This is a genomic window from Pseudomonas sp. RW3S2, assembly GCF_014268955.1.
In the GTDB taxonomy this organism is placed as follows: domain Bacteria; phylum Pseudomonadota; class Gammaproteobacteria; order Pseudomonadales; family Pseudomonadaceae; genus Aquipseudomonas; species Aquipseudomonas wayambapalatensis.
Genome location: NZ_JABWRM010000027.1, coordinates 1 through 53,485, shown reverse-complemented (window position 1 = coordinate 53,485; position 53,485 = coordinate 1). Strand labels below are relative to the sequence as shown.

General features: G+C 62.7%; 46 protein-coding genes, 1 tRNA gene and 2 pseudogenes. 21 read left to right on the top strand and 28 right to left on the bottom strand.

Features of this window, described 5'->3' with window-relative positions:
- Window positions 1-76: 76 nt before the first annotated feature.
- From HU748_RS25240 to HU748_RS25215, 6 genes and pseudogenes are all read right to left on the bottom strand, one after another.
- Window positions 77-567: pseudogene (locus HU748_RS25240) on the bottom strand (transposase); the annotation flags it as partial.
- A 145-nt stretch (window positions 568-712) separates the two neighbouring features.
- Window positions 713-1,936, bottom strand: a complete 1,224-nt coding sequence (locus HU748_RS25235; protein WP_186669850.1) for an OprD family porin — start codon at window positions 1,934-1,936, stop codon at window positions 713-715.
- Window positions 1,937-2,040: 104 nt separating this feature from the next.
- Complete coding sequence (locus HU748_RS25230; protein WP_186669814.1) at window positions 2,041-3,423, bottom strand: tripartite tricarboxylate transporter permease; 1,383 nt, start codon at window positions 3,421-3,423, stop codon at window positions 2,041-2,043.
- Window positions 3,423-3,920, bottom strand: a complete 498-nt coding sequence (locus tag HU748_RS25225) for a hypothetical protein (protein ID WP_186669812.1) — start codon at window positions 3,918-3,920, stop codon at window positions 3,423-3,425. The genes HU748_RS25230 and HU748_RS25225 overlap by 1 nt, the downstream gene beginning before the upstream one ends.
- 53 nt (window positions 3,921-3,973) lie before the next feature.
- Entirely contained in the window at window positions 3,974-4,900 is a 927-nt protein-coding gene (locus tag HU748_RS25220; RefSeq protein WP_186669810.1) for a hydroxymethylglutaryl-CoA lyase, read from the bottom strand.
- Window positions 4,897-6,183 (bottom strand): hydroxymethylglutaryl-CoA reductase, degradative, encoded by a 1,287-nt coding sequence (locus HU748_RS25215; RefSeq protein WP_186669808.1) that lies wholly within the window; start codon window positions 6,181-6,183, stop codon window positions 4,897-4,899. Before HU748_RS25215 ends, HU748_RS25220 begins: the two co-directional genes overlap by 4 nt.
- Before the next feature lie 150 nt (window positions 6,184-6,333).
- On the opposite strand from HU748_RS25215, the gene HU748_RS25210 reads away from it, so the two are divergent.
- The 4 genes from HU748_RS25210 to HU748_RS25195 all read left to right on the top strand — a co-directional run bounded on the left by HU748_RS25210 (window position 6,334) and on the right by HU748_RS25195 (window position 9,916).
- A complete protein-coding gene (locus tag HU748_RS25210; RefSeq protein WP_186722400.1) occupies window positions 6,334-7,725 on the top strand; it encodes a PLP-dependent aminotransferase family protein in 1,392 nt (463 codons plus the stop codon).
- A gap of 627 nt (window positions 7,726-8,352) precedes the next feature.
- Window positions 8,353-8,844 (top strand): GNAT family N-acetyltransferase, encoded by a 492-nt coding sequence (locus HU748_RS25205; protein ID WP_186722399.1) that lies wholly within the window; start codon window positions 8,353-8,355, stop codon window positions 8,842-8,844.
- Between the two features lie 42 nt (window positions 8,845-8,886).
- Window positions 8,887-9,240, top strand: coding sequence for an SH3 domain-containing protein (locus HU748_RS25200; protein WP_186669802.1), 354 nt, complete (start codon window positions 8,887-8,889; stop codon window positions 9,238-9,240).
- 481 nt (window positions 9,241-9,721) lie between these two features.
- Window positions 9,722-9,916: a hypothetical protein gene (locus tag HU748_RS25195; RefSeq protein WP_186669800.1), complete on the top strand. Its 195-nt coding sequence runs from the start codon at window positions 9,722-9,724 to the stop codon at window positions 9,914-9,916.
- Between the two features lie 126 nt (window positions 9,917-10,042).
- On the opposite strand, the gene HU748_RS25190 is transcribed toward HU748_RS25195, so the two are convergent.
- On the bottom strand, window positions 10,043-10,942 hold the full coding sequence (locus HU748_RS25190; RefSeq protein WP_186669798.1) for a LysR family transcriptional regulator: 900 nt from the start codon (window positions 10,940-10,942) through the stop codon (window positions 10,043-10,045).
- Window positions 10,943-11,042: 100 nt separating this feature from the next.
- Here HU748_RS25190 and HU748_RS25185 point away from each other — a divergent pair, with 100 nt between their 5' ends.
- The gene (locus HU748_RS25185) at window positions 11,043-11,801 is read left to right on the top strand and encodes a TSUP family transporter (RefSeq protein ID WP_186708658.1); all 759 of its coding nucleotides are present in this window, start codon (window positions 11,043-11,045) and stop codon (window positions 11,799-11,801) included.
- 1 nt (window position 11,802) lies between these two features.
- Here HU748_RS25185 and HU748_RS25180 read toward each other — a convergent pair whose 3' ends face one another.
- Both HU748_RS25180 and HU748_RS25175 read right to left on the bottom strand, forming a co-directional pair.
- Window positions 11,803-13,221 (bottom strand): GGDEF domain-containing protein, encoded by a 1,419-nt coding sequence (locus HU748_RS25180; protein ID WP_186708672.1) that lies wholly within the window; start codon window positions 13,219-13,221, stop codon window positions 11,803-11,805.
- A gap of 146 nt (window positions 13,222-13,367) precedes the next feature.
- Entirely contained in the window at window positions 13,368-15,200 is a 1,833-nt protein-coding gene (locus tag HU748_RS25175) for an SLC13 family permease (RefSeq protein WP_186722398.1), read from the bottom strand.
- Window positions 15,201-15,362: 162 nt separating this feature from the next.
- Between HU748_RS25175 and HU748_RS25170 the strand changes: the two genes are divergently transcribed.
- Window positions 15,363-17,159, top strand: coding sequence for a glycoside hydrolase family 15 protein (locus HU748_RS25170; RefSeq protein ID WP_186722397.1), 1,797 nt, complete (start codon window positions 15,363-15,365; stop codon window positions 17,157-17,159).
- 78 nt (window positions 17,160-17,237) lie between these two features.
- On the opposite strand, the gene nuoN is transcribed toward HU748_RS25170, so the two are convergent.
- The 15 genes from nuoN to HU748_RS25095 form a co-directional block, all read right to left on the bottom strand.
- The gene (nuoN, locus tag HU748_RS25165; protein WP_054892697.1) at window positions 17,238-18,707 is read right to left on the bottom strand and encodes an NADH-quinone oxidoreductase subunit NuoN; all 1,470 of its coding nucleotides are present in this window, start codon (window positions 18,705-18,707) and stop codon (window positions 17,238-17,240) included.
- 7 nt (window positions 18,708-18,714) lie between these two features.
- Window positions 18,715-20,247: an NADH-quinone oxidoreductase subunit M gene (gene nuoM, locus HU748_RS25160; protein WP_186722396.1), complete on the bottom strand. Its 1,533-nt coding sequence runs from the start codon at window positions 20,245-20,247 to the stop codon at window positions 18,715-18,717.
- Window positions 20,248-20,305: 58 nt separating this feature from the next.
- Window positions 20,306-22,159: an NADH-quinone oxidoreductase subunit L gene (nuoL, locus tag HU748_RS25155; RefSeq protein ID WP_054892699.1), complete on the bottom strand. Its 1,854-nt coding sequence runs from the start codon at window positions 22,157-22,159 to the stop codon at window positions 20,306-20,308.
- Complete coding sequence (nuoK, locus tag HU748_RS25150; RefSeq protein WP_023631349.1) at window positions 22,156-22,464, bottom strand: NADH-quinone oxidoreductase subunit NuoK; 309 nt, start codon at window positions 22,462-22,464, stop codon at window positions 22,156-22,158. Before nuoK ends, nuoL begins: the two co-directional genes overlap by 4 nt.
- A gap of 3 nt (window positions 22,465-22,467) precedes the next feature.
- Window positions 22,468-22,968 (bottom strand): NADH-quinone oxidoreductase subunit J, encoded by a 501-nt coding sequence (gene nuoJ / locus HU748_RS25145; protein ID WP_054892700.1) that lies wholly within the window; start codon window positions 22,966-22,968, stop codon window positions 22,468-22,470.
- Between the two features lie 10 nt (window positions 22,969-22,978).
- On the bottom strand, window positions 22,979-23,527 hold the full coding sequence (gene nuoI / locus HU748_RS25140) for an NADH-quinone oxidoreductase subunit NuoI (RefSeq protein ID WP_011534620.1): 549 nt from the start codon (window positions 23,525-23,527) through the stop codon (window positions 22,979-22,981).
- A gap of 11 nt (window positions 23,528-23,538) precedes the next feature.
- Window positions 23,539-24,546 (bottom strand): NADH-quinone oxidoreductase subunit NuoH, encoded by a 1,008-nt coding sequence (gene nuoH, locus HU748_RS25135; RefSeq protein ID WP_186669786.1) that lies wholly within the window; start codon window positions 24,544-24,546, stop codon window positions 23,539-23,541.
- A complete protein-coding gene (gene nuoG / locus HU748_RS25130) occupies window positions 24,543-27,257 on the bottom strand; it encodes an NADH-quinone oxidoreductase subunit NuoG (RefSeq protein ID WP_186722394.1) in 2,715 nt (904 codons plus the stop codon). Before nuoG ends, nuoH begins: the two co-directional genes overlap by 4 nt.
- Before the next feature lie 132 nt (window positions 27,258-27,389).
- Window positions 27,390-28,754: an NADH-quinone oxidoreductase subunit NuoF gene (gene nuoF / locus HU748_RS25125; protein WP_186669782.1), complete on the bottom strand. Its 1,365-nt coding sequence runs from the start codon at window positions 28,752-28,754 to the stop codon at window positions 27,390-27,392.
- Window positions 28,751-29,248, bottom strand: coding sequence for an NADH-quinone oxidoreductase subunit NuoE (nuoE, locus tag HU748_RS25120; protein WP_012313767.1), 498 nt, complete (start codon window positions 29,246-29,248; stop codon window positions 28,751-28,753). The genes nuoF and nuoE overlap by 4 nt, the downstream gene beginning before the upstream one ends.
- A 2-nt stretch (window positions 29,249-29,250) precedes the next feature.
- Window positions 29,251-31,032 (bottom strand): NADH-quinone oxidoreductase subunit C/D, encoded by a 1,782-nt coding sequence (gene nuoC / locus HU748_RS25115; RefSeq protein ID WP_186669780.1) that lies wholly within the window; start codon window positions 31,030-31,032, stop codon window positions 29,251-29,253.
- Window positions 31,033-31,110: 78 nt separating this feature from the next.
- A complete protein-coding gene (locus HU748_RS25110) occupies window positions 31,111-31,788 on the bottom strand; it encodes an NADH-quinone oxidoreductase subunit B (protein ID WP_186669778.1) in 678 nt (225 codons plus the stop codon).
- Between the two features lie 10 nt (window positions 31,789-31,798).
- The gene (locus tag HU748_RS25105; protein ID WP_003251427.1) at window positions 31,799-32,212 is read right to left on the bottom strand and encodes an NADH-quinone oxidoreductase subunit A; all 414 of its coding nucleotides are present in this window, start codon (window positions 32,210-32,212) and stop codon (window positions 31,799-31,801) included.
- 707 nt (window positions 32,213-32,919) lie between these two features.
- Complete coding sequence (aceA, locus tag HU748_RS25100; RefSeq protein ID WP_054892704.1) at window positions 32,920-34,245, bottom strand: isocitrate lyase; 1,326 nt, start codon at window positions 34,243-34,245, stop codon at window positions 32,920-32,922.
- Window positions 34,246-34,740: 495 nt separating this feature from the next.
- A complete protein-coding gene (locus HU748_RS25095; protein ID WP_186722392.1) occupies window positions 34,741-35,505 on the bottom strand; it encodes a secretin N-terminal domain-containing protein in 765 nt (254 codons plus the stop codon).
- Between the two features lie 151 nt (window positions 35,506-35,656).
- On the opposite strand from HU748_RS25095, the gene HU748_RS25090 reads away from it, so the two are divergent.
- Window positions 35,657-37,366: a S8/S53 family peptidase gene (locus HU748_RS25090; RefSeq protein WP_186722390.1), complete on the top strand. Its 1,710-nt coding sequence runs from the start codon at window positions 35,657-35,659 to the stop codon at window positions 37,364-37,366.
- Between the two features lie 131 nt (window positions 37,367-37,497).
- On the top strand, window positions 37,498-38,940 hold the full coding sequence (locus HU748_RS25085; RefSeq protein WP_186669772.1) for a SulP family inorganic anion transporter: 1,443 nt from the start codon (window positions 37,498-37,500) through the stop codon (window positions 38,938-38,940).
- A 67-nt stretch (window positions 38,941-39,007) separates the two neighbouring features.
- Here the strand turns inward: HU748_RS25085 and fusA are convergent, their stop codons facing one another.
- Window positions 39,008-41,119 carry an elongation factor G gene (gene fusA, locus HU748_RS25080; protein WP_186722388.1) on the bottom strand — a complete coding sequence of 704 codons (2,112 nt, stop codon included), beginning with the start codon at window positions 41,117-41,119 and terminating at the stop codon, window positions 39,008-39,010.
- 71 nt (window positions 41,120-41,190) lie between these two features.
- Window positions 41,191-41,619, bottom strand: a complete 429-nt coding sequence (locus HU748_RS25075; RefSeq protein ID WP_186669768.1) for a hypothetical protein — start codon at window positions 41,617-41,619, stop codon at window positions 41,191-41,193.
- A 164-nt stretch (window positions 41,620-41,783) separates the two neighbouring features.
- Between HU748_RS25075 and HU748_RS25070 the strand changes: the two genes are divergently transcribed.
- On the top strand, window positions 41,784-42,086 hold the full coding sequence (locus HU748_RS25070) for a hypothetical protein (protein WP_186669766.1): 303 nt from the start codon (window positions 41,784-41,786) through the stop codon (window positions 42,084-42,086).
- Between the two features lie 3 nt (window positions 42,087-42,089).
- On the opposite strand, the gene HU748_RS25065 is transcribed toward HU748_RS25070, so the two are convergent.
- A complete protein-coding gene (locus tag HU748_RS25065; RefSeq protein WP_186669764.1) occupies window positions 42,090-43,340 on the bottom strand; it encodes an aspartate aminotransferase family protein in 1,251 nt (416 codons plus the stop codon).
- Window positions 43,341-43,450: 110 nt separating this feature from the next.
- Entirely contained in the window at window positions 43,451-44,347 is an 897-nt protein-coding gene (gene gcvA / locus HU748_RS25060; RefSeq protein WP_054892712.1) for a transcriptional regulator GcvA, read from the bottom strand.
- A gap of 290 nt (window positions 44,348-44,637) precedes the next feature.
- Here gcvA and HU748_RS25055 point away from each other — a divergent pair, with 290 nt between their 5' ends.
- From HU748_RS25055 to HU748_RS25005, 12 genes and pseudogenes are all read left to right on the top strand, one after another.
- A complete protein-coding gene (locus tag HU748_RS25055; protein WP_186669762.1) occupies window positions 44,638-46,023 on the top strand; it encodes an amino acid permease in 1,386 nt (461 codons plus the stop codon).
- Window positions 46,024-46,128: 105 nt separating this feature from the next.
- Window positions 46,129-46,626: a PaaI family thioesterase gene (locus tag HU748_RS25050; RefSeq protein ID WP_186711134.1), complete on the top strand. Its 498-nt coding sequence runs from the start codon at window positions 46,129-46,131 to the stop codon at window positions 46,624-46,626.
- A gap of 300 nt (window positions 46,627-46,926) precedes the next feature.
- Entirely contained in the window at window positions 46,927-47,316 is a 390-nt protein-coding gene (locus tag HU748_RS25045) for a DUF4398 domain-containing protein (RefSeq protein ID WP_186722386.1), read from the top strand.
- Window positions 47,317-47,327: 11 nt separating this feature from the next.
- On the top strand, window positions 47,328-48,101 hold the full coding sequence (locus HU748_RS25040; protein WP_186722385.1) for an OmpA family protein: 774 nt from the start codon (window positions 47,328-47,330) through the stop codon (window positions 48,099-48,101).
- Between the two features lie 114 nt (window positions 48,102-48,215).
- Window positions 48,216-48,911 (top strand): glutathione S-transferase N-terminal domain-containing protein, encoded by a 696-nt coding sequence (locus HU748_RS25035; RefSeq protein WP_186722383.1) that lies wholly within the window; start codon window positions 48,216-48,218, stop codon window positions 48,909-48,911.
- 145 nt (window positions 48,912-49,056) lie between these two features.
- Window positions 49,057-49,149: pseudogene (locus HU748_RS26660) on the top strand (DUF488 domain-containing protein); the annotation flags it as partial.
- Window positions 49,150-49,216: 67 nt separating this feature from the next.
- Window positions 49,217-49,666 (top strand): GNAT family N-acetyltransferase, encoded by a 450-nt coding sequence (locus tag HU748_RS25030; protein WP_186722401.1) that lies wholly within the window; start codon window positions 49,217-49,219, stop codon window positions 49,664-49,666.
- A 162-nt stretch (window positions 49,667-49,828) separates the two neighbouring features.
- On the top strand, window positions 49,829-50,218 hold the full coding sequence (locus HU748_RS25025; protein ID WP_186669752.1) for a helix-turn-helix domain-containing protein: 390 nt from the start codon (window positions 49,829-49,831) through the stop codon (window positions 50,216-50,218).
- A 63-nt stretch (window positions 50,219-50,281) separates the two neighbouring features.
- On the top strand, window positions 50,282-50,920 hold the full coding sequence (uvrY, locus tag HU748_RS25020; protein ID WP_186711131.1) for a UvrY/SirA/GacA family response regulator transcription factor: 639 nt from the start codon (window positions 50,282-50,284) through the stop codon (window positions 50,918-50,920).
- Window positions 50,921-50,926: 6 nt separating this feature from the next.
- The gene (gene uvrC, locus HU748_RS25015) at window positions 50,927-52,750 is read left to right on the top strand and encodes an excinuclease ABC subunit UvrC (protein ID WP_186669748.1); all 1,824 of its coding nucleotides are present in this window, start codon (window positions 50,927-50,929) and stop codon (window positions 52,748-52,750) included.
- Between the two features lie 33 nt (window positions 52,751-52,783).
- Window positions 52,784-53,344, top strand: a complete 561-nt coding sequence (gene pgsA, locus HU748_RS25010; protein ID WP_054892720.1) for a CDP-diacylglycerol--glycerol-3-phosphate 3-phosphatidyltransferase — start codon at window positions 52,784-52,786, stop codon at window positions 53,342-53,344.
- A 64-nt stretch (window positions 53,345-53,408) separates the two neighbouring features.
- A tRNA-Gly gene (locus HU748_RS25005) sits at window positions 53,409-53,484 on the top strand.
- The last annotated feature ends 1 nt before the right edge of the window (window position 53,485 follow it).

Sequence of the window (53,485 nt, the reverse complement as noted above, 5' to 3'; positions counted from 1 at the left end):
GTTGCTTGGTCATCGGACACCTCTCTGTGGCGAGCATTCTCGCCTAAATGGGTGTCCGGGGTTAGTAGACCACTACACGCAGGTCATCGTGAATTTTGCGGTAGCCGTACACACCTCCGCTTTCGAGCCAAGCATGTTTGATCAAGCTAAGCAGACGGCGATCTTCTTTTGCTCGGGCAGATTGAGGCTCAGCCAACCAAGCGTAGTAGCCGCTGGGATGCACCTTGAGGGTTTGGCAAAGGCGCCGCACCGGGTAATCTGTCGAGTGCGTCTTGATGAAGGCGTACTTCAGCCGCACTCCTTGGCAAAGTACGCGGCGGCCTTCTTTAAGATGTCTCGTTCTTCTGTCACCCGCTTGAGTTCAGCGCGCAGCTTACGCAGTTCAGCGTGCTGATCATCGTCTTGCTGACGCTGTTCTCGGGGCTTGCTGTAGACCTTGATCCAGGCGTAAAGGCTGTGCACGGACATGCCCAGGCGCTGGGCGACCTCGGCGACAGGTTTGCCTTTTTCGGTCACTTGCTTGACCGCTTCGATCTTGAATTCTTCGGGGTAACGCTGACGACTCATGGCACCTCCTATTTGGGCCTCATTATGAGGCTCGGAGGTGTCTAGGAAGCCAGGGGCGATTCAGAGCACTACAAACTGACGTGCGGATACGCAGCGAACCAGTGGCCTTGGTCGCTGCGTGGTTGCATGGAGGAGAGGACTTAGTTCAAAGGATAGACAGCGGATAACTCACAATCACCCGGTGTTCATCGAACTCATTGCTGCTGAAGTTCCGGCGCAAGGTGGAACTGCGCCACCTGACGGTCAGGTCTCGCAAGTTGCCGCTCTGGAGGGTATAGGCCAGTTCGCTTTCGCGGCCCCATTCCTTGCCATCGCGCACGTTGCCAATGTGCACATTGTCGCCGCTGATGTAGCGGGTCATGAACTGTAGCCCCGGTAGGCCATCGACTACGAAGTTGTGGTCGTAGCGCACCTGCCAGGAGCGTTCGTGGGCGTTGTCGTAGCTGGAGTTATAGCTGTCGTTGGCCAGGCTGGTGCCGGCCGTGCCGTTGACCCGCATCCAGCCGGTATCGCCGCTCACTCGCTGCAGGCCGAGGTACAGGGTATGGCCACCGGTACGCGCCGAGAGCAGCAGCGAGGTGGTGCGGTTGTCCATCTTGCCTGACAGTGAGCGGCCGCTGTCCTCGCCGACGAAATAGCCGAGGTTGGCACCCAGCGTCCAGTTGCCGATGGCCTGGCTGTGGATCAGATTGTAGTACTGCTGGCGGTAGATGTCTTGCAGGTCCGTATGCCAGGCTGCGAGCTGGGTGGCCTTATCGTTGAACAGGTACTCGGCGCCCAGGATATCCAGGCGGTCCGATGTGGCGCTGGGTCGGCCGGACATGAACAGGTCGTCCATGCTGGCGTCGTTGCGCGGGCTATTGCCGCGAAAGCGTGCGCCGTAAAGCGTGAGGTTGTCGATTTCACGCGAGGTGAGCTGGGCGCCCTGGAAGGTCTGGGGCAGCGAGCGGCCGTCGTCTGAGCGCAGCACCGGCAGCATCGGCGACCACTCGCCAATCTTCAGCTCGGTGGCCGAAACGCGTGCCTTCAGTGCAACGCCGAGGCGGCCGAAGTCATCCGCCGGGCGGCCGTCATCGTGCACCGGCAGCAACTGGGTACCGGCAGTGCCGCGACCGCCGTCGAGCTTTACCGAATACAGCCCCAGCACATCCACGCCAAAGCCGACCACGCCCTGGGTAAAGCCGGAGCGGGCGTCGAGGATGAAGCTTTGCGTCCATTCTTCGGCCATGCCTTGGGTGTAGGCCGGGTCGACGAAATTACGGTTGATGTAGAAGTTGCGCAGGGTCAGGCCGACGTTGGCATCTTCGCTGAAGCCTTCGGCCAGGGCGCTGCCGGCACTGAGCAACAGGCAGGCGCCAGCCGCCATCATGCGGCAAGGGGGGCAAAGGATATTCATTGTTGTTGTTCCTTTATTGCAGGCGAATGAAACCACGCAGCCCCTGTGGCTGCGTGGTGGAGCAGGAGAAGGTCAGGTCAGACGAACAGGGCGACGATGGCCGGCACGCTGAGCACGGCCGTGTAGTAGCCCATGAACTGCACGCCGATGTTGAAGCCGATAAAGCGGTACAGGAAGCCACCCAGCAGACCGACCGTGAGTATCACCAGCAGTCCCAGCAAGCCGCCTTCCCACAGGCCGATCACCAAAATCAGGCCGACGAAGGTGGCGATCACCGCCTCGTGGCTGATGCGCCGCGAAACAAACGAGGCGGCGCGGTGGGCGAAATTCATCGAGAATGGGTAAGCGATCAGAATGGCGATCACCACTGCGAGCATGCCGAAAGCAAGGAACTCGCCGGCGCTGAGCAGGTTGTGCAGATTGTTCACCTGGCCGCTGGCGGCATCCACGGTAAAGCGTGGCGGGGCGTTGAACAGCGGCGCGGCCGGGCCGGCAGCCACGGGGCTGAGCGGCAGGCCGAAGGCGATCAGCGGGATCAATGCCTCGGCAATGTAGGTGGACTCGGTGACCCCGTTGCGCACGCTGATCACCGAGGTAAGGCGATGATAGGCGTGCTTGATGCGCGAACCGACTACTTCACCGAGGATCACCGTCATTGCCACCGGGCTGAATACGAAGGTGGCGCTCGACACGGTAGCGGTGGCCAGGGTCCAGCCGGCCTGGCGGCGGTCCAGCACCTTCAGCGGGTTGGGGAACCAGCCGCCCCAGCTCTTGACGTCTGGCGACAGGGCAAAGGTGCGCGGCACACTGCGCTTTATCCGAGCCCGCTCTGCCGGGGCGAGCATGGCGAACAGGGCGGCGATCAGCGGGCCGATAGCGATGCCCAGGAAGTAGCTGACACTGAGCTTGACGCCGTGTTGGGTGGTCAGGGTCTGCAAAGCAATGATCACCAGCACGAACGGCAGCAGCGCCAGCACCGAGGCCCAGCGGCCGGCCGAGAAGTAGGCAATGATGGTGGCGGCTGCGAGGAATACCCAAGGCGCGGCCTGCTTGATCGCATCGCCGAACGGCGCCAGCAGTACGGCGAACAGAACCGCCAGCGGTAGGGCCACCAGGGCGGCGATGACCGCGCCGGAGATCATCTTGCGCAGGGCAATATGCGGCACGCCAAGGTTGCGCAGGAAGTTGGCCTCGCGCATCAGTGGCGTGGCCATGGTGTCGCCGGGGATGCCGAGCAACGCTGTGGGCACCGCATGGGTCATGTGCTTGGCCACCGCGCCGGCAAGGAAGAAGGTGAACACCCCGGCAGCGGGCACACCCAGCAGCACCACCAGCAAGGTCAGCGGTGCCAGCGTGGTGGTTTCGTCGCTGCCGGAAATCAGGCCGATGGCCGAGAACACCACAGCGCCGATTACCCCCATCAGTACGGCGATCAGTACCTGGTCGAACAAGGCGTCCATCAGGCGGTCCCTCGCTTCAGGGTTGCAGTGCTTGAGCAGGCCACGGCTGGGCTGGCAGGTTCGGCTTCGGCGAACAAGCGCTCCAGGCCCAGTTCGCGCAGCTCGTTGCGCACTTCTTGCGGCAGATCGCTGAGCTGGCCGATACCGCCGTATTCATCTCGCAGTTCTTCAATCACCTGCTGGCGCCAGGCCGGGTCGGCGACGTGTTCGACCACATGGCGCTTGGGTTTGAACAGGCAGGCACTGACCCCGCCACCCAACAGCGAGCCGAGAATGCCCAGCAGCATGGCGTAGGCACGGGCCATCTGGCTGGACTGGACCCAGCCGGTCAGCAGGTGCTCGGCGAGAAAGAACGTGCCCAGGCTGCAGGCGGCGCCGATGGCGATGGCGGCGATCAGGTGGCGGCTGTCCACGGTGTCGCCCCACACTTCATAGAGGTTGTCGTAAGCCTGGTTCACCTCCGGTGCGCGGGGGTGCAGGCGGCATTCAAGGGTCATTGGCATTCTCCTGCCTTTGCGGGCACGTTGTTATTATTCGGGTGCTACAAGTACTACAGGTGTTGTTCGCCGGCGCTCCTTGCCGCCATTGCAAGGCCGGCGCGGGAGCGGTTGGCGATGCCCAGTTCGGCACTGATACGCACGCCAACCCGGGCCACCGCCTGCAGGTCGACACCTGTGCTGTAGCCCAGTCCGTGCAATAGGTACAGCAGCTCTTCGGTGGCCACGTTGCCGCTAGCACCGGGCGAGTAGGGGCAGCCGCCAAGGCCGGCAACCGAGCTGTCGAAGGTGCGTACACCTTGCGCTAGTGCGGCGTGGACATTGGCGATGGCCATGCCCCAGGTATCGTGAAAGTGGCCGGCCAGCGCGGTCACCGGCACTTGCCGGGCGCAGTGTTCGATCAGTTGCGCGGTCGCGTCCGGTCTGCCGGCGCCGATGGTGTCACCCAGACTGATTTCGTAGCAGCCCAGTTCATACAAGCGGCGTGCGACCGCCGCCACGACCTCTGGCGCCACCGCGCCACTGAATGGGCAACCGAGCACGCAGGATACATAACCGCGCACGCGGACAGAGGCTTGTTTGGCGGCTTGCAATACCGGGGCGAAGCGCTCGAAGCTTTCATCGATGGAGCAATTGATGTTATTGCGCGAAAACGCCTCGGAGGCGGCCGCGAACACCGCCACCTCGCGGCAGCCGGCCCGCTGCGCGGCCTGGAAGCCTTGCAGGTTGGGGACCAGGGCTGTGTAGTTGACCTCGTCGTCGGCGGGCAACTGGCGCAACACCTCGTCGCTGCCGGCCATTTGTGGCACCCAGCGCGGCGACACGAAGGCACCGGCCTCGATATGCTGCAGGCCGCTGGCCGCCAGCGCGTCGATCAGCGCCACGCGCGTGGCCACCGACAACCGCTGGCGCTCGTTCTGCAGGCCGTCGCGCGGGCCGACTTCAAACACTTTTACCGCTTGCGCCGGAGCCATGGTCATTGGCCGCGCTTTTGTTTCAGCAGCGCAACGGCACGGTCGGCACGGACATCGTGATTTTCTACCAGTTGCCGGACAACCCAATCCACTTCATCACCGCGGGCACCCGCCAACACCGCGATATTGCGCGCGTGCAGGGCCATGTGCCCGCGCTGGATACCTTCTGTGGCCAGGGCGCGCATGGCCCCAAGGTTCTGCGCCAAGCCTACGGCCACGGCAATCTCCGCCAGCTGCTGGGCGGTGCTGACTTGCAGGATGCGCAGCGACAGTTGTGCCAATGGGTGAGTCTTGGTCGCACCACCGACCAGACCGACCGGCATCGGCATTTCCAGGGTGCCGACCAGGTGGCCGTTGCTGTCCTTTTCCCAAGTGGTCAGCGAACCGTAGCGGCCGCTGCGGCAGGCAAACGCGTGGGCGCCGGCTTCCACAGCACGCCAGTCGTTGCCCGTAGCGACGATCAGCGGGTCGATGCCGTTCATGATGCCCTTGTTGTGGGTGGCCGCGCGATACGGGTCGATGGCCGCGAGGGCGTAGGCGTCGAGGATGCCTTCGATTACCGCCTCGCCACTGAAATCGTCGGTCTTCAGCTGCTGCGGGGTGATTCGCACCTGGGCCCGGGCCAGGCGCAGGTCGGCCAGGTTGGACAGAATACGCAGGCGTACCTGGCCACCGGTAATAGCCTCCATCAACGGCGCCACGGCTTCGGCCATGGTGTTGACGGTGTTGGCGCCCATGGCGTCGCACACATCGACGATGAGGTGCGCGACCAGCATCGGGCCGCGTGGCGATTCGGCGAAGGTGTGCACTTCGAGGTCGCGGCAGCCGCCGCCCAGGCTGTTGAGCAACTGGTCCTTGCGGTTGGCCAGCTCGATGATTTCGCCCTTGCGGCGTAGCAGGCTCAGGCGCGCATTGAGCGGGTCGTGGACGCCGACAATCTGTACCTGGGCACGCATCAGCGGGGCGCTGCTGGAGGTAACGAAGCCGCCATTGGCGCGGGCCAGCTTGGCCATGTACGAGGCTGCAGCGACAATCGAGGGCTCTTCGACCACCAGCGGCACCAGCACATCACAGCCGTTGACTTGGAAATTGCTGGCCACGGCATAGGGCAGCTCGAAGGTGCCGATGACATTTTCGATCATGCCGTTGGCGATGTCTATCGGCAGGGCACCGGCGTTGGCCAGCAGGTTGACGTCGTCGGGGTTCAGACCGAGCAACTGGCCAATGTGGTCCAGACGTGCGGCGGGGGATAGGTTACGGAAGGCGGGCAGGCGGGAATCGAGGCTCATGAAGGCTCCGTTGGTGTCATTGTTATTGGGCGGCGCCTTGAGCGCGGCGCTGGCGTGGTGCTTAATGTGCAACCACTGTGCCCTTTGTTGAAGGTACAGTTTTGCCCAACAGTACCCAGTCTGTACCCAATGCAGCCAAGGAACCCGCCGATGACCCGTGTCACCCTTGCCCAACAGGTTGCCGATGCGGTCGAGCAGCAGATCCGCAGCGGCGTGCTCAAGGTTGGCGACCGCCTGCCATCGCTACGTGAATACGTGCGCTTGCACGGGTATTCGAAGAACACGGTGATCACCGCCTACGAGATCCTTGCATCCAAGGGGCTGGTGGAGGCGCGCCACGGCCAGGGCTTTTTCGTTGAGGCACAGGCACAGGCTGCCGAAGTGGATGAAACGCGGCCCTATACCCGGGCCATGGACACCATCTGGATGATGCGGCAGCAGTTTGTTCGCGAGCCCGGGTTGGCGCCGCTGGGCGAGGGCTTTGCGCCAGTGACCTGGCTGCAGGACATGCGCCTCGACAAATTTACCCGGCAGGCGATGCGCAGCGGCGCCGGCAACCTGTTCCGCTATGGCAACCGGCTGGGTAACCCGGGGCTGCGCCAGAGCCTGGTGCGCAAGCTGGCCAGCTACGCCATCAATGCCACGCCCCGGCAGATTGTGACTACCCACGGCTCCAACCATGCGCTGGACCTGATCATCCGCCGCTTCGTGGTGCCGGGAGATGCAGTGTTGGTGGAAAACCCGGGTTACTACCCGCTGTTCGGTAAGTTGCAGTTGCATGGCGCACGGTTGCTTAGCGTGCCGCGCCTGGCGGACGGCCCGGACATGGACGTATTGGAAGCTATGCTGCGTGTCGAACGGCCCAAGCTGTTCTTCATCCAGTCGGTGTGTCACAACCCCACCGGCTCGGATATCTCCCCGGCCAAGGCCCACCGTCTGCTGCAACTGGCCGAGCGGAACAACCTGCTGCTGGTCGAGGACGATGCGCTGGCCGACTTCAAGCCCAGCTCGGCGCTGAAGGTGGCGGCGCTCGACCAGCTGCGCCGCTCGCTATACATCGGCAGCTTCTCCAAGTCGGTGTCGGCGGCCTTGCGCGTGGGCTATATCGCCGGCAGCAAGGAGGCCATCGACGAGCTGGCTGACCTGCAGATGATGCTGCACACCAGTTGCTCTGAACTGTGCGAGCGCACGGCGGATGTGATCCTCAGCGAAGGGCACTTCCTGCGCCACCTGATGCGCCTGCAGGACCGGGTGCGGGAGGCCACCGCAGGCGGGTTGCGGGTGCTGGATGAGCTCGGCGCCGAGGTGTTCTGCCGGCCGGAACAGAGCTTGTACTTGTGGGCGCGTTTTCCGGGTATCGATGATACCGCCGTGTTGACCCGTGAAGTGCAGGGCAGGGGCGTGATGCTGGCGCCGGGGGCGATTTTCCAGACCAACCAGAAAGCCGTGACCGGGTGGACCCGGTTGAATGTGGCCTATCTTCAGGAGGCGGTATTCATTCAGTGTTTGCGAGAGACGATAAGCGTCCGGGTAGGAGATTAGCGTCGCAGGAGCTTTGTCCGTGCTGGGGAAGTCCTACCGTGGCCAATCCGCTTGTTTACCGTCAAGAATGAGTTCAGTGTCAAGGCTATCCCTAATTCAGGGATACACTTCGAATGAATGCCGCTGCTCAGCATCTGGCTGGCGACCGCGTGCCGGCAGGTTTTGGTCCGCGCTGGTGCACGCCTGTTTTTTCCAGGTGCGTGATCCACCATCCGTGTCGCAGCTCGTCCGATGCGCGCTACGGCTCGTTTGTGGCGGTGTTGCGGAAGACGAACCGCACGCGCTGTTCGCGCACAGTCCGATTGTCTCGATCGATAACCTCGATCAGCTCCGCCGGCAGATTCATGGTGAACTGCACTTGCGCCTATAGAGCACGCAGAGCTGGGGCAAGCAGCTTGACCGTGCGTGTCGAGCGCCGGGTCTTGGTCGCCTTGTACTGGCCAGCCACCGTGCCCGCGGGATCTCGACGGTATCAGCGGACAGGTCTACATCCTCCCAGGCCAACAGACAAAGCGTGCCGCACAGGTAATGCTCGGTTAAGCAGGGTGTGACGTGTGATCGCGGTGCGAAGCCGAGCCGCTCCGGTTAGGATGTCGTCCTCTGTTTACCGAGACACGGACCTACCCCATGAATACGCCTGTTTTCCGCCCCGCCACGCCTTCGGATGTGGACCGCTGCTATCACATCGAAACCACTGCCTATGAAGGCGACGAAGCGGCCACGCGGGAGAAGATTGCCACGCGCATCGCCCAGTACCCGGAGGGCTTTCTGGTGCTGGAGCAGGACGGCCAGGTGGTGGGTTTCATCAACAGTGGCTGTGCTCACGAAGTGGTGATGTCCGATGAGGCGTTCAAGGAGCTGGTTGGGCACGATGCCCAGGCGCCAAACGTGGTGATCATGTCGGTGGTGGTCGATCCGGCGTTTCAGGGGCGCGGTTACGCCGGGCAACTGATGACGCGCTTCATCGAGCAGATGCGCGAACGCGGCAAGAAGACCATTCACCTGATGTGCAAGGACCAGCATGTAGGGTTGTACGAAAAGATGGGATACCAGTACGTGAAACCTTCCAGTTCCGATCACGGTGGCATGGCCTGGCATGAAATGGTCATGAGCCTCTGAGCGGCTGCCAGGATTGATTCTTCTGAAGCCAGGGAGCGGGATATGAAATACGTGGTGATCGAAAGCCATCGCAGTGAATACCCTCGACCCATTCGCTTCGCCCGAGGGACGTTGTTGCAGATCGGGCAACGTTACGAGGGTGAGGAAGACTGGCAGGACTGGTATCTGTGCAGCTGTGAGGGGCACGAGCCAGGCTGGGTGCCGGGGCAGTTGATCGAGTGCCTGGGTGTCGGCCAGGGGCGGGCACTGGAGTCGTATTCGGCCCATGAGCTGGACGTCGATCCTGGGCACGAGGTGGTGGGGCTGCGGCGCTTGAACGGCTGGCTCTGGTGTCGGCGACAGCGCAACGGTGAACTGGGGTGGTTGCCGCAGGAGAAGTTGCGACGGCTGGACTGAACGACCCATCTGATATGCTTTTTTTACGGCAACCTGAATCTGTAACCGTATCAGCCAAGGCCTGACAATGCCCCTCAAGCCCAGCCGTACGAAGCGGTATGCGCCGGGCAAGCGCAGCTGCACCGCATCCCTGGCGGGCAGCTCTGCCGTTCAGTCCCCACTTTGTCGAGGTTCCAATGGGCAAGCTTGCGTTGTTCCTGGGTGGTTTCCTGATGCTGACGATCCTGATCGGCTTGCTGGGTACCATCCCACCGGGCTGAAATATCCCGTCCAACTTCCCCGAGCCCGTCTACCTGTGAGACGGGCTCGATGCGTTTTACCTCCTGCCACGCCGCTCATCGACTGTCTGTCGGCTTCTTCTTGATATTTATTCTCACTTGATAACCGTTCGTGTAATCTCCCGCGGCCGTTTTCGGCCCCCGAGCGTGGGGCGTCTGGAGTTTTTGGGCTTGACGGCAGCCCACCTGCCTCGGAGTCGTACATGGAAAGCAAGAAGGGCACTGCAGCGATGCTGGAGTGGCGGGAGAGGTTCGTCGGCACCGGTATCGCCAGCGAACGGGATTACGAGCAGGCACTGGTCTGTGCCGAGCAACTCGAGCGTGCCGGGGCGATCAACGTTGGCGAGTGGATCGAATTGGTCAGGCTAGCGAATGCTGCACTATTGCGTGTGCGATAAGTCGTTAACTGGACTCGGAATTCTGTCCACAAAAAACGTGGGTAGGTCTGTGGATAAAACGCTACAAGCCAGTAACGAAGCGGCCTTTGTTAAATTGAGCAGAATTTGTACAGTGCTGTCCGGGGGTCAGGGACGCGCGCGTCGTAGCGCCTGCAGCAGTTCACGTACCCGAGCCGGTTGTTCGCCAGGCGGGTAGAGCGCATGCATCTGCGGATCCTGGCCGCTGCTGGAGGTCAGGTGATACGCCGGGCATACCCGCAGCAAGCGCCCGGCCTGCACTTGCGGCTCGCCCAGCCAGTCGGCGAGACGGGCGATGCCGGCACCGGCCAGCGCGCTCTGGTACACCGCAGTGCCTGCGGACAGGCGCAGGCGCGGACGTGGTCGCAGGCTGGTGATCTGGCCGTCGCGGTAGAAATGCCAAGCCTTGAGGATGCGGGGAGCGGTGTGCAGGATCAGCGCATGGCCGCCCAACTCCTCGGGTTCCAGTGGCAAGCCGTGTTGCTGCAGGTACGCCGGGCTGGCGTACAGGTGGCGGCGGTAGTTCCACAGTGGATAGCCGATCAGTTCGCTCGACTGGGGAAAGGCACCGCGCACCACGAAATCGAACTTGCCTTGCACCGGGTCGAGGGCCTGATCGCCGAACTGCACGTCCAGGGTGACCTGGGGGTGACGTTGGGAGAATTCGGCGAGCACCGCCGGCAGTACCTTCTGGGCCAGCAGCTCGGGCACTGCGAAGCGGATCCAGCCCTGTGCCGAACCGCTCAGCGCCGCCAGCTCATCGGCGGCATCACGTTGCACCTCCAGCAAGCGCTGTGCGTGGGGCAGCAAGTGCTCACCGGCTTCGGTCAAGGTCACGGCGTTGGCACTGCGATTGAGCAGGCGGGTGCCAGCGTTGTCCTCGAGCGCCTGCACTGCGCGGGTTACGGCGCTGGGTGAGCGCCCCAGGGCGCGGGCGGCGGCAACGAAGCTGCGCTTGTGGGCGACGCTGACGAAAGCCTGTATTTCGCGCAGCATATCCAATGCCATGGCGGGTTCCTCATTGCGGTTTGTGCAATATGGCATTTCAACACAGGTGCGGCCGTTTGATTAGGCTTTGGGCACGCTTTCCCTGCCTGGAACTTCTCAAATGACGGATATCGTCCTGTTGTCCCTGTTCGCGTTCGCTGCCGGATTGATCGATGCTGCGGTCGGCGGTGGCGGGCTGATTCAGATTCCTGCGCTGTTCAATGTGCTGCCCGGTGCTCAACCGGCGGCGCTGTTGGGCACCAACAAGTTCGCGTCGGTGTGCGGCACGGCCTTCGCCGCGCGCTCGTTCATTCGCAAGGTCAGACTCGACTGGGGGCTGATCGTGCCGGCGATGGCCAGTGCCTTTGTCATGTCGTTCGCAGGGGCCGCGACCGTGTCGTTGGTGCCTCCCAGCGTGATGCGCCCGGCGGTGCTGGTGCTGATCGTGTTGATGGCGATCTACACCTTCTGCAAGAAAGATTTCGGGGCCTTGCACACGCCGACGCGAATCGGCCGCAAGGAGCAGTGCCTGGCGATACTGATCGGCGGTGCCATTGGTTTCTATGACGGTCTGTTCGGCCCTGGAACGGGCAGCTTCCTGATCTTCCTGTTCATCCGCTTTTTCGCCCTGGATTTTCTCCACGCCTCGGCGTCGGCCAAGCTGGTGAACATCGCCACCAATCTGGCCGCACTGGTGTTCTTCATTCCCTCGGGTAACGTGCTGTGGGCCATTGCATTGCCGATGGCGGTGTTCAACATCCTGGGGGCTCTGACGGGCACCTGGTTGGCGGTACGCAAAGGGGCAGGGTTCGTGCGGGGCCTGTTCCTGGTACTGCTGTGCGTGCTGATCGCCAAGCTTTCCTGGGATCTGATCGGCTGACTCAGACCACCTGGCGCTGGGCCTGCTCGACACGATTGCGGCCATGGGCCTTGGCGCGATACAGCGCCTGGTCGGCATCGGCGAGCAAGGCATCAAGGTCGGCTGTCGGCTGGCTGTCGTTGCAGCCACTGACACCGATGCTCACGGTGATCCGCAGCTGCGTCTCACCCTGCACCATCTGCAGGTCCTGCACGGCGCGGCGCAGACGCTCGGCAGTGAACGCAGCCTGTTCGGGCGCGAGCCCCGGAACGACGATGACGAATTCCTCGCCACCCAGGCGAGCGAACAGTTCGCCGTCGTGCAATTGTTCCTGCAATGCACTGGCACATTGGCGCAGGACGTGGTCGCCGACCGCGTGGCCATGGCGGTCATTGATCGCCTTGAAGTAGTCGATATCGAGCATCATCAAGGTCAGCGGCAGCGCCTGGGCATGCTGCTGCCGGCCTTCCAGCAGGGCGTTGGCCTGGCGGGTGAAGGCGCTGCGGGTCAGGGCGCCGGTCAGGTGATCGATGGTCGCCTGGTGCGCCAGGCGCGACAGCAGGGCGCGGTTGGCATTGCTGACACAGGCCACTACCAGCGGCCCGAGCACCAGCATGGCGATGCCCAGGCGAGCCGACATCAGTGCCGTGACGCCCGGCTCACTCTGCGGCACGCTGAAATGCATCAGGTTCTGGGCCACGGCAACGATGAGGGTGCTGCCTGCTGTCAGCGTCAGCAGCGAGAGCAGAAAAGGGGAATAGCTCAGGGCGCACCACAGCAGCGCAGAAATGGGGAAGGCGATTGCGCCAGGGCCGCCGAAAACGATACTGAGCACCAGCGAAGCCAGCAGCACCAGCAAGGGTGCCAGTCGCACAGGCTGTCCTCCGCTGCGCAGTAGTGCCGGTAGCGACGGCGCGGTGAGCATGATTGGCAACACGAGTACGCTGGTGGAGAACTGTTCGCTGAACCAGGCCAGCCAGGTGGTGCGCAATGACTGATCGAACCAGGGGGCGGCCATGACGCATGCGAGGCTTGCAGCCACCACGGCCCCTGCGGCACAGGCAGCGAATACGCGGAGCACGCCATGGGGTGTACGCAGTCGCCGATGGGGGCGGGGCAAGTGCGCCAGCAGACGCCAGAGGGTGACGATCGCACCGACGTTGCACAGGTTGAACCACAGGGCGGGGCGCCACTCGCTGCCACAGATCAGGTCGGCACTGACCATCGCCAGGTACATCAGGGCGATGCCCAGGATGCTGCCCTGGCGGGGGTGGCGCAGCAGCATCCCGGCCAACACGGCATTGACCGGCCAGAACAGCGACAGGGACTCGATCGGTCGGGCCAGGATACCGCCCAGCGTCAGGGCGAAGGTCAGACCGAACAGGATCAAGGGAGGCAGCAGGCGCGACTGGGCTGAAAACACCATGGGCTCGACCGACAAGCGCAAAAGTAATCCAGGACGACTGCAGCTAACACCTGGGACAGATAGATCGCAGTGTGGTTCAGGAAGCGAATTGATGTCAATTGGATATTAATTTGCGCCGATCCTCCCTGATATTTCACGTTTGCTACAGGTAAACATCCTGGTCACTGCAATCCGAAGAACCAGGGCACCATCACCACGGTCACCACCATCACCAGCAGGGTGAAGGGCACACCGACCTTGACGAAATCGGCGAAGCGGTACTGGCCAGGGCCGAGCACCAGGGTGTTGACCGGTGAGGACACCGGCGTCATGAATGCTGCCGAGGCGGCCAGGGCCACGGTCATGGCGAAGGGATACGGCGACATGCCCAGTTGCTGCGCCGTGCTGATCGCAACCGGGGCCATGAGTACTGCCGTTGCCGTGTTGGAGATGAACAGCCCGATCACGGCGGTGAGGGCGAACAGGCAGGCAAGGATGGCCTTCGGGCCGGCACCGCCGAGCAGGCCGACCAGCCCGGTCACGGCCAGGTCGATACCGCCGGTCTTCTGCAGCGCCAGGGCGAAGGGCAGCATGCCGACGATCAGTACCAGGCTTTGCCAATGGATCGCGCGGTAGGCGCTGTTCATGTCGATACAGCGCCCGGCGCCCATCAACAGGCAGCCGATCAGCGCAGCGAGGACATTGGGTACCAGGCCGCTGACCATCAGCCCGACCATCACCGCCAGGCTCAGCAGGGCTTGGGGAGCACGGGTGCGGGCAGGGGCGACCTGATCGATTTCGGCTGGCAGGCTCAGCACCAGAAAGTCGCGCGGCTGGCTTTGCAACTGGCGCACGGCTTTCCAGGGGCCGATGACCAGCAGGGTGTCGCCCAGGCGCAGTTTCTCCTCCACCAGTTGTGCTTCGACGGCGCTCTGCTCGCGGCGCAGGCCGACCACATTGAGGCCGTAGCGGCTGCGAAAGGCCAGCTCCAGGATAGTCTTGCCGATCAGTTGCGAGCCGGGCGGCAGCGAGATCTCGGCCATGCCCACTTCCTGTGATTGATCGATGAAGTAGGCCGCCTTGAAGTGCAGGGGTTCCAGTTGCATGGTCTGGCACAGGCTGCGCAGGTCGTCGCGATTGGCGAACAGGTCGAGCAGCAGCACATCGCCCTGTTGCAGCAGGGTGCCGGAGTCGGCGGCGATCACCCGGGTGGTGAATTTGTGCTGGCGCTCGATGCCGACCACATTGGCGCCATGGCGGGTACGCAACTCGAGCTCGCCTAGGGTATGGCCGATCAGTGGCGAATGTGGGCGGATGCGCAGCCGCCGCTCGCGACCGCTGAGTTTGTAGTCCAGTACCAGGTCGAGCAGGGTGCGGCGGCTTTCGCTACGACCGTCCTTGCGCACTTCGCCGTTGAGCCAGTGGCGGGTCAGCAGCATGTAGCCCACACCCAGGACCAGTATGACCAGGCCGAACGGGGTGAAACTGAAGAAATTGAAGCCTTCCAGCCCGTGGCGCACCAGCTCGCTGTGCACCACCACGTTCGGTGGCGTCGCCACCAGGCTGAGCATGCCGCTGATCAGGCCGGCGAAGCTCAGCGGCATCATCAGGCGGCTCGGTGAGCACTTGAGGCGCGCGGCGATGCTGAGCACCACCGGGATGAAGATCGCCACCACCCCAGTCGAACTCATGACCGAGCCAAGCCCGGCGACCGCGACCATCAACAGCACCAGCAAGCGGGCCTCGCTGTTGCCAGCGCGCTCGCTCATCCAGTCGCCGATGCGGTAGGCGATACCGGTGCGCACCAGGCCTTCGCCGATCACGAACAATGCGGCGATGAGCACCACGTTGGGATCGCTGAAGCCGGCCAGGGCCTGCTCGACGGTGAGGATGCCGGACAGCGGCAGAAACAGGATCACCAGCAGCGCAACCACATCCATGCGGGGGCGATTGAGGATGAACAGGGTGACGACGATGGCGAGCAGGCCGAGGACCAGGAGCAGGTCTGAAGACATGGGGCAGGGTGATCCTTCACGGGTTGGGGCTGGGGAGAACAGTAGCAGGCCAGGCGGGCGACGTCGTTGATGTACTGCAGGATTCGGGCGAGGGGCGCAAAGCGTGCTCGGTTGTGGTCACAAACAACAGAGCGAACCCAAGCCTCAATCCAAGGAGCTCCAATGCCCGCGCACATCGAAGACTATGCCCTGCTTGGCAACTGCCGCAGCGCAGCCCTGGTCAGCCGCGATGGTTCGATCGACTGGTTGTGCCTGCCCCGTTTCGACGACCCTGCGGTGTTCGCCGCGTTGCTCGGCAATGAAGAGAATGGTCGCTGGCGCCTGGCGCCCAGCGACTCGGTGGAGCAGTGCAGTCGGCAGTACCTGGGCGATACCCTGGTCCTGGAAACCACCTGGACCACTGCCAGTGGTCGTGCCCGGGTACTCGACTGCATGCCCCTGGGTGAACCAAACGCCGTGCTGCGTATCGTCGAAGGCCTCTCGGGAGAAACCCGATTCGAACTCGATCTGGTGCTGCGCTTCGACTATGGCCGCAGTGTCCCCTGGGTGGAGCGGCTCGATCCACTGACCCTCAGTGCCGTTGCCGGCCCCGACCGGCTGATCCTGCGCAGCACGGTCGGGCTGCATGCGATGGACCATCACAGCGTCTGCCGTTTTCATGTGGGCGCAGGCGAGCGCCATGTGTTCGCCTTGCGTCATCAACCCTCGCACCTGCCCGACACACCGGATTTCGACGCCGATCAGGCGCTGGCCGACACCCTGGCGCACTGGCAGGACTTCGCTGCACGCTGCCCCGACGTAGGGCCGCACAGTGCCCAGGTGCGTCGCTCGCTGTTGACCCTCAAGGCGCTCACCTATGCGCCCACCGGCGGGATCGTCGCTGCGGCCACCACTTCGTTGCCCGAGCGCATCGGGGGTGAACGCAATTGGGACTATCGCTATTGCTGGTTGCGGGACGCCACCATGACCCTGCTGGCGTTCATGAACCTGGGGTATTTCGATGAAGCGCAGGCCTGGCGCGAATGGTTGCTGCGCTCGGTGGCCGGCAACCCGGAGCAGATGCAGATCATGTATGGCCTGGCAGGCGAGCGCGACCTGGGCGAGTTCACCTTGCCCTGGCTGGCCGGCTATGAACGCTCGAGCCCGGTGCGCATCGGCAACGCCGCCTCCGGGCAGCGCCAGCTGGATATCTATGGTGAGGTGGCCGATGCCATGGCCCAGGCGATCAAGGGCGGGCTGCCTCGTCACCCTCGCAGTGCCGCAATCGCCCGGCTGATCATGCCGTATGTGGAGCGCATCTGGCGCGAGCCCGACGAAGGTATCTGGGAGGTGCGTGGCGGTCGTCAGCAGTTCGTGCATTCGAAGGTGATGGCCTGGGTTGCGTTCGACCGCGCGGCGAGGCTGGCTGAAACCACCGAGGAGGATCGCGAGCGGGGGCGGCACTATCGTCAGGTGGCCGAGCAGATTCACCGAGAGGTGTGCGAGCAAGGGCTGGATGCTGGTGGGCAGTACTTCGTGCAGGCCTATGGTTCAGACGAGCTCGACGCCAGTCTTCTGCACATTGCCCTGACCGGTTTTCTGCCGGCGGAGGATCCGCGTTTCTTGCGGACACTGGAACAGATCGAACGTCGCCTGCTGAAAAATGGTTTGTTGCTGCGTTACGACAGCGACAGTTGCAGCGATGGCCTGACGCCGGGGGAGGGGACTTTCCTGGTGTGTTCGTTCTGGTTGGCTGATGTGTATGTGCTGTTGGGGCGCCAGGAACAGGCGCAGGCGTTGTATGACCGCCTGACCGGGCTGTGCAATGACGTGGGCTTGCTGGCCGAGCAGTACGATCCGCTCGGCCAGCGGATGCTGGGGAATTTTCCGCAGGCGTTCAGCCACATCGGCATCATCAATACCGCGTTGAACCTGCACCGAGCTCAGTGCCCGGCGTGGGACCGTGCCCGTTGTGGTTGAAGGCGCTGGCCGGTTTTGCCGGTGCCAGAAACAAGACACCCCGCCGAGGCGGGGTGTCTTGATGCAGCGCAGAACGAATCAGCCTACCAGGTGCAGGCCAGCCTGCTGAACCAGTTCCAGCAACGGCTGCGGGTAGACACCCAGCACGAAGGCCAGGATCGCAACGGCCAGCAGCATCACGCCACCGGTACGCTGTTCCCACTTCAGCGGAGCATCGTGACGACGCAGGTTCGGTTCTACCAGGTACAGGGTCACCATGACCCGCAGGTAGTAGTACACGCCGATGGCGCTACCGATCACCAGTGCACCGACCAGCCACCACAGGTGCGACTCGACGCCAGTGGCGATGATGTAGAACTTGCCGATGAAGCCTGCGGTCAGCGGGATACCGGCCAGCGACAGCATCATCACGGTCAGTACCGCGGTCAGGTACGGACGGCGCCAGAACAGGCCGCGGTACTCGTACAGCGCGTCGGCGTCACGGCCGGCGTACGGCGAGGACATCAGGGTGATCACGCCGAAGGCGCCCAGGCTGGTGATCACGTAGGTGACCAGGTACACGCCCATGGCCTCCAGTGCCAGGCCCTTGCTCGCCACCAGGGCGATGACCAGGTAACCGAAGTGGGCGATGGACGAGTAACCCAGCAGACGCTTGAGGTTGCTCTGGGTCAGCGCCAGCAGGTTACCGACCAGGATCGAGGCGACGGCGATCACCGCCAGTACGGTGCTCAGCACGCCACTGCTGGCGGCAGGGGAGAGCATGAACAGGCGCACGACCACGGCGAACACCGCAACCTTGCTGGCGGTGGCCAGGAAGGCGGCGACCGGTGCCGGAGCACCTTCGTACACGTCCGGAGTCCACAAGTGGAAAGGCACGAGCGACAGCTTGAAGGCCAGGCCTACCAGCATCATGCCCAGGCCCAGCTGTGCCAGCAGACTTGGCATGCTGGTGGCTGCCAGGGCCTTGCCCAACTGGTCGAAGGTCAGGGCGCCGGCATCGGCGTAGAGCAGGGCCATGCCGAACAGCAGGAAGGCCGAACCTGCAGCCGAAAGCACCATGTACTTGATGCCGGCTTCCAGCGAACGCTTGTTGAAGAACGCATAGGCTACCAGGCCGTAGACCGGCACCGACAGCAGCTCCAGGCCGATGAACAGGCCCGCCAGGTGGTTGGCGCTGACCAGCACCAGGCCACCGAGCGCCGACATCAGCAGCAGCAGGTAGAGTTCTTCACGGTTGCCTGGGAAGCCCTTGGAGCCTTCGCCCAGGTAGGCGTGGGCAAGGGTGACGCAGGCCAGGGTGGCCACCAGGATGATCGCCATGTACAGGCAGGCGAACTTGTCGATGGTCACCAGCGAGGTGACCGCCAGCGGTGCGACTTTCAGTGCCGGCAGGATCGACAGCAGGGCCAGGTTCAGGCCCACGGTGGACAGCAGGAAGGTCTGCGAGTGGTTGCGCTTCCAGGCGATCGCCAGCATCACCACCACCGTGGTGATGGTGGTGATCAGCATCGGCGCCAATGCGATGAAGTGTTGAGTGGTGAATTCCATAGCGCTCTTACCGGGCCGAAGCGAGTTGAGTGAAAGCGGAACCGAGCCACTGCTGCACACCGCTCATGGTGGCGGCAGAGGTGTCGAGGAACGGCTGCGGGTAGACGCCCAGCACGATCAGCAGCACCGCCAGGCCCAGCACCATGATCAGTTCGCGTCCGTCCATGCCGGCCAGCACGGTGTCGGCCTTGGCCGGACCGAAGTAGGCGCGGTGGATCATGATCAGCGAGTAGACCGAACCGAACACGAGGCCGGTGGTGGCGATCACGGTGATCCAAGGCACGTGGGCGAAGCTGCCGATCAGAATCAGGAACTCGCCGACGAAGTTGCCGGTGCCCGGAAGGCCCAGCGACGCGGCGGCGAAGAACAGGCTGATGGCTGGCAGATACGCGATGCGGTGCCACAGGCCACCCATCTGGCGCATGTCACGGGTGTGCAGACGCTCGTACAGCTGGCCGGACAGGATGAACAGCGCCGCAGCCGACAGGCCGTGGGCCAGCATCTGGATCACCGCGCCCTGCAGGGCTTGCTGGCTGCCGGAATAGATACCGATCAGCACGAAGCCCATGTGCGAGACGCTGGAGAAGGCGATCAGGCGCTTGATGTCGGTTTGTGCGAAGGCCAGGAAGGCACCGTAGAAGATACCGATCAGGCCCAGGGTCATGGCGATCGGCGCGAACTCGGCCGAGGCGTTCGGGAACAGCGGCAGGGCGAAGCGCAGCAGGCCGTAGGCCGCAGTCTTCAGCAGGATGCCGGCGAGGTCGACGGAACCTGCAGTCGGCGCCTGGGCGTGGGCGTCAGGCAGCCAGGAGTGGAACGGAACCACTGGCAGCTTGACCGCGAAGGCGATGAAGAAGCCCAGCATCAGCAGGTATTCGACACCTGGCGGCAGCTGTGCCTTGAGCAGGTCGCTGTAGTTGAAAGTGATCACCCCGGTGGCGTTGTAGTTGACCAGCACCAGGCCAAGGATCGCCACCAGCATGATCAGGCCGCTGGCCTGGGTGAAGATGAAGAACTTGGTCGCCGCGTAGATCCGCGTCTTCTTGCCATCTGCCGAGCTGTGACCCCAGAGCGCGATGAGGAAGTACATCGGCACCAGCATCATTTCCCAGAAGAAGAAGAACAGGAACAGGTCCAGCGCCAGGAACACACCGACCACGCCGCCGAGGATCCACATCAGGTTGAGGTGGAAGAAGCCGACGTGGCGCTGGATCTCTTTCCACGAGCACAGCACCGAGAGCACACCGAGCAGGCCGGTGAGCAGGATCATCAGCAGCGACAGGCCGTCCAGGGCCAGGTGGACGCTGATGCCGAAGCGCTGGATCCACTGGACTTTGTATTCCACAGCCCAGGCAGGTTCGGCGCCCGGAGCGGGGGCGAGGGTGTAGTCACCGGTGCCCCACAGCCACAGGCCGATACCGAGCAGCAGGGACATGGTCAGCAGCGCGATCCAGCGTGGCAGGGTGGCGCCGAAGCGCTCACCCAGCCAGCACAGGAAGCCGCCGATGAAGGGGATCAGGATCAGCCAAGGCAGAATCATGACGGGTTCGTTTCCTTTCGCAGAGTCGCAAGGTTCGCGAGGTTCGCAATATTCATGGTCATACCGCGGCCACTACCACAGCGCCGAGCACGAGCACGGCACCTACGGCGATAGAGGCGGTGTACCAGCGCAGCTGACCGGTCTCGGTCTTGCTCATGGCGACGTGGCCGCCGCGAGCCATGCGAGGAATCAGGCCGATACCGCGGTCAACCGGGTCCTTGCGCAGGATGTGGCTGATCAGCAGGTAAGGTTTGACGAACAGCTTGTCGTAGATCCAGTCGAAGCCCCAGGCGGCGAACCACCAGGCCGACAGGACGCGACCGATGCTGCTGTTGGCGATCGCGGTGACCAGGCGACGCTTGCCCAGGAACAGCACTGCAGCGAGCAGGATACCGGCGATGGCGATGGCGCCCGAGGCGATCTCCAGCGAATGCTTGGCTTCGCCACCGGCGTGGCCGGCGCTTTCAGGCAGCACGCCTGCCAGCGGCGGGTGGATCCAGGCGCCGACGAAGGTCGACAGCACGATCAGCACGCCCAGCGGCAGCCAGTGGCTGATGCCGTGGCCAGCGTGGGCCTCGGTCTTCGCTTCGCCGTGGAAGGCGATGAAGATCAGGCGGAAGGTGTACAGCGAGGTCATGAACGCACCGACCAGGCCTGCGTAGAGCAGGTTGGTGTTGCCGCTGGCGAAGGCTTCCCAGAGGATCTCGTCCTTGGAGTAGAAGCCGACGGTCAGGATCGGCAGGGCGGCCAGGGCAGCACCACCGACCACGAAGCTGGCGTAGGCCAGTGGCAGTTTCTTCCAAAGGCCGCCCATCTTGAAGATGTTCTGCTCATGGTGGCAGGCAACGATCACCGCACCGGAGGCAAGGAACAGCAGGGCTTTGAAGAAGGCGTGGGTCATCAGGTGGAAGATCGCCGCATCCCATGCGCCAACGCCCAGGGCGAGGAACATGTAGCCGATCTGGCTCATGGTGGAGTAGGCGAGGATACGCTTGATGTCGGTCTGTACCAGTGCGGCGAAACCGGCCAGTACCAGGGTGATGCCACCCACTACGCCAACCAGGTGCAGGATGTCCGGCGCCAGGGTGAACAGGCCGTGGGTACGGGCGATAAGGTAGACGCCTGCGGTGACCATGGTCGCGGCGTGGATCAGTGCCGAAACCGGGGTCGGGCCAGCCATCGCGTCGGCCAGCCAGGTCTGCAGCGGCAGCTGGGCCGATTTACCGACCGCACCACCGAGCAGCATCAGGGTGGCCAGCACCATCCAGGTGTCGCCCGCCTGGAATTTCTGCGGTGCCAGCACCAGCAGTTCCTGGACGTTCAGCGTGCCCAGCTGGGCGAACAGGATGAACAGGCCGATGGCCATGAACACGTCACCGATACGGGTGACGATGAAGGCCTTCAGTGCCGCGTTACCGTTGTTGCGGTTGCTGTAGTAGAAACCGATCAACAGGTAGGAGCACAGGCCCACACCTTCCCAGCCGAAGTAGATGAACAGCAGGTTATCGCCCAGGATCAGGAACAGCATGCTGGCGATGAACAGGTTGGTGTACGAGAAGAAGCGCGAGTAACCGGCTTCGCCACGCATGTACCAGGAAGCGAACAGGTGGATCAGGAAGCCTACGCCGGTGACCACGCCGAGCATGGTGACCGACAGGCCGTCCAGGTACAGGGTGAAGTTCGGCGCGAAGCCGTCCACCGACATCCACTGCCACAGCAGTTGGCTGTACGCACCGCCCTCAGGCGGGGCGACGTTGAACTGCCAGATCACGTAGGCGGCGGTCGCGGCCGAGAGGCCGACCGAACCGACACCGATCAGGGCGGACAGGTTCTCCGAGAACCGCCCGCGCGAGAACGACAGCAGCAGGAAGCCGATCAGGGGAAAGACGAAAGTCAGGAAGAGAAGGTTCATCCGCGCATCTCACTGGCAGCATCGATGTCGAGAGTGTGGAAGCGGCGATACAGCTGCAGCAGGATTGCCAGGCCAATGCTGGCCTCGGCGGCTGCCAGGCTGATCACCAGAATGAACATCACCTGACCGTCGGGTTGGACCCAACGGGCACCGGCGACGATGAACGCCAGGGCTGCGGCGTTCATCATGACTTCCAGGCTCATGAGTACGAAGAGGATGTTGCGGCGGACCATCAGGCCGACCAGACCTAAGCAGAACAGGATGCCGGCGACCGCCAGACCATGCTCGAGAGGGATAGCACCCATGATTTACTCCTTCGCCTCGTTGCGGCCCAGGTGGAAGGCGGTGACGGCCGCAGCCAGCAGCAGCATCGAGGCCAGTTCGACCACCAGCAGGTAGGGGCCGAACAGGCTGATGCCGACGGCCTTGGCGTCAACCGTGGTACCGCTGATGGCAGCGCCGCTCGGATTGGCGAACAGCACGTACAGCAGTTCCAGCAGCAGCAGGGCGGCGAGGATCACCGGCCCTGCCCAGATGCCCGGCTTGAGCCAGCCACGTTCCTGGGCGACCGAGGCCGGCCCCAGGTTGAGCATCATCACCACGAAGACGAACAGCACCATGATGGCGCCAGCGTAGGCGATCACTTCCAGGGCGCCGGCGAACGGCGCACCCAGGGAGAAGAAGATCATCGCCACGGAGATCAGCGAAATGATCAGGTAGAGCAGGGCGTGCACGGGGTTTGTGCCGGTCACCACCCGAAGGGTGGAGACCACGGCGATCCCGGATGCGAAGTAGAAAGCGAATTCCATCTTTCTGTCCTTATGGGAGCAAGCTCTTCACGTTGATCGGCTCGGCTTCGTTCTGCGCAGAGCCTTTCGGCTTGCCAGCGATGGCCATACCCGCAACACGGTAGAAGTTGTAGTCAGGGTTCTTGCCGGGGCCGGAGATCAGCAGATCTTCTTTCTCGTACACCAGGTCCTGACGCTTGAACTCGGCCATTTCGAAATCCGGAGTCAGCTGGATCGCGGTGGTCGGGCACGCCTCTTCACACAGGCCACAGAAGATGCAGCGCGAGAAGTTGATGCGGAAGAACTCCGGGTACCAACGGCCGTCCTCGGTCTCGGCTTTCTGCAGCGAGATGCAGCCGACCGGGCAGGCCACCGCGCAGAGGTTGCACGCTACGCAGCGCTCCTCGCCGTCGGGGTCGCGGGTGAGGACGATGCGGCCGCGATAGCGTGGCGGCAGGTACACGGGCTCTTCGGGGTATTGCAGGGTGTCGCGCTTGCGGAACCCGTGGGAGAACACCATCACCAGGCTGCGCAGCTGAGTGCCGGTGCCCTTAACGATGTCGCCGATATACTTGAACATGGGTCAAATCCTCACTGGGCCGCGACGGCTGGCGTGTTGTAGAGCACGATCGCAGCGGTCACCAGCAAATTGATCAGGGTCAGCGGCAGGCAGAACTTCCAGCTGAAGTCCATCACCTGGTCATAGCGCGGGCGCGGGATCGAGGCGCGCAGCAGGATGAACAGCATGATGAAGAACGCGGTCTTCAGCGCGAACCACAGGAACGGTACTTGCGGCAGCAGGCCGAACGGGCCGTGCCAGCCACCGAAGAACAGGGTTACCAGCAGTGCCGAGACCAGGATGATGCCGATGTACTCACCGACGAAGAACATGCCCCATTTCATGCCGGCATATTCGATGTGGTAGCCGTCGGCCAGTTCCTGTTCCGCTTCCGGCTGGTCGAACGGGTGACGGTGAGTCACGGCGACGCCAGCGATGAAGAAGGTGCAGAAGCCGAAGAACTGCGGAATGATGAACCACAGGTTCTGGGCCTGGTATTCAACGATGTCGCGCATGTTGAACGAGCCCACCTGTACCACCACGCCCATCAGCGCCAGGCCCAGGAACACCTCGTACGACACGGTCTGCGCCGAGGCCCGCAGGCTGCCGAGCAGGGCGTACTTGTTATTCGACGACCAGCCGGCGAACAGCACGGCGTAGACCGACAGACCGGCCATGGCGAAGAAGAACAGCAGGCCGATGTTCAGGTCGGCGACGCCCCATACCGGGGTGATCGGGATGACCACGAAGGCGATCAGCAGGGCGCTCATCGCCACCACCGGTGCCAGGGTGAAGATCATGCGGTCGACGAAGGGTGGGTTCCAGTCTTCCTTGAAGAACATCTTCAGCATGTCGGCAGCGATCTGGAACATGCCGAACGGGCCGACGCGGTTCGGACCATAACGGTCCTGCCACCAGCCCAGCAGACGACGTTCGACGAAGCTCAGCAGCGCGCCGCAGACCACCACCGCCAGCAGAACCACGATGGCCCGCACGACGGTGAGAATCACATCGATCACTTCGGGGGTGAACCAGCTCATTGTGCTGCCTCCTGCAGGCCTTCGACGGATGCACCGAAGATGGCAGGCGGAATGCCGGCCAGGCCTTTGGGCAACGCAACCAGGCCAGCGCCCAGTTCTTCATTGATGCGCAGCGGCAGGCGCAGCGAAACGCCCGCGACGTTCAGGCTCAGCAGCGCGCCGTCGTTTACGCCCAGACGGTCGGCTTCGGACTTGGCAAGGCCCACGTAGGCCGCCGGGATACGCTCCTGCACCGGTGCCGCGCGCGAAGAGTTCTCCTCGCTGCCGAACAGGTGGAAGAAGGGTACGGCAGTCCAGGTGCCGCGCGCCGGGTTGAAGGCGCCAGGGATAGTGTTGAACCAGTTCAGGCGATCGCCTTGCGATTCGATCAGGCGCACGCCAGGGTCACCGGCACGCAGGTGGCCACCGACTTCATCCTGGAACTTGTTCCAGGCTTGCGGCGAGTTCCAGCCCGGCGACCAGGCGAATGGCACTTGCTGGCGCGGTTCGGCCGAGCCCGAGTAGCCTTCCATCGAGAAGGCGAACGCGGTGTCCTTGTCCTGCGGGGTGCGCGGCTCATGGACGCTGATGTTGGCGCGCATGGCGGTGCGGCCCGAGTAGCGCAGCGGCTCACGGGCAAGCTTCAAGCCCTTGATGCGGAACGCGGCGCTTGGCGCTGCGTTGACTATGCCGGCCAGTTGCGGTGCGGCGTTGGCGCAGGCGCTGGTGACGTGGTCCAGTTGGGTCCAGTCGACCGGCTTGTTCAGCAGGGTGGCACGCAGGGCGTGCATCCAGCGCCAGCCTTCGTGGATCTGGATGCTGCTGTCCAGGTACTGCGGGTCGAACACCTGGAAGAAGCGCTGGGCGCGGCCTTCCTGGCTGACCAGGGTGCCGTCGCCTTCGGCGAAGGACGCCGCAGGCAGGACCAGGTCGGCGCGGTCGCTGGTGGCGGTCTTGGAGTGGTCGGCGACGATCACCACTTTTGCGGCGGCGAGCGCAGCATCGACCTTGGCGGCCGCTACGCGGGCGTACAGGTCGTTCTCCAGCACGACGATGGCGTCGGCCTTGCCGGTGATGACGGCGTCCAGCGCAGCATCGACGGAGTCACCGCCCATCATGGCCATGCCAAGGCTGTTGGCCTCAGGTACCACCAGGCTCAGTGAGCCGTTCTTCTCGCGCAGCTTGAGGGCCTTGGCGATGTTGGCGGCGGCTTCGATCAGTGCGGCGTCAGCCAGCGAAGTACCGGCAACCACCAGTGGGCGCTTGGCGGCCACCAGAGCGTCGGCGATGCGCTGGGCCATTGCCTTCGCTTCGGCGTCCAGGCCTTCGACGGCGGGGGCGCTCGGGTCGATGGCGTGGGCCACGGCGAAGCCCAGGCGGGCGAGGTCGGCAGGGGCTGCGCGCACACATTCCTCGGCGACGTCGTCGAGCTTGGTCTCGGCCAGCGAGGCAATGAACAGCGGGTACAGCGCGTGCTGACCGATGTTCTTCACGGCTGCATCGAGCCAAGGCTGCACTTTCATGCCTTCGGCCATGGCCTCGGCCTTGCCCTTGGTGGCCTGGCGCACAGCCAGGGCGACGCGGGCGGCGGTTTGCGTGAGGTCTTCGCCGAGTACGAACACGGCGTCGTGGTCTTCGATGTCGCGCAGGGTCGGGACTGGCAGCGGGCTGTTGTTCAGCACGTCCAGCACCAGGCGCACGCGGCTCAGCTCACCGGCTTCCATACCCGAGTAGAAGTAGTCGGCGCCGACCAGCTCGCGCAGGCCGTAGTTGCTCTCGAGGCTGGCGCGTGGCGAGCCGATGCCGACGATGGTACGGCCGCGCAGCAGGTCAGCGGCCTTGTCCAGCGCGGCGTCGAGGCCCAGCTTGCTGCCATCGGCCAGCAGCGGCTGGCGTGGGCGGTCGCTGCGGTTGACGTAGCCATAGCCGAAGCGGCCACGGTCGCACAGGAAGTACTGGTTCACCGAGCCGTTGAAGCGGTTCTCGATGCGGCGCAGTTCGCCGTAGCGCTCACCGGGGCTGATGTTGCAGCCGCTGGAGCAGCCGTGGCAGATGCTCGGGGCGAACTGCATGTCCCACTTGCGGTTGTAGCGCTCGGAGTGGGTCTTGTCGGTGAATACGCCGGTTGGGCAGACCTCGGTGAGGTTGCCGGAGAACTCGCTCTCCAGCACGCCATCTTCAACGCGACCGAAGTACACGTTGTCGTGGGCGCCGTAGACACCCAGGTCGGTGCCGCCTGCGTAGTCCTTGTAGTAGCGCACGCAGCGGTAGCAGGCGATGCAGCGGTTCATCTCGTGGGCGATGAACGGGCCGAGGTCCTGGTTCTGGTGGGTACGCTTGGTGAAACGGTAGCGGCGCTCGTTGTGGCCGGTCATTACCGTCATGTCCTGCAGATGGCAGTGACCACCTTCCTCGCACACCGGGCAGTCGTGCGGGTGGTTGGTCATCAGCCATTCGACGACGCTGGCACGGAACGCCTTCGACTCGTCATCGTCGATGGAGATCCAGGTGCCGTCGGAGGCAGGGGTCATGCAGGACATGACGATGCGACCACGGGTGTCGTTCTCGTCGGTGTACTGCTTGACCGCACATTGCCGGCAGGCGCCGACGCTACCGAGCGCCGGGTGCCAGCAGAAATAAGGGATGTCGAGGCCGAGCGACAGACAGGCCTGTAACAGGTTGTCTGCACCGTTGACTTCGAGCGCTTTGCCGTCTACGTGGATAGTGGCCATGGTTCAAAGTTCTTCGTTGGCCCGCGTGAGCAGGCGTGGCTAATGGAAATCGGTGAGCTTGCGGCCGGCCGCGAATGGTTCGGGCCGGCCTGCAAGCTGGCGGGTGGCACGGACCACCCGCGATTCATCTTGTTATGCGCCGACCACAATCGGCTTGGCCAGATTCGGGCGCAGGGTGTCGGCAGCACTCGCGGGCGCGACACCGGCCTCGAACTCGGACCGGAAGTATTTGATGGCACTGCCCAGCGGCTCCACGGCACCCGGTGCGTGAGCACAGAAGGTGCGGCCTGGGCCGAGGAAGTTGACCAGACCCAGCAGGGTCTCGATGTCTTCGGCGCGGCCTTGGCCTTTCTCCAGGGCGCGCAGCATCTTCACGCTCCATGGCAGGCCGTCGCGGCATGGGGTGCACCAGCCGCACGATTCGCGGGCGAAGAACTCTTCCATGTTGCGCAGCAGCGAGACCATGTTGATGCTGTCGTCGACCGCCATCGCCAGGCCAGTACCCATACGGGTGCCGACCTTGGCGATACCACCGGCGTACATCTGTGCGTCCAGGTGTTCCGGCAGCAGGAAACCGGTACCGGCACCACCTGGCTGCCAGCACTTGAGCTTGAAGCCGTCGCGCATGCCGCCGGCGTAGTCTTCGAACAGCTCGCGGGCGGTCACGCCGAAAGGCAGTTCCCACAGGCCCGGGTTTTTCACCTTGCCGGAGAAGCCCATCAGTTTGGTGCCGTGGTCTTCGCTGCCTTCGCGGGCCAGCGACTTGTACCAGTCGTTGCCGTTGGCGACGATGGCCGGGACGTTGCACAGGGTTTCGACGTTGTTCACGCAGGTCGGCTTGCCCCACACGCCGACGGCGGCAGGGAAGGGCGGCTTGGAGCGCGGGTTGGCGCGACGGCCTTCGAGCGAGTTGATCAGTGCGGTTTCTTCACCGCAGATGTAGCGCCCGGCACCAGTGTGCACGAACAGTTCGAAGTCGAAACCGGAACCGAGGATGTTCTTGCCCAGCAGGCCAGCGGCCTTGGCTTCCTCGATGGCACGGTTGAGGTTCTTCGCTGCCGTGGTGTACTCGCCGCGCAGGAAGATGTAGCCACGGTAGGCCTTCAGCGCGCGGGCGCTGATCAGCATGCCCTCGACCAGCAGATGGGGCTGTTGCTCCATCAGCATGCGGTCTTTCCAGGTGTTGGGCTCCATTTCGTCCGCGTTGCACAGCAGGTAGCGGATGTTCATGGATTCGTCTTTGGGCATCAGGCCCCACTTCACGCCAGTGGGAAAGCCTGCGCCGCCGCGGCCCTTGAGGCCGGAGTCCTTGACGCTTTGCACGATGTCGTCGGCGGACATGTCGGCCAGGGCCTTGCGGGCCGCGGCATAGCCGTTCTTGGACTCGTACTCGGTCAGCCACACTGGCTCGCCGTCGTCACGCAGGCGCCAGGTCAGCGGGTGGGTTTCAGCCGAGCGCGCGATGCGGTTGGCCGGGCCGAAGGAAGTGATGGTCATACGTAACCCTCCAGCAGTTTGGAGACGCCGGCAGGCTGCACGTCGCCAAAGGTGTCGTCGTCGATCATCAGCGCCGGGGCCTTGTCGCAGTTGCCCAGGCAGCACACCGGCAGCAGGGTGAAGCGGCCATCGGCGGTGGTCTGGCCCAGGCCGATGCCCAGCTCGCTCTGGATCTGACTGACAACCGATTCATGGCCGCCGATATAGCAGACCATGCTGTCGCACACGCGAATGATGTGGCGACCGACCGGCTGGCGGAAGATCTGGCTGTAGAAGGTGGCCACGCCCTCGACGTCGCTGGCAGGAATGCCCAGCACTTCGCCGATTGCGTAGATGGCGCCGTCCGGCACCCAGCCGCGTTCCTTCTGTACGATTTTCAAGGCTTCGATGGACGCCGCGCGCGGGTCTTCGTAGTGGTGCATCTCGTGCTCGATGGCCGAGCGCTCGGTTTCGCTCAGGGCGAAACGGTCGGTTTGGATAAGCGTGCTGTTCATGCTTAGCGGTCCACGTCAGCCATAACGAAGTCGATACTGCCCAGGTACGCGATCAGGTCCGCGACCATGCTGCCTTTGATCACCGAAGGGATCTGCTGCAGGTGCGGATAGCTGGGTGTGCGGATCCGGGTGCGGTAGCTCATGGTGCCGCCATCGCTCGTCAGGTAGTAACTGTTGATGCCCTTGGTCGCCTCGATCATCTGGAACGACTCGTTGGCCGGCATGACCGGGCCCCACGAGACTTGCAGGAAGTGGGTGATGAGGGTCTCGATGTGCTGCAGGGTGCGCTCTTTCGGTGGCGGCGTGGTCAGCGGGTGATCCGCCTTGTACGGGCCTTCCGGCATGTTGCGCAGGCACTGGTCGATGATGCGGATACTCTGGCGCATCTCCTCGACACGGACCATGCAGCGATCGTAGGCATCGCCGTTGTGGGCCAGCGGTACTTCGAACTCGAAGTTCTCGTAGCCGGAGTAGGGGCGGGCTTTGCGCAGGTCGAAGTCGCAACCGGTGGCGCGCAGGCCGGCACCGGTGGTACCCCACTCCAGCGCTTCCTTGGTGTTGTATGCGGCAACGCCGATGGTACGGCCCTTGAGGATGCTGTTCTGCAGGGCGGCCTTGGTGTATTCGTCCAGGCGCTTGGGCAGCCATTCGACGAAATCCTTGACCAGCTTGTCCCAGCCGCGCGGCAGGTCGTGGGCGACGCCGCCGATGCGGTACCAGGCCGGGTGCAGGCGGAAACCGGTGATCGCCTCGATCACGGTGTAGGCACGCTGGCGGTCGGTGAAGGTGAAGAACACCGGGGTCATGGCGCCGACGTCCTGGATGTAGGTACCCAGGAACAGCAGGTGGCTGGTGATCCGGAAGAATTCGGCGAGCATGATGCGAATCACGTCGACTTTCTGCGGCACCTGGATACCGGCCAGCTTCTCGACCGCGAGTACGTACGGCAGGTTGTTCATTACCCCGCCGAGGTAGTCGATACGGTCGGTGTAGGGAATGAAGCTGTGCCAGGACTGACGTTCGGCCATCTTCTCGGCACCACGGTGGTGGTAGCCGATGTCGGGGACGCAGTCGACGATTTCTTCGCCGTCCAGTTGCAAGACGATACGGAAGGCACCGTGGGCAGAAGGGTGGTTGGGGCCGAGGTTGAGGAACATGTAGTCCTCGTTGGCGCCCTGGCGTTTCATGCCCCAGGCCTCGGGGTTGAAGCGCGCCGACTCTTCTTCAAGCTGTTGCTTGGCGAGGTTCAGCGAGTAGGGATCGAACTCGGTGGCGCGAGCCGGAAAGTCCTTGCGCAGCGGGTGACCTTCCCAGGTCGGCGGCATCAGGATGCGCGACAGGTGCGGGTGACCGGCGAAGTCGATGCCGAACATGTCCCAGACTTCACGCTCGTACCAGTTGGCGTTCGGCCAGATGCTGGTCACGGACGGCAGGTTCAGGTCGCCTTCGCTCAGCGACACCTTGATCATCACGTCGCTGTTACGCTCGACCGACAACAGGTGGTAGAACACGCTGAAGTCGGCGGCAGGCAGGCCGCGGCGCTGGGTGCGCAGGCGCTCGTCGACGCCGTGCAGGTCGTACAGCATGCTGTACGGTTTGGCGACGTTGCGCAGGAAAGAAAGTACATCTTTGAGCTGGGCACGGTTGACCCACAGTACCGGCATGCCGGTGCGGGTCTCTTGGGCGACGAAGGCGTCAGCGCCAAAACGGTTGTGCAGTTCGACGACCACATCCTGGTCGTCAGCCTTGTAAGGCGGAATATAAATAGCGGTGTCCGCTGTCATGGTCTCGGTCGCTTTGAGTCAACGTAGAGAATGAAGCCAGGCCGCCGGCTCCTGGGGAGCGGGCGGCAGGTCGCTGGATCAGACTTCGTCGGGGCTGCGCAGGTTGGTTACCGCGATACGCTGTTCGCGACGCAGGTCCTTCTGGGCGGGCATCTCGGCACGGTAAATGCCTTGATCGCCGACAACCCAGGAGAGTGGGCGTCGCTCCTGGCCGATCGATTCCTGCAGCAGCATCAAGCCTTGCAGGAAGGCTTCGGGGCGCGGCGGGCAGCCAGGCACGTACACGTCCACGGGGAGGAACTTGTCGACCCCCTGAACGACCGAGTAGATGTCGTACATGCCACCGGAGTTGGCGCACGAACCCATGGAGATGACCCACTTGGGTTCGAGCATCTGCTCGTAGAGGCGCTGGATGATCGGCGCCATCTTGATGAAGCAGGTACCGGCGACGACCATGAAGTCAGCCTGGCGCGGCGACGCCCGGATGACTTCGGCGCCGAAGCGGGCGATGTCGTGGGGTGCCGTGAAGGCCGTGGTCATTTCCACGTAGCAGCAGGACAGGCCGAAGTTGTACGGCCAGAGGGAGTTCTTGCGACCCCAGTTGACCGCGCCACGCAGCACATCTTCGAGTTTCCCCATGTAGATGTTCTTGTGGACCTGGTCCTCCAGCAGTTGGTCGGTGACGGTTTCCCGATCACCTACCGGGTACTGCTCGTTGGGCGCATCCGGATCGATTCTGGTGAGATTGTATTGCATTGCCAAAGCCTCATTGTTTCAGCTTCGCTTGCCGCTTGCGACGACCTTCGGGAGCCCAATCAAGAGCACCGACGCGCCAAAGGTAGACAAGACCTGCCAACAGAATTGCTATGAAAACGAGAGCTTCGACGAATCCGGTCCAGCCGCTTTCGCGGACGGACACAGACCATGCAAAGAGAAAGAGGGCTTCGATATCGAAGATCACGAACAGCATCGCGACCAGATAGAATTTGGCGGACAGGCGCAGGCGGGCGCTGCCGACGGGCAGCATGCCGGATTCGAAGGGTTCGTTCTTGGCGCGGCCCCAAGCCTTGCTGCCGAGCAGGCTGGACAGGCCGAGCATGAAGGCACACAGGCCGACGACACCCAGGAGGAAGATGGCAAAGCCCCAGTTGTGGGCGATGAGTCCTGCCGAATCGGACATGCTTGAAATCCTTATACAGAGACCCAGCTCTGCAGTCTGAAATAAGTAGAGCGGCGACGCGGTGTCGCTGACGCAGTGACCAAATGTCGCAGCTGAATCAATCGCGCTGATTTTATGGGTAAACCCACGGCAAGTAAAATTTCCAGCGCAAATTTATTCGTAGGATTAAGAACAAAAATCTTTCGTAAATGGCTGAAAGCCTTGAGTTTCGGGCATTCCAACCAGATTTGTTAATTATGTTTCTTGGTTGGCGTAACGAGTCTTCAATTTAATAATGATAATTAATATCATTTGGGCTGGGCCGCTGTTTCTTTCCTCATCTGTTACCTGCCTAGTTCAATTCACAATCTTGTCACTTGCAAATGAGAAAAACTCTCGTTCTAGCAGTTGCAGCGTTCTCGTGCACCGCTCCGGGTCAATGTTTCGGCGAAAGACGGGGCTACGGGGCGGGCTGCAATGGCAAGGAGGCGCAAGCGAGCAAGCAGGGTGCGGGCTGTGCTTCTTAATATAGAGGGCATCCAGGCGTTGGCTTGGACGAGGCATGTGGCAGTCCTTGCTTGCTGTGCTGCCTCAAGCATAGCCCTGATCTCGGGGTTTGGCTCGTCGTCAGGACATCAGGCGCCTGCAGGGGGAGGCAGTGGTGGGGCGGCAGGCAAAAGAAAGCCCGGGGCTTTCTCAAGCCCCGGGCCTCTGTCAGCAACCCACTATCAGTGGAACTGCTCTTCCTCGGTCGAACCGGTCAGTGCTGTCACCGACGAAGCGCCACCCTGGATCACGGTGGTCATGTCGTCGAAATAACCGGTGCCCACTTCCTGCTGGTGCGCCACGAAGGTGTAGCCCTTGCTGGCGTCGGCGAATTCCTGCTCCTGCAGTTTCACGTAGGCGGTCATGTCGTTGCGGGCGTAGTCGTGCGCCAGGTTGAACATGCCGTGCCACATGTTGTGGATGCCGGCCAGGGTGATGAACTGGTGCTTGTAGCCCATCGCCGACAGTTCGCGCTGGAACTTGGCGATGGTGGCATCGTCCAGGTTCTTCTTCCAGTTGAAGGATGGCGAGCAGTTGTACGACAGCAGTTGGTCCGGGTACTCCTTCTTGATCGCTTCGGCAAAGCGACGGGCTTCGTCCAGGTCCGGCTTGGCGGTTTCGCACCAGATCAAGTCGGCGTACGGGGCGTAGGCCAGGCCGCGGGCGATGGCCTGGTCGAGGCCGGCACGGACCTTGTAGAAGCCTTCACGGGTGCGCTCGCCGATCACGAACGGCTGGTCGTAAGGGTCGCAGTCGCTGGTCAGCAGGTCAGCAGCGTTGGCGTCGGTGCGGGCGAGGATGATGGTCGGTACGCCCGCAACGTCAGCGGCCAGGCGCGCGGCCACCAGCTTCTGTACGGCTTCCTGGGTTGGCACCAGTACCTTGCCACCCATGTGACCGCATTTTTTCACCGAGGCCAGCTGGTCTTCGAAGTGCACGCCGGCGGCGCCTGCCTCGATCATGTTCTTCATCAGCTCGTAGGCGTTCAGCACGCCGCCGAAACCGGCTTCGGCGTCAGCCACGATCGGTGCGAAGTAGTCGATGTAGCCATCGTCGCCTGGGTTCTTGCCGGCTTTCCACTGGATCTGGTCGGCGCGGCGGAAGGCGTTGTTGATGCGCTTGACCACGGTCGGTACGGAGTCGACCGGGTACAGCGACTGGTCAGGGTACATGGACTCGGCCGAGTTGTTGTCGGCGGCTACCTGCCAGCCGGACAGGTAAATGGCCTGAATGCCGGCTTTTACCTGCTGCACGGCCTGGCCGCCGGTGAGGGCGCCCATGCAGTTGACGAAATCTTTTTCGGGCCGGAAGGACGGGTGGGCACCTTGGGTGACCAGCTTCCACAGTTTTTCTGCGCCTTGACGAGCAAAGGTGTGCTCTGGCTGCAGGGAGCCACGCAGGCGAACGACATCGGCGGCGGTGTAGGTACGGGTCACGCCTTTCCAGCGCGGGTTCTCGGCCCAGTCTTTCTCGAGGGCTGCAATTTGCTGTTCGCGTGTCAGTGCCATGGAAATAAACCTCGTCGCATCGATCTTGAGTGTAGTTGTGCGGATGCTCAGGGCGCGGAATCAGAGGCCTGGCGGCTGTCCTGTCCGGGGGAGTGCGGCGGCGAACGGGGAAGGCTCGAAGGGGAAGGGGGTGCAGTTCAGGCGAAGGTGTCCCCAGCAGGTCGGCTCGTGGATGCCTTGCTGCGGTGCGACGTCGATTGCCGGTTCTGCGGTGATGCGCTTCCGTCCCTCGGGACAACTTCTTCGTTGCAGTCGCAATCCCGTCGAACCGCCTTGTGGGCCGTATAGACACAGGACGCCTCCAGGGGTATCGGGAGGGCGTCCCGAAGGCCCTTGCCAGGGCCCCTGATTAGCGGGAGCGAGGCCATCATGCCCTTGGCGAAAAGAGCCTGTCAAATGTTTTGTAGTGCTTTTTTTGGCTTACTACATCTTTGGTCTAATGCGACTCTGCAGTCAGTTTCAAGGCCCTTGGTCGAGGCCTTGAACTGCCTGGGATCAGTCGAGAAGGTCGACTTTGACGCGTAGCGTCATGTTTTCACCGCGCTGGGTGCTGTAGGTGAGGGCCGAAGGGCTGTTTTCGGCCTGGCTCTGCTGGTTGTACCCCGCCAGGGTGATCCACTCGCCGAGCTTGCCCGAGATGGTCGTGTCGGTGCTCTGCACTTTCACTACATCCTGGCGTTCCTGGCTCATTCGATCATTATTGGTGCTGATTTGCAGACGAACCGTTTCACCGCTGACGCTCGGCGTGACGTAGAAACCCTGGGTTACATTGCGGTATTGGGTGTCGCTCTGGATGCGTCCGTAACCATCGGTCGAGGTGCTGGTGATGGGGATGCTCTGGCCGATCTGGATCAGTGCCGGCTGGCCTTCGCTGGCCTGGATCTGCTGCAGGCCGCCTTCGCGGTTGCTGGTGCCGTACTGGATGACCCGGGCGTTGCCGCGGTTGACCTGGTAGTTGCTGTCGTTGTTGTCAACGCTGATCAGCAGGCGTTTGGGCGCAGTGTCCAACTGCTGTAGCAAGGCGCGCAGGTCGTCGATGCGTTCCGGGCTGGCATTGACGATCAATTTGTTCTCGAAGGCGCTGACGGTTCCGTCCTTTCCAAGAAAGGACTGGGCGGTCGGCAGCAGCTCGGCGCTGCTGCGGTGCTGCAGCGGCACGACTTCGGTGGCCGCCTGTGCGGTGAGGCTGGCCGCCAGCAGCAGGGCGGTGACAAGGGGGCGTAGCGGCATGTAGGTGGTCTCCGCAGGTTGAATAGACATGATGGCAAATTTGCCAGCATTGTGCCGTGTCTGGATCACAGGGATTTGAAATTTGCAGTGCGGCTGCGGAGCTTTCGAGGGCTACCGTCAACAGCTGAACCATCGCCTGAGCGCTGGGGTCGCAGCAAAAAGACCATTGCAGACCTTCAGCATGAAGCACTACCTACCTTTGTTGTTGCTTGTTCTTGGACAGAGTGCCATCGCCGAACCGCGCATCCAGCAGTTGCAGCGCTGCGGCGATTTGCTGTCCGAGGCCTCGCAGCACTGGTGCCTGCGCGCGCAAGGTCTGGAGCACCAGGCTCCACAGGTGTGGCTGGGTGACCGGGCCTTGCCTGCCAATGCCGTGCAGCGCGAGGGCGACAGGCTCGAGTTCACGCTCGACCAGCCCGGTCCGAGCGCTGCTTTGTGGCTGCAGGTCAGCGGGCAGAAAAGCAATCCGGTCTGGCTCACTCGCCAGCGCAGCCATGTGGTCGCCGCAGGCTCGCACGAGGTGGCCAGGAACATGGACGGCCTGACCACCTACCTCGACCTGGTCAGCCTGTTGATCGAGGAAAAGCACAACGGGCGCGAGGAGGCGCAACGTATCGCCAACAAATATGGTGCGCAGGTGGTGGGGGCGATCCCGCCGTTGAACGTCTACCAACTGCGCCTTCCGGTACGTGATCTTGTACAGCGCGATGCGATGATCCTGCGCATGGGCAGCGAGATAAGCGTGGACGCGGTGATCGTCGAAGAGTCGGCGCCGGAGCGAGGTGAGGAAGGCGAGGGCGGCAAGGCTACGGTCATCGACCAGGCCGATGAGTGGGCGGCCAATCGTTTCACGGATGCCCTGTACTACTACCAGCGCCGAGTCCCGGCCTCGAACGTGCCTGTACAGCCGATACGTGTGGGCGTGATCGAGCGCGAGCTGGATTTCGACGCTGCGCCCTTTCAGGTTTATCGCGGCGCCTGCTGGCCAAGACAGACCTGCCTTTACGGCCGCGACGGCGCACGTGCGCAGAGCCACGGCAGCCACGTCGCCGGTATCCTGGCCGGGCGCGGGGAGGGGGCGGGAGGTGGCTTTCTCAGCGGCCTGGGCAAGGCCAGCCCCGGGTTCGAGGTGATCGTCGAGCGCAACTCGGATGCAGGTATCACCGCCAACATCGCCGCGTCGGTCAACCTGGTCGAGGACGGCGTACGGGTGCTCAACTGGAGTTGGGGTATCCACCGCGTGGGCGCCAAAAACGTGGAGGGCGACGAGGTCGATTCGCTGGTGCGCTCGGGGTTGGCCATGAGTGGCTACGAGGAGTTGCTCGAGGAATTCTTCCTATGGCTGCGCAGCGAGCACCCGGATGTGGTGGTGGTCAATTCGGCGGGCAATGGCTCGTCATGGTCTGGCACTGATGAATACCGTTTGCCATCGTCGTTCGTGACCGAGCAGTTGCTGGTGGTGGGCGGGCATCAACGCGGCGAGCGCGACACCGCGGTCGAGGATCCGCAGCATGTGGTCAAGCGCCGCAGCTCCAATGTCGACATGCGTGTGGATGTCAGTGCAGCGGCCTGTCTGCAACCTGCCGATGCTGGCAAGCCGCACTGCGGTACGTCCTACGCGACGCCGTTGGTGGCTTCGACGGTGGCAGCGATGTTGTCGATCAATCCGCAGCTTACGCCCGAGCAGGTGCGTATGTTGCTGCGCCGCAGCTCCCTGACCATGGGCTCTGAACAGGACTTCGAGGCGATGGATGCCGAGGACCTGACTGCGCCGATCCTGCCGTCGGAGCGCAATGGTCGTCTCAATGATCCCGACCTGGGCCGCTCGGCACGACTGGACATGCACCGCGCGCTGGATCTTGCGGTGCAGAGCCGGGAGCGGGTGCGCTGAGCAGAGCGGCGGTGGCCGCTGTCAGACAAATTCCGTAACATCGCGCCCTTCGTTTTTGCTTCTGCGTGGGTGATGGGTTGCTCCCATTGCGCGCGCGCCGTCGCCATGACTGGACACTTCACAGGATCTACATGAAACCCGCCCGACTTCGCGCCGACGTCCTCGCTGGCCTGACCACCTCCTTCGCCCTGGTGCCCGAGTGCATCGCCTTTGCCCTGGTGGCGCACCTCAATCCGCTGATGGGGCTCTACGGTGCCTTCATCATTTGCACGCTGACCGCGTTGTTCGGCGGTCGCCCAGGAATGATCTCCGGCGCAGCCGGGTCGATGGCGGTGGTGATCGTCGCACTGGTCGTGCAGCACGGTGCCCAGTATCTGCTGGCCACGGTGCTGCTTGGCGGGATCGTGATGATTCTGTTCGGCGTGCTGCGCCTTGGCAAGCTGGTGCGGCTGGTGCCGTACCCGGTGATGCTTGGCTTCGTCAATGGCCTGGCCATCGTCATCGCCATGGCCCAGCTCGAGCATTTCAAGGACGGCGAGCACTGGCTCGGCGGGAAGCCGCTGCTGCTGATGGTCGGTCTGGTAGCCCTGACGATGCTGGTGGTCTACGTACTGCCGAAGCTGACCCGCGCGGTGCCGCCTGCGCTGGTGGCTATTCTCGGTGTGGGCCTGCTGGTCTACCTGCTCGAGCTGCCGACCCGCACCCTCGGCGACATGGCGCACATCGCCGGTGGCCTGCCGCAACTGGCCTGGCCGGAGGTGCCCTGGAACCTCGAGACGCTCAAGATCATCGCCCCCTATGCGCTGTTGATGGCCATGGTCGGTCTGCTGGAAACCCTGCTGACCCTCAATCTCACCGATGAGATCACCGAGAGCCGCGGTTTCCCTGATCGTGAATGTGTGGCCCTGGGCGCGGCCAACATGGTGTCGGGGCTGTGCGGTGGCATGGGCGGCTGCGCGATGATCGGCCAGACCGTGATCAACCTGAGTTCCAATGGCCGCGGTCGGCTGTCGGGCGTAGTGGCGGGGGTGATGATCCTGCTGTTCGTGTTGTTCCTTTCGCCGCTGATCGAGCGTATTCCCCTGGCCGCACTGGTCGGGGTGATGTTCGTCGTGGCGCAGCAGACCTTTGCCTGGGCGTCGCTGCGAGTGCTGCACAAGGTGCCGAAAAGCGATGTGTTGGCGATCATTGCAGTAACGGTGGTCACGGTACTGACGGACCTGGCCACTGCGGTGCTGTTCGGGATTGTCATCGCGGCCATCAACTTCGCCTGGCAGCATGCTCGTGAGCTGTATGCCGATAGCCACGAGGACGGCCAGGGCGGCAAGATTTACCAAGTGCACGGCACCTTGTTCTTCGCCTCGACCACACCGTTTCTCGAGCAGTTCGATCCGGCGCAGGATCCGCAGAGCGTGACGCTGGACTGCAAGCACCTGAGTTTCGTCGACTACTCGGCGATCGCCGCGTTGAAGACCCTGCGCGAGCGGTATTCCCGTGCGGGCAAGCACCTGCGCGTGGTGCATCTGTCGGAGCGGTGCAAGAAGCTGTTGCGGCGGGCAGGCGAGCAGCATTGAGGTTCTGAGTCGGCGAGACCGACGCCATCGCGGGGCAAGTCCGGGCCCCGCGATGAGGTCGCCTGGGCTATTCCCCCCGGTTCTTCTTCACGATGCCATCGGCGATACTCGCCGGCGCCTCCGCATAGCGCGTGAACTCCATCGAGAAGCTGGCCCGGCCTTGGGTCATCGAGCGCATCGAGGTGGCGTAGCCGAACATCTCGCCCAATGGCACCTCGGCGCGAATCACCTTGCCAGCGGGCGTCTCGTCACCATCCTGGATCATCCCGCGGCGACGGCTGAGGTCGCCCAGAATGTCGCCCTGGTACTCCTCCGGCGTTACCACTTCGACCTTCATCACCGGCTCCAGCAAAACTGCGCCGCCTTTTTGAGACAGCTGCTTGGTCGCCATGGACGCGGCAATCTTGTAGGCCATTTCGTTGGAGTCGACGTCGTGGTAGGAACCGTCGAACACTGCGGCCTTGAGGTTGATCAGGGGATACCCGGCGAGCACGCCGTTCTTCATCTGCTCCTCGATGCCTTTCTGGATCGCCGGGATGTATTCGCGCGGCACCACGCCGCCGACGATCTCATTGATGAACTCCAAGCCTTCCTGGCCTTCGTCGCACGGGGCGAAGCGTATCCAGCAGTGGCCATACTGGCCGCGTCCGCCAGACTGTCGGACGAAGCGGCCTTCGATCTCGCAGGTGTTGCGGATTTTTTCGCGGTAGGCGACCTGTGGTTTGCCGATATTGGCCTCGACGTTGAACTCCCGGCGCATGCGGTCGACGATGATGTCCAGGTGCAGCTCGCCCATGCCGGAGATGATGGTCTGCCCGGTCTCTTCGTCGGTGCGCACGCGGAACGAGGGGTCTTCCTGCGCGAGCTTGCCCAGGGCGATCCCCATCTTCTCCTGGTCGGCCTTGGTTTTCGGCTCGACTGCGACGGAGATCACCGGGTCCGGGAAGTCCATGCGCTCGAGGATGATCGGCTTGTCGATGTCGCACAGGGTGTCGCCGGTGGTCACGTCCTTCATGCCGATCAGCGCGGCGATGTCGCCTGCGCACACGTCTTTGATTTCGGCACGCTGGTTGGCGTGCATCTGCACCATGCGGCCGATGCGTTCCTTCTTGCCCTTGACCGAATTGAGCACCGCATTGCCGGAGCTGAGTACGCCGGAGTAGACGCGGGCGAAGGTCAGGGTGCCGACGAAGGGGTCGGTGGCGATCTTGAAGGCGAGTGCGGAGAACGGTTCCTTGTCGTCGGCATGGCGCTCAAGGTGCTTTTCCTCGTCGTCCGGGTCGGTGCCCTTGATTGCAGGGATTTCGCTGGGGGCGGGGAGGTAGTCGATCACCGCATCGAGCATCAGTGGCACGCCCTTGTTCTTGAACGAGGAGCCAAGGATGGTCGGTACGATCTCGTTGGCGATGGTGCGTTGGCGCAGGGCGGCCTTGATCTCGTCGATGCTCAGTTCTTCGCCTTCAAGAAACTTAAGGGTCAGTTCGTCATTGGCTTCGGCCGCGGCCTCGACCATGTGCGCGCGCCATTCGTCGGCCAGGGCCTGCAGTTCGGCGGGAATCGGTTCTTCGCGGTAGCTGGTGCCCTGGTCGGCGTCGTTCCAGTAGATGGCCTTCATCTTCACCAGGTCGATCTGGCCGATGAAGTTTTCTTCGCTGCCGATGGCCAACTGGATGGGCACCGGGTGGTGGCCCAGGCGCTGGTCGATCTGCTTCACCACACGCAGAAAGTCCGCACCCTGGCGGTCCATCTTGTTGATATAGGCCAGGCGTGGCACGTGGTACTTGTTGGCCTGGCGCCATACCGTCTCGGACTGCGGCTCGACCCCGTCGGCGCCGCTGAAGACCACCACTGCGCCATCGAGCACGCGCAGCGAACGCTCCACCTCGATGGTGAAGTCGACGTGGCCGGGCGTATCGATGATGTTGAAGCGGTACTTGTCGGCGAATTGCTTGGTCGAGCCTTGCCAGAACGCCGTGGTCGCCGCCGAGGTGATGGTGATGCCGCGTTCCTGCTCCTGGGCCATCCAGTCCATGGTCGCGGCGCCGTCGTGGACCTCGCCCATCTTGTGGTTGACCCCGGTGTAGAACAGGATGCGTTCCGTTGTGGTGGTCTTGCCGGCATCGACGTGGGCGACGATGCCGATATTGCGGTACAGCTCGATGGGGGTTGTGCGGGCCATGGCAGGTCACCTGCAGGTGAGGATTCTCCCACGGTAGCAGACCGGGAGAATCCTGCTGCGCCGCCGGGCTGTCAGTCGGCCTGGGCTTGCAGCACCCAAGTACCTTCGACCTCGCGCGCCAGGCCGCTGGCCGGGAGCAGGGCCACAAGCCGCTCATGCAGGTTCGTTTCGGTGAAGGTGCGCAGGGTGTTCAGATCGAGCTGGCCGAGCAGGGGCAGGTCGTTCTTGGTGTATGACAGCCAGGCTTTCTTCAAGGCTTGCAATACATCGCTGCCTGCGGTGTTGGCGAAGCGCCGGTGCATCGGGCGGCCATCGAACTCGAAGGTGTGGCGGTGGCTGTAGCTGCTTTCGTCGCCGTTCAGCTCGACGCAGCGATGACAGCGGCACGCGCCGTCACCAAAGGCGTTGCGCAGGTAGGTGTTGAAGTCCACGACGGGCTTGAGGGTCAGGCGTTTGTCGACCTCGAACAGGTCGGCGATCAGGGGTTCTTCGGCGCTCACGTGGTGTCCTCGTCTGGTATGGCGTGCATCGCCCGGCACCCTAACAGATCGAGGGGGGCAGATCACCTGTTGCAGGCCATCCCGTGAAGAGGCCAGTAGAGACAACAGGGATCACCTGCCGTACTCTACGCGCCCACACGACTATCCACCCGAGGTAACCCCGCTTGAGCACCAAGTACCCCTACATCGCCACTGTGACTGTCAGCGCCGAAGACCGTGGCGGGGACGCCGAGGCCTCGGAGAACCCAGGTATGCGCATCGGTCTCGAGGCGGTGAGCGAAACGCTGAAGAAGGTGCATTTCGTCGGTACGCTCGCGGCGCCTGAAAAGTCGGCCACGCACATCTGCGTCACGCTTGAGAACGGCCTGACCTATTACGGCCCGATCGTCAATGGCCACGCCGAGCTCGAAGGCGGTTGGATCGCCTTCGAGTCCGACATGCTCACCCCAGAAGAACTGGGGCTCTGAGTCTCAGTCCAGTGCGGTCAGGCACTGTTCGAGGATATCCAGCCCTTCCTCGAGCACCTCGGTTTCGATGGTCAGCGGTGCCAGCAGACGAATGATGTGGCGGGCCTTGCCACTGGGCATCAGTAGCAACCCCTTGGCTCGCGCAGTCTCCATTACCTTGGCCAGCTGCGCTGGCGCTGGGCTGCCATCGGTGTTGACGAACTCGATCCCGCGCATCGCGCCGACGCCGGTCAGGCGCCCAAGGTAGGGGCACAGGCCGCTACTTTTCCAGTGTTCGAAGCGCCTCACGATGGCCTGCTCCTGACGCTCGCCCCAGGTGGCGAGGTTCTCGTCGGTCATCTGCGCCAGGCTGGCCAGGGCCGCGGCACAGGCGATGGGATTACCTGAATAGGTGCCGCCAAGCCCGCCCTTGGGCAGGGCATCCAGCAGTTCACGTCGGCCGACCACTGCACCCAGCGGCATGCCGCCGGCGATGCTCTTGGCCAGCAACAGAAGATCTGGCTCGATGCCCAGGCGTGGGAAGGCGAAGCGCTGGCCGGTGCGTCCGAAACCGGACTGGATCTCGTCGATGATGATGAGAATGCCATGCTGGTCGCAGAAGCGGCGCAGGGCCTGGGCGAAGGTGGGGTCCAGCGCGAGGAAGCCGCCTTCGCCTTGCACCGGTTCCAGGATGAAGGCTGCCACATCCTCGACCGCGATCTCGACGGCGAACAGCCGCTCCATGGCCTTGAGCGCCTGGTCGCAGGTCACGCCGGTGTCGGCGCTGGGGTAGGGTAGGTGGTAGACCGGCCCCGGCAGCTCACCCACGCGTTGCTTGTAGGGGGCGACCTTGCCGTTGAGGTTGAGGGTGGCCAGGGTGCGGCCATGGAATCCACCGTCGAAGGCGATGACGGCCCGCTTGCCGGTGGCGCCACGGGCCACCTTCAATGCGTTCTCCGCAGCTTCGGCGCCGCTGTTGGTGAGCATGCCTGCAAGCGGGTAGCTCACCGGCACGAACGCGCTCAACTGCTCCATGACCGCAACATAGGGTGCATGGGGGGCGGCGTTGAAGGCGTAATGGGTCAGGCGGGCGGCCTGGTGCTGAATGGCCTCGACCACTGCCGGGTTGCAGTGGCCCAGGTTGAGCACGCCGATACCGCCGACGAAGTCGATATAGCGCTTGTCGTCGGTATCCCATACTTCGGCGTTGCGGCCATGGGAAAGTGTGATCGGGTGAACGATGGCGATGGACTGGCTGATACTTTCCTGATTCATGGACGCGCGGAACCTTGTTCGAATTTCTTATTATCCAAGCGCGATGAATGTGTGTTCGGCAAACGAATTATTCGATTGGGATCATTCCTTGGATTCTCAAAGTTCGACTTTTAACCCTCTTCAGCTGCCCGTTCCAGGATCCACTCCACGAAGGCCTTCACCTTGGGCACCTCGGCCGCATGCTCGGCATGGGCCATGAAGTGTCGGCCATTGCTCGCCACCGGATGATTCCACGGCACCACCAGCTTGCCTTCGCTTAGTTCCTCGGCCACCAGGTAACGCGGAATCAGGGCAATCCCGCAGCCTGCGATGGCTGCGCGGATGCACAGGTAGAAGGTGTCGAAGCGTGGGCCGTGGTAGCTGTTCTGGCTGTGCAGCCCCAGCCCAAGGAACCACTCGTGCCAGGCTTCGGGCCTCGATGCGCATTGCAGCAGACGGTGCTCGGTCAGCGACTGGGCACTGTCGAAAGCATGTGCCTGCAACAGTTGTGGTGCGCACACCGGCACCACCTCCTCGCTGAACAGCTCAAGGCAAGTGGCGCCGGGCCAGGTGCCCTGGCCAAAGAAGAACGCGATATCGACCTTGGCCTGCACGAGGTCGAATGGCTCCAGTTCGTTACGGACGTCCAGGTGGATGCGCGGATGGCGTTCGCCGAAACCCTTGAGGTGGGGCACCAGCCAGCGCGCGCCGAAGGTGGGTTGGGTGGCGATGCGCAGGACTTCGGTCTCGTCGCCGTAGCTGAGGATGTAGCGGCTGGAGATGTCGATCTGGGTGAGGATCTTGTTCACTTCGGTGAGGTACAGCGCGCCTGCCGGGGTCAGGTGCAGGCGTCGGCGAATACGCTGGAACAGCGGGTGGGACAACATGTCCTCGAGCTGTGCGACCTGTTTGCTCACTGCGCTCTGGGTGAGGTGCAACTCCTGCGCCGCACGGGTAAAGCTAAGGTGGCGGGCGGCTGCCTCGAAGCATTGCAGGGCGGTGGTGGAGGGCATCAGGCGTTTGGACATGACAGGCGTTACCAGGCAGGAAAAATAAGAAATGCATTCCAAAACGGAATCATGTGTTTCTAAAAGGTCGTTTGTTGAGCCACGCCTATAGATTAATACTGACCTGGATCAACGATTACAACCCGATGGAGAGGCAAGAGAAAAAGCACCCCTTATTCCCAACTTCCTGTCCTGTGCGCAGTGACAGCGAAAACTGCACAACAACAAGAAACAACTGCACAGACCTACAACAAAATCTGCTCAGACTCATCGCCGCCTTTTGCGGCGGCCGACCCATCAGAGGGTTCCCCATGGCATCGTCTCAACAAAAGAAACAGCGTTCGCTGCAGCACGGCCTGACTTCGCGCCAGGTGTCCATGATTTCCATCGCTGGCATCATTGGTGCCGGCTTGTTCATCGGCTCCTCCAACGCCATCGCCACGGCAGGTCCGGCGATCCTCATTTCCTATGCCATGACCGGCCTGCTGGTGCTGCTGGTGATGCGCATGCTTGGCGAAATGGCTATCGCCAACCCCAACAGCGGTTCGTTTTCCACCTACGCCACCGAGGCCATCGGACCTTGGGCCGGTTTCACCATCGGCTGGCTGTACTGGTGGTTCTGGGTATTGATCATCCCGGTCGAGGCGATCGCTGGCGCCGACATCCTCCATGCCTATTTTCCCGATGTGCCGTCCTGGCTATTCGCCTTCCTGATCATGGTGCTGCTGTCGGGGACCAACCTGGTCAGCGTGAAGAACTTCGGCGCCTTCGAGTACTGGTTCGCGTTGATCAAGGTGGTCGCGATTCTCGCCTTCATCATCATCTGCAGCCTGGCACTGTTCGGTGTCTGGCCGTTGGCCAAGGTCTCAGGTGTCAGTCAGTTGTGGGCCAACGGAGGTTTCATGCCCAATGGCTTCGGCACGGTGCTGGGGGGCGTGCTGATCACGATCTTCTCGTTCTTCGGTGCCGAGATCGTCACCATTGCCGCCGATGAAACCGCCAACCCCAAGGAAAAGATCCGTCGCGCCACAAACCTGGTGGTGTACCGCATCGCCATCTTCTACCTGGCTTCGATCTTTCTGGTGGTATCGCTGGTGGCTTGGAACGATCCGGGGCTCAAGGCAGTGGGCTCGTTCCAGCGCGTGCTTGAGGTGCTCAATGTGCCGGGCGCCAAGCTGGTGGTCGATCTGGTGGTGTTGGTGGCGGTGACCAGTTGCATGAACTCCGGGCTCTACACGGCCTCGCGGATGCTCTATTCGTTGGGCGCTCGCGGCGAGGCGCCGAGCATGACCCGGCGGATTTCCGGGGCTGGTGTGCCGACCGTAGCAGTGATCCTTTCGACGTTGGCGGGTTTCGCCGGCTGCTTCGTCAACTATGTGTTCCCGGGCAAGGTGTTCGGTTTCCTGTTGTCGACCACGGGGGCCATCGCCCTGCTGGTGTACCTGGTGATTGCCGTTTCGCAACTGCGCATGCGTGCGCGGGCTGAGCGTGAGGGGACGGAGCTTGCATTGAAGATGTGGTTGTTCCCATGGCTCACCTGGCTGGTGATCGGGACTATCGTGCTGGTGCTGGGGTACATGCTGTTCAGCGATGCCTATCGCTACGAAACCTTGATGACGGCCGGGGTTACGGCGGTGATCCTGCTGATCTCCGTGACACGGCGGCGAGAGAGGTCTGGTCGGGTGCAAGTCGTTTGACGCTTGCGCTCATCCTGTGTTGGCGCTGCAGGTGAGTGCACAAGGACGGGGGGAGCGCTACCATCCTCCCACCATCCTTCCCATTCCAACAAGCACAGGAAGCGTATGAACGAGAAAGCACTCTCCCTCCAGCAACTGGCGGCGCCCGAAGGCTCCTGCTATGGCTGCGGTTGTTCCCACCCCAGTGGCCTGCATATCCAGAGCCGCTGGGACAGCGACGGCGTGCACCTGCTCTGCCGGCACTCGCCTGACAGTAGCTTCATCGGCTGGCCCGGATTGGTCTACGGTGGCCTGCTGGCGATGCTGGTGGACTGCCATTCCAACTGGACCGCAATGGCCTACCACTACCGGGCAGAAGGGCGCGAGCCGGGCAGCTTGCCGCGTATCGACTGTGTCACCGGCACCCTCAACCTGACTTACCTCAAGCCCACGCCCATGGGCGTTGAGCTTCTGCTCAAGGCCAGGGTCGAAGGCGAGGTCGGGCGCAAGAGCCGGGTCATCTGCGAAGTCTGGGCCGGGGATGTGCTGACCGTCAGCGCCGATTCTGTGTTCGTGCGTGTGGACACCGAAAAGCTCAAGCGGCAAGCGCACGAGCGTAGCTGAACGGTTGGGGCGGGTAGCCATCGGCTACCCGATGCAGCATGCGGTTTGTCGAAAATTCCTAGTGGTTGGTTCGGATAATTCCCATGTGGTGTTCAAGGTCTGCGGAATAGTCTTGCAATGCTTTTCCAAGAGACTGGCATTGATGTTCTACGTTTCTCACCGATTGCTCCCCTCTCGTAGCGGCTGAAACCGCCCGCATCATGAACATCGACCGTGCCCTCTGAATCCTTTCGACCATCACCGCACGAACACGGAGGGAGCCCAGTGTTCGTGTGTCGTCAACTCACGAGGAGTTGTTCAATGCCTGCGCGATTCACTATCAAGTCCCTGCCTGCCGCCGGCCTGATTCTGGCCCTGAGTGGCTGCGCCAGTTCGTTCATGCCTGGCGAGCAGATCGAGCTGACCCGAAGCGCGGTCAACCGAGCGGTCTCTGCTGACGCCACGCAGTACGCACCGGTGGAGATGCGTGCTGCCCAGGACAAACTCAACGCCATGGAGCGCGCGCTGGGTGAGAAAAATGCCGCTCAGGTGAAGACACTTGCCGAGCAGGCCGAGGCCGATGCCCGTCTGGCCGAGCGCAAGGCTGCTGCACGCAAGACCAAAGCCCAGCTGGACACTGCCCGCCAAGGCATCGAGGTGCTCAAGCAGGAATTGCTCGAAGCCCCGCAAGCCACCGCTACCCCCCGCTGAGGAGAACCATCATGTCGAAATTCCATCTGCTGCCGGGTGTCTCGGTCCTCGCTCTGATGCTGGCCGGTTGTGGTACCACTCCGGAAAACCCTGGGTTGCTTGAAGCGCGTGAGGCGTATTCGGTGCTGCAGGCAAAGCCTGAGGCGAGCCGCGTTGCTGCACTGGAAACCCGTGAGGCCTATAGCGCCCTGGGACGAGCCGAGCAGGCTTCGCTCAAGGACCGCAAGAGCGCCGAGGTGACTCAGCTCGCCTATCTTGCCAACCGCAGGATCGAAACTGCCGAGCAGACCATCTTGTTGCGTCAGGCTGAAACCGGCCTGCAGGGCATCGAAGCCCAGCGCACCCAGGCGCGTCTGGATGTACGGACCGCCCAGCTCAAGGCGTTGCAGAACCTCAATGCCAAACCCAGTGACCGTGGCACGGTCATCACCTTCGGCGATGTGCTGTTCGATACAGGACGTGCCGAACTGCGTGGCGGCAGCCATCGTAACATCCAGCAACTCGCGCATTACCTGGAACAGAACCCAGAGCGCAAGGTACTGATCGAAGGTTTCACCGACTCGACTGGCAGCGATGCGCTCAACCAGCGATTGTCCGAGCAGCGTGCGGCGGCGGTGGCCAATGCCCTGCGTCGTCAGGGCGTGGCCGGTGATCGCATGGTCACTGCCGGCTACGGCAAGGAGTATCCGGTAGCAAGCAATGCCGATGCACAGTCGCGCCAGCTCAACCGGCGCGTCGAAGTGGTCATCTCCAACGGTGCCCAGCCCGTACTGCCACGCTATTGATCGTACGACAGGGGGCGCACCCGTGCGGGTGCGTCACCCTCGATACCGAAAAGGCCATGGTCAAACATTGACGTTGGTTCTAGAGTGATGGTCCCCTCGCATTCGGAATCGACCATGACCGATCTGTCCGCATTTCCCATCACGCAGAAGTGGCCGGCGCAGCACCCCGAGCGCTTGCAACTCTATTCTCTGGCCACACCCAATGGCGTCAAGGTCTCGATCATGCTCGAAGAGATCGGCCTGCCCTACGAGGTGCACAAGGTCAGCTTCGAGACCAACGATCAGTTGACCCCCGAGTTCATCTCGCTCAGCGCCAACAACAAGATTCCTGCGATTCTCGATCCTGCCGGTCCGGATGGACGGGCGTTGCCGCTTTTCGAGTCGGGGGCGATTCTCCAGTACCTGGCAGAAAAGACCGGCAAGTTGCTCAGTCAGGACCCCGCCCAGCGCTATCAGACCTTGCAGTGGTTGATGTTCCAGATGGGCGGCGTCGGGCCCATGTTTGGCCAGGTGGGGTTCTTCCATTTCTTCGCTGGCAAGGATTACGAGGACAAGCGTCCGCGTGATCGTTACGTCAACGAATCCAAGCGCTTGCTCAGTGTGCTCGATCGTCACCTGAAGGGCCGTGAGTGGATGGTCGATGAGTACAGTATCGCCGATATCGCCATCTTCCCCTGGGTGCGCAATCTGGTGGACCGCTACAACGCCCGTGATCTGTTGGGCTTTGACCAGTTCAAGGATGTGCAGCGAGTGTTGGCAAAATTCCTGGAACGTCCTGCGGTGCAGCGTGGGCTGAAAATTCCGGGATGACCTGATCGAGGCCGCCTGCGCGGCCTCTTTTTTGTCTCCGGCAAGGGGCTGCGGGTCAGCGGCGTGGTGTCGGTCGAGTGGCTGTCGCGTGACCTTGGTCAATGTAGATCGTAGGTTGAAGGTGAAAATAGCGCCGGAGAATTCGATGATATGTTGCAAACGCGTGTATCAATCGGCTTCGCCTGAGTACGGCCAACGCGTGCTGGCCGATCGCTTGTGGCCACGCAAACTGTGCAAGGCGGGACCGGGCAGTTCGCCGACGTGTCATGCCCATGAATTTGCCGGATAGCGATGCAATGACCCCAATGTCACGTGAACTCGTTCCGGCCACTGCTGACTGTCGGACCTTCGCCCGCGATCTGACGCGCCGTGCCATGCTCCCGTATTACCGCGAGTTCGACCTGTTGTGGATCGAAGAGGCTTTTGACGAAGCCTGGGGCTGGCGCGAGCAGTGGCTGGTGAAGGAGGGCGAGCAGGTGCTGGGCTTCTGCAGCCTCAGCCAGGACCGTCAGGCCTTGTTCATTCGCGAACTGCACCTGCTGCCCGAGCACCGCGGGCACGGCATCGGGGGGTGGGTACTGGAGCAGTTGGCCGAATGGGCAGCGCGACGTCGTTTGCCGCTGCTGCGCCTGATGGTGTTTCGCAGTAACCCGGCCAGGCGACTCTATGCACGTTCGGGCTTTGTCGAAATGGGGGAGGACGACTGCTTCGTTCGCATGCAGCGCAATGTCATGGTCGCGAGTGCGAGGTCTTGATTCCGCATCATACGGGTTTTGTAGGTACAGGTTTAGACAAGTGGCGTAATGGTAGCTTGTATTGGTTGGATCCAATGTGCATAGTGCCAACTGGATTCGTGGCTATTCGCCCGGGTGCCGGACGCGCCCAAGTGTATTTGATCGAGGGAGGAAGGGAGTCGAATGAAAGGATTCGGTCTGCGTTTGAGGGAAGAGCGCGAACGTTTGGGATTGACCCAGCGAGTGTTCGGCGACATAGGCGGGGTCGAGCCCAACGCCCAGGGCAAATACGAAAGCGGCGAACGCACGCCACGCATTGATTATCTGGCTGCGCTCGCAGCCAAGGGCGTCGATGCCCTTTACGTACTCAGCGGATTGCGCACGCCAGCGCCATTGGAAAGCCTCAGTGGCGACGAGAGCCGACTGCTGGGGATCTTGCGACGACTGACTTCAGCCGATCGGGCGGCGATCTGGCACCTGGTCGGGCGTCTGGCTGCAGACCACGAAAGCCACGAAAATACTCGCCTGCGAAGGGGGGACCGGCAGCCATATGTCAATGACGCTTTGCGCTAGGTTCGCGATGAAATTTTTTGTTAAGGTGGCCGGATCCAATCGCCCCCATGACGAGGTGTCTGCTTGATTAGGGTAGTTGTGGTCGATGATCACGATCTGGTGCGTACCGGCATCACGCGCATGCTGGCCGATATCGATGGTCTGCAAGTGGTCGGCGAGGCGGATTCGGGCGAGGCCGCTCTGAAGCTTGCACGTGAGCTGAAACCGGACGTGGTCCTCATGGACGTCAAGATGCCCGGAATCGGTGGTCTGGAAGCCACGCGCAAATTGCTTCGCAGCCACCCGGACACCAAAGTGGTGGCCGTCACCGTGTGCGAGGAAGACCCGTTCCCCACGCGCTTGCTGCAGGCAGGCGCGGCGGGATACCTGACCAAGGGCGCGGGGCTCGACGAAATGGTCCAGGCCATCCGCCTGGCCTTTGCGGGGCAGCGCTATATCAGCCCGCAGATCGCCCAGCAGCTGGCACTCAAATCGTTCCAGCCTCAGGGGTCACCGTTCGATACGCTGTCGGAGCGGGAAATCCAGATTGCCCTGATGATTGTTGGCTGCCAGAAAGTGCAGATCATCTCTGACAAGTTGTGTCTGTCCCCCAAGACCGTCAATACTTACCGTTATCGGATCTTCGAAAAACTCTCGGTCACCAGCGACGTCGAACTGACATTGCTGGCCGTTCGCCACGGTATGGTTGACGCAAGCCTGTAATCCCCCATGTCCCAACTCTTTGATGCCAGCGCGTTCCTGGCGACCTGTAGCGGTCGCCCGGGCGTGTACCGGATGTTCGATGCCGAGTCCCGGCTGCTCTACGTGGGCAAGGCCAAGAACCTCAAGAAGCGTCTGGCCAGCTATTTCCGCAAGACTGGCCTGGCGCCGAAGACGGCTGCCCTGGTGGGGCGCATCGCTCAGGTCGAAACCACCATCACCGCCAACGAGACCGAGGCGCTGCTGCTCGAGCAGACGCTGATCAAGGAGTGGCGTCCGCCCTACAACATTTTGTTGCGCGACGACAAATCCTACCCATACGTCTTCCTTTCCGACGGCGATTTCCCACGCTTGGGCATCCATCGTGGTCCGAAAAAAGCCAAGGGGCGCTACTTCGGCCCTTATCCAAGCGCCGGGGCTATACGTGAAAGCCTGAGCCTGCTGCAGAAAGCGTTCTCGGTACGTCAGTGCGAGGACAGTTACTACGCCAACCGCACCCGTCCGTGCCTGCAATATCAGATCAAGCGCTGCAAGGGGCCGTGCGTCGGCCTGGTCGCACCCGAGGAGTATGCCGAAGACGTACGCCATTCTGTGATGTTCCTCGAGGGGCGTAGCCAGCAACTGGGCAACGAGCTCAACGCCGAGATGGAACAGGCTGCCATGGCGCTGAATTTCGAGAAGGCCGCCGAGCTGCGCGACCAGATCGCCTTGTTGCGTCGGGTTCAGGACCAGCAGTACATGGAAGGGGGATCTGGCGACGTCGATGTGGTCGCTGCCTTCGTCAACCCGGGCGGGGCCTGTGTGCACCTGATCAGCGTACGCGGCGGGCGGGTGCTGGGGAGCAAGAACTTCTTCCCGCAGGTGGGTATCGAGGAGGAGGTGGCCGAAGTCATGGCGGCCTTCCTCTCCCAGTACTATCTGGGCAACGCCGAGCGAGAGCTGCCGGGGGAGCTGATCGTCAATGTGGTCCACGAGGACTTCCAGGCCATCACTGAAGCGGTACAGACCTTGCGCGGTCGCGACCTCGCCATCAGCCATAGAGTCCGAGGGACTCGGGCGCGCTGGCAGCAACTGGCAGTGACCAACGCCGAGCAGGCGCTCAGTGCGCGTCTGGCCAACCGCCAGCACATGGCCGCGCGTTTCGAAGCCTTGGCTCAGGTGCTCAACCTGCCGGAAGTACCGCAGCGCCTGGAGTGCTACGACATCAGCCACTCCAGCGGCGAGGCTACCGTGGCCTCATGCGTGGTGTTCGGCCCGGAAGGCCCGCTCAAGTCCGACTATCGTCGCTTCAACATCGAAGGCGTGACTGCCGGTGACGATTATGCAGCCATGCACCAGGCCCTGACCCGTCGTTTCGGGCGAATCAAGGACGGCGAGGGCAAGTTGCCCGATGTGCTGTTGGTCGACGGCGGCAAGGGGCAGTTGAACATGGCGCGTGAAGTCATGCAGGAGCTGGCGCTGAGTGACCTCACCTTGCTCGGGGTGGCCAAGGGAGTGACCCGCAAGGCCGGGTTCGAGACGTTGTATCTCAACGATGTCGCCCACGAATTCACCCTCAAGGGCGACTCACTGGCACTGCACCTGATTCAGCAGATTCGCGATGAAGCGCACCGTTTTGCCATCACCGGTCACCGCGCACGTCGCGGCAAGGCCCGCCGCACGTCAAGTCTGGAAGACGTCGCAGGGGTCGGACCGAAGCGCCGCCGCGACCTGCTGAAACATTTCGGCGGCTTGCAGGAGCTCAACCGCGCCAGTGTCGACGAGATTGCCAAGGCGCCTGGCATCAGTAAAAAGCTTGCCGAGTCGATTTATGCGAGCCTGCATAGCGAGTAGAATGCCGGGTTCAACTCGCAGCCAGTCGTACCGATGAATATTCCAAACCTGCTCACCGTTCTACGCGTCCTGCTCATCCCGATCTTCATTCTGCTGTTCTACGTGCCTTATCACTGGAGTTACGTAGCCGCCAGCAGCGTGTTCGCCATCGCCGCCGCGACTGACTGGCTCGATGGCTATCTGGCCCGTCGTCTTCAACAAAGCACGCCGTTCGGGGCGTTCCTGGATCCTGTCGCCGACAAACTGATGGTTGCCGTGGCGTTAGTGTTGCTGGTGCAGGTGCACGCCAACTTCTGGCTGACGCTGCCCGCCGCAGTGATCATCGGCCGTGAGATCGTGGTATCGGCATTGCGCGAGTGGATGGCCGAACTGGGGGCGAGGGCGCATGTGGCGGTGTCGAACCTGGGCAAGTGGAAGACCGCAGCGCAGATGCTGGCGCTGGTCATTCTGCTGGGCAATCCGCCGGTGCTGACCTTCTGGGTCGCACTCGGTTACGGGCTGTTGCTGGTGGCCGCAGGCCTGACTTTGGTGTCGATGGTGCATTACCTGCTGGCGGCCTGGCCGCACCTGCGCGAAGGCTCCGAGCAGAAGTAAAACTTTTTTTGAATCAAGGGGTTGACCTTCCCTGGCAGTTCGCTAGAATGGCACCCATCACGACGCGGGAATAGCTCAGTTGGTAGAGCACGACCTTGCCAAGGTCGGGGTCGCGAGTTCGAGTCTCGTTTCCCGCTCCAG

Coding starts and splice junctions, on each gene's coding strand:
- HU748_RS25235 (WP_186669850.1), bottom strand. CDS start 1,936: ATGATGGCGGCTGGCGCCTGCCTGTTGCTCAGTGCCGGCAGCGCCCTG.
- HU748_RS25230 (WP_186669814.1), bottom strand. CDS start 3,423: ATGGACGCCTTGTTCGACCAGGTACTGATCGCCGTACTGATGGGGGTA.
- HU748_RS25225 (WP_186669812.1), bottom strand. CDS start 3,920: ATGACCCTTGAATGCCGCCTGCACCCCCGCGCACCGGAGGTGAACCAG.
- HU748_RS25220 (WP_186669810.1), bottom strand. CDS start 4,900: ATGACCATGGCTCCGGCGCAAGCGGTAAAAGTGTTTGAAGTCGGCCCG.
- HU748_RS25215 (WP_186669808.1), bottom strand. CDS start 6,183: ATGAGCCTCGATTCCCGCCTGCCCGCCTTCCGTAACCTATCCCCCGCC.
- HU748_RS25210 (WP_186722400.1), top strand. CDS start 6,334: ATGACCCGTGTCACCCTTGCCCAACAGGTTGCCGATGCGGTCGAGCAG.
- HU748_RS25205 (WP_186722399.1), top strand. CDS start 8,353: ATGAATACGCCTGTTTTCCGCCCCGCCACGCCTTCGGATGTGGACCGC.
- HU748_RS25200 (WP_186669802.1), top strand. CDS start 8,887: ATGAAATACGTGGTGATCGAAAGCCATCGCAGTGAATACCCTCGACCC.
- HU748_RS25195 (WP_186669800.1), top strand. CDS start 9,722: ATGGAAAGCAAGAAGGGCACTGCAGCGATGCTGGAGTGGCGGGAGAGG.
- HU748_RS25190 (WP_186669798.1), bottom strand. CDS start 10,942: ATGGCATTGGATATGCTGCGCGAAATACAGGCTTTCGTCAGCGTCGCC.
- HU748_RS25185 (WP_186708658.1), top strand. CDS start 11,043: ATGACGGATATCGTCCTGTTGTCCCTGTTCGCGTTCGCTGCCGGATTG.
- HU748_RS25175 (WP_186722398.1), bottom strand. CDS start 15,200: ATGTCTTCAGACCTGCTCCTGGTCCTCGGCCTGCTCGCCATCGTCGTC.
- HU748_RS25170 (WP_186722397.1), top strand. CDS start 15,363: ATGCCCGCGCACATCGAAGACTATGCCCTGCTTGGCAACTGCCGCAGC.
- nuoN (WP_054892697.1), bottom strand. CDS start 18,707: ATGGAATTCACCACTCAACACTTCATCGCATTGGCGCCGATGCTGATC.
- nuoM (WP_186722396.1), bottom strand. CDS start 20,247: ATGATTCTGCCTTGGCTGATCCTGATCCCCTTCATCGGCGGCTTCCTG.
- nuoL (WP_054892699.1), bottom strand. CDS start 22,159: ATGAACCTTCTCTTCCTGACTTTCGTCTTTCCCCTGATCGGCTTCCTG.
- nuoK (WP_023631349.1), bottom strand. CDS start 22,464: ATGGGTGCTATCCCTCTCGAGCATGGTCTGGCGGTCGCCGGCATCCTG.
- nuoJ (WP_054892700.1), bottom strand. CDS start 22,968: ATGGAATTCGCTTTCTACTTCGCATCCGGGATCGCCGTGGTCTCCACC.
- nuoI (WP_011534620.1), bottom strand. CDS start 23,527: ATGTTCAAGTATATCGGCGACATCGTTAAGGGCACCGGCACTCAGCTG.
- nuoH (WP_186669786.1), bottom strand. CDS start 24,546: ATGAGCTGGTTCACCCCCGAAGTGATCGATGTGATTCTCACCGTCGTG.
- nuoG (WP_186722394.1), bottom strand. CDS start 27,257: ATGGCCACTATCCACGTAGACGGCAAAGCGCTCGAAGTCAACGGTGCA.
- nuoF (WP_186669782.1), bottom strand. CDS start 28,754: ATGACCATCACTTCCTTCGGCCCGGCCAACCGCATCGCGCGCTCGGCT.
- nuoE (WP_012313767.1), bottom strand. CDS start 29,248: ATGAACAGCACGCTTATCCAAACCGACCGTTTCGCCCTGAGCGAAACC.
- nuoC (WP_186669780.1), bottom strand. CDS start 31,032: ATGACAGCGGACACCGCTATTTATATTCCGCCTTACAAGGCTGACGAC.
- HU748_RS25110 (WP_186669778.1), bottom strand. CDS start 31,788: ATGCAATACAATCTCACCAGAATCGATCCGGATGCGCCCAACGAGCAG.
- HU748_RS25105 (WP_003251427.1), bottom strand. CDS start 32,212: ATGTCCGATTCGGCAGGACTCATCGCCCACAACTGGGGCTTTGCCATC.
- aceA (WP_054892704.1), bottom strand. CDS start 34,245: ATGGCACTGACACGCGAACAGCAAATTGCAGCCCTCGAGAAAGACTGG.
- HU748_RS25095 (WP_186722392.1), bottom strand. CDS start 35,505: ATGTCTATTCAACCTGCGGAGACCACCTACATGCCGCTACGCCCCCTT.
- HU748_RS25090 (WP_186722390.1), top strand. CDS start 35,657: ATGAAGCACTACCTACCTTTGTTGTTGCTTGTTCTTGGACAGAGTGCC.
- HU748_RS25085 (WP_186669772.1), top strand. CDS start 37,498: ATGAAACCCGCCCGACTTCGCGCCGACGTCCTCGCTGGCCTGACCACC.
- fusA (WP_186722388.1), bottom strand. CDS start 41,119: ATGGCCCGCACAACCCCCATCGAGCTGTACCGCAATATCGGCATCGTC.
- HU748_RS25065 (WP_186669764.1), bottom strand. CDS start 43,340: ATGAATCAGGAAAGTATCAGCCAGTCCATCGCCATCGTTCACCCGATC.
- gcvA (WP_054892712.1), bottom strand. CDS start 44,347: ATGTCCAAACGCCTGATGCCCTCCACCACCGCCCTGCAATGCTTCGAG.
- HU748_RS25055 (WP_186669762.1), top strand. CDS start 44,638: ATGGCATCGTCTCAACAAAAGAAACAGCGTTCGCTGCAGCACGGCCTG.
- HU748_RS25050 (WP_186711134.1), top strand. CDS start 46,129: ATGAACGAGAAAGCACTCTCCCTCCAGCAACTGGCGGCGCCCGAAGGC.
- HU748_RS25045 (WP_186722386.1), top strand. CDS start 46,927: ATGCCTGCGCGATTCACTATCAAGTCCCTGCCTGCCGCCGGCCTGATT.
- HU748_RS25040 (WP_186722385.1), top strand. CDS start 47,328: ATGTCGAAATTCCATCTGCTGCCGGGTGTCTCGGTCCTCGCTCTGATG.
- HU748_RS25035 (WP_186722383.1), top strand. CDS start 48,216: ATGACCGATCTGTCCGCATTTCCCATCACGCAGAAGTGGCCGGCGCAG.
- HU748_RS25030 (WP_186722401.1), top strand. CDS start 49,217: ATGTCACGTGAACTCGTTCCGGCCACTGCTGACTGTCGGACCTTCGCC.
- HU748_RS25025 (WP_186669752.1), top strand. CDS start 49,829: ATGAAAGGATTCGGTCTGCGTTTGAGGGAAGAGCGCGAACGTTTGGGA.
- uvrC (WP_186669748.1), top strand. CDS start 50,927: ATGTCCCAACTCTTTGATGCCAGCGCGTTCCTGGCGACCTGTAGCGGT.
- pgsA (WP_054892720.1), top strand. CDS start 52,784: ATGAATATTCCAAACCTGCTCACCGTTCTACGCGTCCTGCTCATCCCG.